Source organism: bacterium (assembly GCA_041649255.1).
Classification (GTDB): Bacteria; Hydrothermota; UBA3073; order JACQXS01; family JAQTXJ01; genus JAQTXJ01.
The window spans coordinates 57,672-115,342 of record JBAZNK010000010.1 but is presented as its reverse complement, the minus strand read 5'-3'; the positions used below and the strand labels follow the sequence as shown (position 1 = coordinate 115,342).

At 38.6% G+C, this 57,671-nt stretch carries 53 protein-coding genes and 1 tRNA gene (2 of these 54 cut by a window edge); 19 read left to right on the top strand and 35 right to left on the bottom strand.

Annotated features, from left to right (window positions below; genetic code table 11):
• From WC614_08260 to WC614_08250, 3 genes are all read right to left on the bottom strand, one after another.
• Nucleotides 1-641 carry the 5' end (the start) of a T9SS type A sorting domain-containing protein gene (locus WC614_08260; GenBank protein ID MFA5032997.1) on the bottom strand. Its footprint begins 1,030 nt before the window's first position, so 641 of the gene's 1,671 nt are visible here — the first part of the coding sequence; it begins with the start codon at nt 639-641; its stop codon lies beyond the left edge, outside the window.
• 302 nt (nt 642-943) lie between these two features.
• Nucleotides 944-2,542, bottom strand: a complete 1,599-nt coding sequence (locus WC614_08255) for a tail fiber domain-containing protein (GenBank protein ID MFA5032996.1) — start codon at nt 2,540-2,542, stop codon at nt 944-946.
• Nucleotides 2,543-2,704: 162 nt separating this feature from the next.
• On the bottom strand, nt 2,705-3,877 hold the full coding sequence (locus WC614_08250) for a hypothetical protein (GenBank protein MFA5032995.1): 1,173 nt from the start codon (nt 3,875-3,877) through the stop codon (nt 2,705-2,707).
• 289 nt (nt 3,878-4,166) lie between these two features.
• Between WC614_08250 and WC614_08245 the strand changes: the two genes are divergently transcribed.
• Entirely contained in the window at nt 4,167-5,102 is a 936-nt protein-coding gene (locus tag WC614_08245) for an ROK family protein (protein ID MFA5032994.1), read from the top strand.
• Between the two features lie 69 nt (nt 5,103-5,171).
• A complete protein-coding gene (locus WC614_08240) occupies nt 5,172-6,290 on the top strand; it encodes an isocitrate/isopropylmalate dehydrogenase family protein (protein ID MFA5032993.1) in 1,119 nt (372 codons plus the stop codon).
• A gap of 93 nt (nt 6,291-6,383) precedes the next feature.
• Here WC614_08240 and WC614_08235 read toward each other — a convergent pair whose 3' ends face one another.
• On the bottom strand, nt 6,384-7,682 hold the full coding sequence (locus WC614_08235) for a YCF48-related protein (protein ID MFA5032992.1): 1,299 nt from the start codon (nt 7,680-7,682) through the stop codon (nt 6,384-6,386).
• A 540-nt stretch (nt 7,683-8,222) separates the two neighbouring features.
• Between WC614_08235 and WC614_08230 the strand changes: the two genes are divergently transcribed.
• The 6 genes from WC614_08230 (at nt 8,223) to WC614_08205 (ending at nt 15,494) form a co-directional block, all read left to right on the top strand.
• The gene (locus WC614_08230; protein MFA5032991.1) at nt 8,223-9,434 is read left to right on the top strand and encodes a peptidylprolyl isomerase; all 1,212 of its coding nucleotides are present in this window, start codon (nt 8,223-8,225) and stop codon (nt 9,432-9,434) included.
• A gap of 59 nt (nt 9,435-9,493) precedes the next feature.
• Nucleotides 9,494-10,429, top strand: coding sequence for a 4-hydroxythreonine-4-phosphate dehydrogenase PdxA (gene pdxA, locus WC614_08225; protein MFA5032990.1), 936 nt, complete (start codon nt 9,494-9,496; stop codon nt 10,427-10,429).
• Nucleotides 10,430-10,449: 20 nt separating this feature from the next.
• Nucleotides 10,450-11,268, top strand: a complete 819-nt coding sequence (locus WC614_08220) for a transketolase (GenBank protein MFA5032989.1) — start codon at nt 10,450-10,452, stop codon at nt 11,266-11,268.
• Between the two features lie 106 nt (nt 11,269-11,374).
• Nucleotides 11,375-11,824, top strand: a complete 450-nt coding sequence (locus tag WC614_08215) for a nucleoside deaminase (protein MFA5032988.1) — start codon at nt 11,375-11,377, stop codon at nt 11,822-11,824.
• 53 nt (nt 11,825-11,877) lie between these two features.
• On the top strand, nt 11,878-13,806 hold the full coding sequence (locus WC614_08210; GenBank protein ID MFA5032987.1) for a proton-conducting transporter membrane subunit: 1,929 nt from the start codon (nt 11,878-11,880) through the stop codon (nt 13,804-13,806).
• A gap of 350 nt (nt 13,807-14,156) precedes the next feature.
• Entirely contained in the window at nt 14,157-15,494 is a 1,338-nt protein-coding gene (locus WC614_08205; protein ID MFA5032986.1) for an FISUMP domain-containing protein, read from the top strand.
• Nucleotides 15,495-15,764: 270 nt separating this feature from the next.
• Here the strand turns inward: WC614_08205 and WC614_08200 are convergent, their stop codons facing one another.
• From WC614_08200 to WC614_08115, 18 genes are all read right to left on the bottom strand, one after another.
• Nucleotides 15,765-16,697: a CNNM domain-containing protein gene (locus WC614_08200; GenBank protein MFA5032985.1), complete on the bottom strand. Its 933-nt coding sequence runs from the start codon at nt 16,695-16,697 to the stop codon at nt 15,765-15,767.
• 1 nt (nt 16,698) lies between these two features.
• Nucleotides 16,699-17,637, bottom strand: a complete 939-nt coding sequence (locus WC614_08195) for a CNNM domain-containing protein (GenBank protein MFA5032984.1) — start codon at nt 17,635-17,637, stop codon at nt 16,699-16,701.
• A gap of 40 nt (nt 17,638-17,677) precedes the next feature.
• Nucleotides 17,678-18,133, bottom strand: a complete 456-nt coding sequence (ybeY, locus tag WC614_08190; GenBank protein MFA5032983.1) for an rRNA maturation RNase YbeY — start codon at nt 18,131-18,133, stop codon at nt 17,678-17,680.
• The gene (locus WC614_08185; protein MFA5032982.1) at nt 18,108-20,192 is read right to left on the bottom strand and encodes an HDIG domain-containing metalloprotein; all 2,085 of its coding nucleotides are present in this window, start codon (nt 20,190-20,192) and stop codon (nt 18,108-18,110) included. The genes ybeY and WC614_08185 overlap by 26 nt, the downstream gene beginning before the upstream one ends.
• Nucleotides 20,167-21,189 (bottom strand): PhoH family protein, encoded by a 1,023-nt coding sequence (locus tag WC614_08180; protein ID MFA5032981.1) that lies wholly within the window; start codon nt 21,187-21,189, stop codon nt 20,167-20,169. The genes WC614_08185 and WC614_08180 overlap by 26 nt, the downstream gene beginning before the upstream one ends.
• A gap of 85 nt (nt 21,190-21,274) precedes the next feature.
• The gene (locus WC614_08175) at nt 21,275-21,706 is read right to left on the bottom strand and encodes a LysM peptidoglycan-binding domain-containing protein (GenBank protein ID MFA5032980.1); all 432 of its coding nucleotides are present in this window, start codon (nt 21,704-21,706) and stop codon (nt 21,275-21,277) included.
• Between the two features lie 23 nt (nt 21,707-21,729).
• Complete coding sequence (locus WC614_08170; protein MFA5032979.1) at nt 21,730-22,008, bottom strand: hypothetical protein; 279 nt, start codon at nt 22,006-22,008, stop codon at nt 21,730-21,732.
• 208 nt (nt 22,009-22,216) lie between these two features.
• Nucleotides 22,217-22,741: a ribose 5-phosphate isomerase B gene (gene rpiB, locus WC614_08165; protein MFA5032978.1), complete on the bottom strand. Its 525-nt coding sequence runs from the start codon at nt 22,739-22,741 to the stop codon at nt 22,217-22,219.
• A 3-nt stretch (nt 22,742-22,744) separates the two neighbouring features.
• On the bottom strand, nt 22,745-23,587 hold the full coding sequence (locus WC614_08160) for an Omp28-related outer membrane protein (GenBank protein ID MFA5032977.1): 843 nt from the start codon (nt 23,585-23,587) through the stop codon (nt 22,745-22,747).
• An 81-nt stretch (nt 23,588-23,668) separates the two neighbouring features.
• The gene (locus tag WC614_08155; GenBank protein MFA5032976.1) at nt 23,669-23,791 is read right to left on the bottom strand and encodes a hypothetical protein; all 123 of its coding nucleotides are present in this window, start codon (nt 23,789-23,791) and stop codon (nt 23,669-23,671) included.
• Between the two features lie 314 nt (nt 23,792-24,105).
• Nucleotides 24,106-24,519, bottom strand: coding sequence for an arsenate reductase ArsC (locus WC614_08150; protein MFA5032975.1), 414 nt, complete (start codon nt 24,517-24,519; stop codon nt 24,106-24,108).
• Nucleotides 24,519-25,220, bottom strand: coding sequence for a cytochrome c biogenesis protein CcdA (locus WC614_08145; GenBank protein MFA5032974.1), 702 nt, complete (start codon nt 25,218-25,220; stop codon nt 24,519-24,521). Before WC614_08145 ends, WC614_08150 begins: the two co-directional genes overlap by 1 nt.
• Before the next feature lie 120 nt (nt 25,221-25,340).
• Complete coding sequence (locus WC614_08140) at nt 25,341-25,817, bottom strand: thioredoxin family protein (protein MFA5032973.1); 477 nt, start codon at nt 25,815-25,817, stop codon at nt 25,341-25,343.
• Nucleotides 25,818-25,963: 146 nt separating this feature from the next.
• Nucleotides 25,964-26,596: a thioredoxin family protein gene (locus WC614_08135; GenBank protein MFA5032972.1), complete on the bottom strand. Its 633-nt coding sequence runs from the start codon at nt 26,594-26,596 to the stop codon at nt 25,964-25,966.
• Between the two features lie 226 nt (nt 26,597-26,822).
• Nucleotides 26,823-28,289: a hypothetical protein gene (locus tag WC614_08130; protein MFA5032971.1), complete on the bottom strand. Its 1,467-nt coding sequence runs from the start codon at nt 28,287-28,289 to the stop codon at nt 26,823-26,825.
• An 87-nt stretch (nt 28,290-28,376) separates the two neighbouring features.
• Nucleotides 28,377-28,613, bottom strand: a complete 237-nt coding sequence (locus tag WC614_08125; protein MFA5032970.1) for a thioredoxin family protein — start codon at nt 28,611-28,613, stop codon at nt 28,377-28,379.
• 72 nt (nt 28,614-28,685) lie between these two features.
• Nucleotides 28,686-29,654 (bottom strand): permease, encoded by a 969-nt coding sequence (locus tag WC614_08120; GenBank protein MFA5032969.1) that lies wholly within the window; start codon nt 29,652-29,654, stop codon nt 28,686-28,688.
• 21 nt (nt 29,655-29,675) lie between these two features.
• A complete protein-coding gene (locus tag WC614_08115; protein MFA5032968.1) occupies nt 29,676-30,029 on the bottom strand; it encodes a metalloregulator ArsR/SmtB family transcription factor in 354 nt (117 codons plus the stop codon).
• A gap of 419 nt (nt 30,030-30,448) precedes the next feature.
• On the opposite strand from WC614_08115, the gene WC614_08110 reads away from it, so the two are divergent.
• From WC614_08110 to WC614_08095, 4 genes are all read left to right on the top strand, one after another.
• The gene (locus WC614_08110; GenBank protein MFA5032967.1) at nt 30,449-31,201 is read left to right on the top strand and encodes a tetratricopeptide repeat protein; all 753 of its coding nucleotides are present in this window, start codon (nt 30,449-30,451) and stop codon (nt 31,199-31,201) included.
• Nucleotides 31,202-31,258: 57 nt separating this feature from the next.
• Nucleotides 31,259-32,476 (top strand): asparagine synthetase B, encoded by a 1,218-nt coding sequence (locus WC614_08105; protein MFA5032966.1) that lies wholly within the window; start codon nt 31,259-31,261, stop codon nt 32,474-32,476.
• A gap of 195 nt (nt 32,477-32,671) precedes the next feature.
• Nucleotides 32,672-33,271: a hypothetical protein gene (locus WC614_08100; GenBank protein ID MFA5032965.1), complete on the top strand. Its 600-nt coding sequence runs from the start codon at nt 32,672-32,674 to the stop codon at nt 33,269-33,271.
• Between the two features lie 35 nt (nt 33,272-33,306).
• Nucleotides 33,307-35,304 (top strand): TonB-dependent receptor, encoded by a 1,998-nt coding sequence (locus tag WC614_08095; protein ID MFA5032964.1) that lies wholly within the window; start codon nt 33,307-33,309, stop codon nt 35,302-35,304.
• A 151-nt stretch (nt 35,305-35,455) separates the two neighbouring features.
• Here the strand turns inward: WC614_08095 and WC614_08090 are convergent, their stop codons facing one another.
• The 6 genes from WC614_08090 to WC614_08065 all read right to left on the bottom strand — a co-directional run bounded on the left by WC614_08090 (nt 35,456) and on the right by WC614_08065 (nt 40,886).
• The gene (locus WC614_08090; GenBank protein ID MFA5032963.1) at nt 35,456-35,956 is read right to left on the bottom strand and encodes a hypothetical protein; all 501 of its coding nucleotides are present in this window, start codon (nt 35,954-35,956) and stop codon (nt 35,456-35,458) included.
• A gap of 17 nt (nt 35,957-35,973) precedes the next feature.
• Nucleotides 35,974-37,662 (bottom strand): DUF6600 domain-containing protein, encoded by a 1,689-nt coding sequence (locus WC614_08085; protein ID MFA5032962.1) that lies wholly within the window; start codon nt 37,660-37,662, stop codon nt 35,974-35,976.
• Entirely contained in the window at nt 37,659-38,522 is an 864-nt protein-coding gene (locus WC614_08080; GenBank protein ID MFA5032961.1) for a fibronectin type III domain-containing protein, read from the bottom strand. The genes WC614_08085 and WC614_08080 overlap by 4 nt, the downstream gene beginning before the upstream one ends.
• A 363-nt stretch (nt 38,523-38,885) precedes the next feature.
• Nucleotides 38,886-40,211: a sigma-54 dependent transcriptional regulator gene (locus WC614_08075; protein ID MFA5032960.1), complete on the bottom strand. Its 1,326-nt coding sequence runs from the start codon at nt 40,209-40,211 to the stop codon at nt 38,886-38,888.
• 70 nt (nt 40,212-40,281) lie between these two features.
• Entirely contained in the window at nt 40,282-40,668 is a 387-nt protein-coding gene (locus WC614_08070; protein MFA5032959.1) for a type II toxin-antitoxin system VapC family toxin, read from the bottom strand.
• Nucleotides 40,650-40,886, bottom strand: coding sequence for a hypothetical protein (locus WC614_08065; protein ID MFA5032958.1), 237 nt, complete (start codon nt 40,884-40,886; stop codon nt 40,650-40,652). The genes WC614_08070 and WC614_08065 overlap by 19 nt, the downstream gene beginning before the upstream one ends.
• 444 nt (nt 40,887-41,330) lie before the next feature.
• Here WC614_08065 and WC614_08060 point away from each other — a divergent pair, with 444 nt between their 5' ends.
• Nucleotides 41,331-42,587: a hypothetical protein gene (locus WC614_08060; GenBank protein MFA5032957.1), complete on the top strand. Its 1,257-nt coding sequence runs from the start codon at nt 41,331-41,333 to the stop codon at nt 42,585-42,587.
• 2 nt (nt 42,588-42,589) lie between these two features.
• Entirely contained in the window at nt 42,590-43,876 is a 1,287-nt protein-coding gene (locus WC614_08055) for a hypothetical protein (GenBank protein MFA5032956.1), read from the top strand.
• 135 nt (nt 43,877-44,011) lie between these two features.
• On the opposite strand, the gene WC614_08050 is transcribed toward WC614_08055, so the two are convergent.
• Complete coding sequence (locus WC614_08050; GenBank protein ID MFA5032955.1) at nt 44,012-45,991, bottom strand: ATP-binding protein; 1,980 nt, start codon at nt 45,989-45,991, stop codon at nt 44,012-44,014.
• 111 nt (nt 45,992-46,102) lie between these two features.
• On the opposite strand from WC614_08050, the gene WC614_08045 reads away from it, so the two are divergent.
• The 3 genes from WC614_08045 to WC614_08035 are packed head-to-tail and all read left to right on the top strand — an operon-like array spanning nt 46,103 to nt 49,159.
• Complete coding sequence (locus WC614_08045) at nt 46,103-47,245, top strand: glycosyltransferase family 4 protein (GenBank protein MFA5032954.1); 1,143 nt, start codon at nt 46,103-46,105, stop codon at nt 47,243-47,245.
• Entirely contained in the window at nt 47,242-48,618 is a 1,377-nt protein-coding gene (locus WC614_08040; protein MFA5032953.1) for a hypothetical protein, read from the top strand. Before WC614_08045 ends, WC614_08040 begins: the two co-directional genes overlap by 4 nt.
• Nucleotides 48,619-48,643: 25 nt before the next feature.
• Complete coding sequence (locus tag WC614_08035; protein MFA5032952.1) at nt 48,644-49,159, top strand: hypothetical protein; 516 nt, start codon at nt 48,644-48,646, stop codon at nt 49,157-49,159.
• Between the two features lie 484 nt (nt 49,160-49,643).
• On the opposite strand, the gene WC614_08030 is transcribed toward WC614_08035, so the two are convergent.
• The 6 genes from WC614_08030 to WC614_08005 form a co-directional block, all read right to left on the bottom strand.
• Nucleotides 49,644-50,513: an ARMT1-like domain-containing protein gene (locus WC614_08030; protein ID MFA5032951.1), complete on the bottom strand. Its 870-nt coding sequence runs from the start codon at nt 50,511-50,513 to the stop codon at nt 49,644-49,646.
• A 6-nt stretch (nt 50,514-50,519) separates the two neighbouring features.
• Nucleotides 50,520-51,737 carry a glycosyltransferase family 4 protein gene (locus tag WC614_08025; GenBank protein MFA5032950.1) on the bottom strand — a complete coding sequence of 406 codons (1,218 nt, stop codon included), beginning with the start codon at nt 51,735-51,737 and terminating at the stop codon, nt 50,520-50,522.
• Nucleotides 51,738-51,786: 49 nt separating this feature from the next.
• On the bottom strand, nt 51,787-51,981 hold the full coding sequence (locus tag WC614_08020) for a hypothetical protein (GenBank protein MFA5032949.1): 195 nt from the start codon (nt 51,979-51,981) through the stop codon (nt 51,787-51,789).
• 300 nt (nt 51,982-52,281) lie between these two features.
• Nucleotides 52,282-52,355 (bottom strand) — tRNA-Ile (locus WC614_08015).
• A gap of 405 nt (nt 52,356-52,760) precedes the next feature.
• Nucleotides 52,761-54,623, bottom strand: a complete 1,863-nt coding sequence (locus tag WC614_08010; protein MFA5032948.1) for a DUF6624 domain-containing protein — start codon at nt 54,621-54,623, stop codon at nt 52,761-52,763.
• An 80-nt stretch (nt 54,624-54,703) separates the two neighbouring features.
• Complete coding sequence (locus tag WC614_08005; protein MFA5032947.1) at nt 54,704-55,270, bottom strand: hypothetical protein; 567 nt, start codon at nt 55,268-55,270, stop codon at nt 54,704-54,706.
• 448 nt (nt 55,271-55,718) lie between these two features.
• Between WC614_08005 and argS the strand changes: the two genes are divergently transcribed.
• Together argS and WC614_07995 are read left to right on the top strand one after the other, a co-directional pair.
• On the top strand, nt 55,719-57,494 hold the full coding sequence (gene argS / locus WC614_08000; GenBank protein ID MFA5032946.1) for an arginine--tRNA ligase: 1,776 nt from the start codon (nt 55,719-55,721) through the stop codon (nt 57,492-57,494).
• A gap of 13 nt (nt 57,495-57,507) precedes the next feature.
• Nucleotides 57,508-57,671, top strand: the 5' portion of a protein-coding gene (locus tag WC614_07995; protein MFA5032945.1) for a hypothetical protein. 124 nt of this gene lie beyond the right edge of the window; 164 of the gene's 288 nt are visible here — the first part of the coding sequence; it begins with the start codon at nt 57,508-57,510; its stop codon lies beyond the right edge, outside the window.

Genomic DNA, 57,671 nt, shown 5'->3' with positions numbered 1-57,671 from the left:
CTCCAGATTGAATGGACGACATTATCTCCGGATACATCCATACATACGCCTCCCAAAGACGAAGTCGAGTCTGATTCGTATAATACCGTATCTTCCCATACGCTTCCGCCGTCTGCGGAACGAAGATAATGAATATGATAATTCTCTGCATATTTAGTATAAAATATATGAACGGCATCCAGGTTGTTAGTTGAGATAGTAGGCGGAGAATAAATTGTATCAGCAAGTCTTAAGACGCTATCAAAAGTTGCTCCTCCGTCGAGAGAACGCCTGTAAGAAAGAGAAAGCCCGGTAAGTTTTGTCGTGTCGCCGGTTGTATCAATAAACGTTTTTCCCATCTCAAGAGAACGATTATAAAAAAGACGACATAACGAATTCCCGTCCTTGTTTTTTAACAAGTTTATATTTTTTGTGAGGAATTTCGCTTTATAAGTGTTTAATAATTTTGAGGTTGTATCGGAAATCTCATCACTAAGCCATACGATATGAACACGGTTTCGCGAATCCACGGCAACGGAATGCTGGGTAAAATCGGAACTACAGGAACACCCCGGAGCATTGCTTATGTTGGTTCCATCGTTATAAGTAAAAACAAATCCGCCCAAGACTGCGCTTACTAAAAAATATTTAATGTATCCCATTGTTTCTCCTTGTCTTAAACTCTAAACAAGACCCTTACTATATATCTTTGTTTGTTTAAGTTGTCAAGCATAAAAAACAGAAAATATTACCACCCCGCATCTTGCGGGATAAACTCCTAACAAATGAAAACGGAGAACACGAAAAACAGAGAAGGGAAAATTGGAACCGCCCCGCCGGGGCGGGGTAAACTCCTAACACCGATAGACGCAGAGAAGGGATTCGTTATTAGTATAATAGTGTAATAGTTAATCGAAATAAAACAAACAAAAGGGCGGACAAGCGTACCCCACGATAAATTATTTTATTTCGACAGTTGGTCTATTTTTTCCTTGAGCGCGTTTATTTGTTTCTGCTGTTGCTGTATGTTTTTCTGTTGTTCCTGCACTACTTTTGTCAAAGCTGCGACGATGTCCATCGGCGACAACCCTTTTCTATCTTTCGTCGCTACAAGGTCAGGCACGTCTTCCGCTATAAAGCCTACACACTTTTCTCCCGCGTATTTCTTATAATTGAATTTAACCGGATTTAAGTTCCTTACCGTGCTTATCGCCTCGTCCAACCGCAGGTCTTCTATGTTTTCTTTATATTCGCGGCTGCTTGCGTCAGTCCATGTTCCGCCATTACTGAGATACGCGCCGTTAGAAGCATTTATAAAATTACCGCTTCCGTTTGAATTTAAATAAAGCAAATCCGCCGAGTTCGAAGCATTATTTATATTGAAATACCCTGCCCTGCCCGTGCCGGTTGTACTACCATATAGTGCATTTCCGCTGCCGTTTGTCGTTCCATACAGTGCGGAAGCCGAATTTGAAACATTACTTATTTCAAATCCTCCGGCGCTGGATATCCCGCTTGCCAATCCGCGCACTGCACTCCCGCTGCCATTTGTAGATCCCTGCACTGCAGGATTTGAGTTTGAAGCATTGTTTATCTGGAAATATCCTGCCTTGCCCAAGCCAGTCGTGTAACCATAAATTGCATTCCCACTGCCGTTCGTAGTTCCATAGAATGCATCAGTTGAATTTGAAGCATTATTTATTGAAAAATACCCTGCCCTACCCGTACCGTTTGTAGTTCCGCGCACTGCAATTCCGCTTCCGCTTGCAGCCCCGTACATGGATTCCCCGCTGCCATTCGTGACACCATATACCGCAGGATTTGAATTTGACGCATTGCTTACCTGAAAATGCCCCGCACTACCCGTGCCATTTGTGGTTCCGTACAATACCGGGTTTGTGTTTGAACCGTTGGTTATCTGAAAATATCCTGCGCTGCCCGTACCTGATTGAGTTGAAGAAATCATATCATTAGCTGAAGTCGCCGAAACGGAAAGATGACCCGTCATATTATCTCCGGATTTAGATACATATTTGCCGTTGAAGATAGTTGTGTCTAAGCCTTGTAAGTTGATAGCCGTAGTGGCTGTATCGGCGCGGGTTGCATTGTCCGAACGTTTTGATTTTATTGCATAACCTACGCTTGTAAGTTTTTTCCTCGGGGATAACGCTTCGCTTTCTACCTGTGTCTCGAGGTAAAGAGAAGTATTATTAAAGAAGCTGTCGGGTATAGGCGTTACGCTGCCGAGTAGTACGTTGAATACTCCTTTGATTACATACACGGTGTCTTGTGATTCTGTCCATAATTCCGTGCCGCCTGTTACAGTATCATATAACTTGAATACCATATTTAATTTATCCGTGATTGCTGAAGTGTCCGTTGCCGAACCGAGCCACCCTTGGTAATTGATTTCTGCAGGGACGCCCGATTTTGTTCCGCCCTTTGTTTGAAGAACGGTGGCTCGCTGAATGGTTACGTTACGAACTGCGGTTTTTTGTCCGCCCAATAAAACAGCCGGGAGTAATAAAATCCCGACTAAAAAACTGCCGAAAGTCTTTCGCATATTCCCTCCATTTTCAAAAAACAAAACTTTTTCAACAGGGATTTGGCCACCGCTTTACGGGACTATTTCACTGTTTATTTTATAATTGTTAATTTTACAGAGTATATTGTGATTTTACTTTTTGCAAGAAAAAAAGAGTAGAAAAATTTGCCTCACGGAAAGTTACCAGAGTATTATTTTTTTTGTGATTGTTTCCGGTTTTGAGTTTTTGCCTGTATGCTTTAAAACTGCAAGGTATACACCTTTTGGTATTCGTTTGCTTATCTCTGTCGTGTAAATTCCTGCATTTATTTCTTTGTCAAACAGGATTTTGGCGCGTCTCCCCACAACGTCATACAAACTAAGAGATGTATATCCTTTGTCATGGATTATAAATATCAAATCCCCGTCATTAAAACTTAATTCCATATTATTAAGCCGGCTTTCTTCTTCTATCTTTCCTTCACAGGAAGAGCTGATGCTGACTTCCCAAACGCATGCCAGAAGGGTTACGCAGTCCTGTCCCGATGTTCCAGACATTAATTCATATCGACAGTGGGCTACGTTACTTCCGGGGGGGGTGAGAGAAGTGACGTCATAAGTTTTGGTATCCCAATAGGGACCGTCAAAACCTTCCGTGCAGTTAGCGTCTAATAATGAATCATTATAGAACATTAAATCCGGGAGTCCCGGGCCTTGTCCATCGGCAATAATATATGTGATTTTTGCTTCAACTACAGGGCTTGATGCTTGTATCCATTGTACTGTCCAATTATAGCTTTCAACGCCGGTAGTGCTGGCAAAAAGCACATTTCCATCGTATAGCACAAAAGATTTTTTACTGAGAGCAGTATTCTCGTAGAAAACTACAAGAGTTGCGCCCTCGGAATAATATCCGCCGTTGAACGAAGTCAGGCTATACGTTCCGTTTCCTGTGACAAGAGAAGTGACATCTTTTCTAAAAGATTGCGAATACCCAACAGACCAGCAAGGGTCGTCGTCCGAACCCGTAAATCCGCCCGTAATCGGAGTGCCGTTAAAAACACCGGAGTTCCCGGTGATGAAATCCAGAGTTGAAGTTAATGCGTTCCAGTAGAGGAAAGCTTTTTTGATTGTAGAACCGGCAGGAATGTCGCCAATCGTAATATTGCCTGAACGTGTATTACGGATACTTACGCCTTTTGCGGTATAACCACCGCAAAAACTGTCCGCATAAAAAACGGTAAGAGAGGTCATTGGTGTGGCAAGCTTGTTCCGGTCGCAGCTGTCGCAATCTTTTTTAGTCAAGCCGCCTTCTCCTCTGGCTAAACTACATATAATTAATAACATTCCTAAAATAAAAGAAAATCTTTTCATTTGTTATATCCTCCCCGAACAATAAATAGTCTTTCACCATATTAATTTTAATATAAACGGATGTCAAGCATAAAATGGAAACAGAGAGGGAAAAAATAAAAGATAGAAATCTCTAAAACACGAAAGTATACTAATTTGTGATATGCAGCACAACTTCCGAACGTAGGGAACAGACACACCTGTTCCCTACAAAGCATAAGCACAGAAAAAAACAACAGAATAGAGATTCCAAGATTAACGAATTACTTGACAGATTAACGAATATCCTTATATTAGACAATAATAATTTATGAAATCTTTTAAAAAGATTTTAGGGTTGGACATCGGTGGAACCAACATAAAAGCAGGCGTATCCGTTGTGCCTCCCGAAATAACTGAGTTCAAAAGTTTCCCCACGGACACATCCGCCATCCGTGAACAAATTGCATCAATCGCAAAAACCTTTAAGCCGGATGCAATTGGAATAGGAATAGCGGGACTCATCGGGAACGGAATCGTATACTCTTCTCCCAACCTTGCAAAAATAAACAACACTTCCTTGAAAGATTTTCTCGAACATAAACTTAAAATTCCGGTCACCGTAGAAAACGACGCCAATATGTACGCATTCGGTGAATGGAAACACGGCGCGGGTAAAGGCTCACACAGTATGTTGCTTCTCACCCTCGGGACGGGAGTCGGTGGAGGGATTATAAACGACAACAAGTTATATACCGGCGAAGGATTCGCAGGAGAAATCGGGCATACTACCATCGCTCCGGACGGGGCGGCTTGTGAATGCGGTAACTACGGCTGTCTGGAGACTTTCGTTGGAAGCGCGGCAATCGTGCTCAAAGCAAAACAAGGACTTATGCTGGGCATAAAAACGTCGCTTGTTAAACACTCCAAAATAACCCCGGAAGTCATATCAAAAGAAGCTTATAAAGGAGACAAATTTTCGTTGTCAATAATTGAGGGCGTTGGTTATTATCTCGGGATAGGGATTGCGAACGCTTGCGCCATAATGGATCCGGAGATAGTCGTAATCGGCGGTGGAGTCTCGAAAGCAGGAAAAATATTATTCAACAAAATAAATGATACATTGGAAAAGCGGCTGTTTCTATTGCCTTACACCGGGAAAAACAAAAGAAAAAAACTCACAATCGTTCCTGCAAAACTCGGGGACGAGGCGGGTGTGCTTGGGAGCATAACGTACATTACAGACAAATTAAATATTAAACATTAAATATCTCCAGCGGAGCTGGATAACCAGCCCTAAGCAAGCTAAGGGCTGGTAAACGAATGGGAGGGAACGATGGCGAAGTATAAGATTTCGGTTTTGCCGGGAGACGGCGTAGGGAAAGAAGTTGTAGAAGCAGCAAAAATAGTATTGGATGCTTTAAAATTAGATGCGGAATATATTTATGGGGATATCGGTTGGGAGTTCTGGAAACACGAAGGGAATGCTTTGCCTGAGAGGACGATACAATTATTAAAAGAAACCGATTGCTGTCTTTTTGGCGCAATTACCTCTATGCCAAAAGAAGAAGCAGTCGCAGAACTTGATGAAAGATTGCGGGATAAAGGGTTAGTATATTTTAGCCCGATAGTTAAAATGCGCCAGATGTTCGATTTGTACGTTAATCTCAGACCCTGCAAAGCATACCCGGGCAACCCGTTGAATTATCGTGAAGACATAGACATTGTTGTATTCAGGGAAAACACCGAGGATTTGTATTCCGGGGTAGAGTTTCATCCCGTTCCCGATGAAGTAAGACAGGCTCTGGATAAAAATAGCCCGGCTATGAAAAAGTTTGCCGGTGCGGCTTCGGGCGATATGGCTATTTCTTTAAGGATAATAACCAGAAAAAGCGCGCAAAGAATAATCAGGGCGGCTTTTGAATATGCAAAAAAGACCGGACGTAAATCCGTGACACTTGTTGAAAAACCAAACGTAATAAGGGAAACGTCGGGGTTGATGTTAAGGGAAGCAAGAAAAATAGCGAAAGAATATCCCGGAATTGCATTTTGGGAAGCGAACATTGATGCGATGTGTATGTGGCTGGTAAAGAATCCGCAGGATTATTCCGTGTTATGCACTTCAAATATGTTCGGAGATATAGTTTCGGATTTGGCGGGACAGCTTGTGGGCGGATTGGGATTTGCGGCATCCGCGAATACCGGCGACAAATATGGCGTGTTTGAACCTGTACACGGGTCGGCACCGAAATATACGGGTATGTATAAAGTTAACCCGATTGCTACAATATTTACGAGCAAGTTGATGCTTGACTGGCTTGGAGAAACCGAAAAAGCGACTAAAATCGAGCAGGCAGTTATAAAGGTTTTACAGGAAGGCAAAGTAAGAACTTATGACCTGGGCGGGAAAGCGACGACGCTCGAGGTTGCGGAAGCCATAGCGGGAAAGCTTTAGAGAGAAAATAGTCCAATCTGTCGAAGAGGTAAGTTCGAGCCCTTGCTCGAACTTATAGGGTAGTATCCGCTCTTTTTCTATATGACTTATTCTTTATTTTACTAAAATTAGTTTCTTGGTTTCTGTTAGTATATTAGATTCTTCCCCTTCACTTCGTTCAGTGTCAGAATGACAAACAGCTGTTAGTCTTACAAAATAAATCCCGTTTTTGTGGATGTTGGGCGTGAAGGTATAATCCCCTTTAGTTAATGTGCCGGAATAAACAGTCTCTTTTGGTCTTCCACTTAAATCGTAAATCGTTATTAGTATATTAGTATAATAGTCATTAGGAACGGAGAAGGAAATTTTATTTTTTATAACTAACAACTGATCCGCCTTAGGCGGAAAGCTACCCTGTTGTTCTACTCCAATAAGGGGATTATATTTCAAGATACTGCTCCCCTTATAAGTTGTATTTAACGCCCATACATAGATTGTATCTATGGCGCATATTTTGGATACAGTGCCGGGAACCGTTGCTTCTACTTCCCATATTTTCCCACCATCTCTTGTTCTCAAAATAACTCCTTGTCCGCCTACCCATCCGTTCAACGAGTCAACAAATTTTACGCATTTTAAACTATTGGTTACTCCACTTGACAGTGTTTCCCATACGCTATCGGTTCCGCCGTTATCGGTATATAATATTTTTCCTGAATCTCCAACTGCCCATCCGTGGAGAATGTCTACGAAGTCCATATCGTTTATTGTTTGAAATTCATATAAAGGAGATAAATCACTAACTCCCGTAGTAGTTCTATAGAATAATCCATAAGCCATCCACATATAAGAATAATCTAAAGCGCACCATACTCGGGGTATAGGTTTACTATCCAGTTGCATACTATGTCCGGCCAGTAAAAACGTACTTCCCGTGGTCAAAGAACTTCCTTGATAACCACTCCAGATTAAACCGTCTGATGTAGACTTTATTTTTCCAACGCCTCCATATTGATAATGCGATTCCAGATATTGTCCCGAAGTAGTAAATGTATTAAACCCATTTCCTGTAGATATTAAGTACCACCCGGTGGCAGCCCCTCCTGTAACAGCTTGACTATACCTACCGCCTACAAGTCCGTTCAAATAACCGGAAAAACCGATACAATCCAGACTCATCAAAGCTCCTGCATTGACTAGAATTTTTTCAGTCCATGTTTTTCCTCCATCATTGGTAAACAGGACTCTTCCATCATGATTGGTAGTTATGCCGCCTACTGCCCAACCGTGAAGCGAATCGGGAAAACTTATGTCCCCAATGTTATCGGAATATTGTATTACCCAGCTGTTAACGGCATAACTCATTTTTGCAAACATAATTAACCCTAAAACAATCAGACAGAATTTTTTCATAATCCCTCCAAAAGCACGCTTACTAAAAAATATTTAATGTATACCATTGTTTTTCCTTAATCTTATTCCTAAACAAGACACTTACTCTATATCTCTATTTGTTGACGTTGTCAAGTGTAAAAAGAAAAACAAATACCTCGCCACGAAAGCCATGCCTACGGCAGGCAGGCACGAAAAGAGTTTTCTTTTTTGTATTCGCGTTAGGAGTTCACCACGAAAAGAGCGGGGTGGATAGCTTTTTCCGTTCTCTGTTATTTGTTTCTTGTGTAAATCGTGTGAAATCTCGTGGTTTAATTATGTTTTCCGTTTTTCATGTCTTTTATGTCCCCTTTCTCTTTTTCCCGTGCTTTTCTTCTGTTTTCTGTTTTCCGTGTAAATCTTTGGTAGCAAGCCCTTGGTGTTTTAGCCCTTAGGGATTTTTATCCAGCTCTGCTGGGTTTGATTTCTTTTAAGAACACCCGCAAACAAACGAAAATCTTGAGAAATTCCACAAAAAGGAATTACCTTGACATAATAGAAAATTCGTAATAAGTTTTCGGTATGATTAACTTTATATTATTTTTTACGTTTGGTCTAGTTACAAACAGCCCGCTTGATAAAGTAGTAGGCGTGGTAGGAAAAGTTTGCATAACAAGAAGCGAACTGGAAGAAATGAAAACGATGTTGCCAAATCAAATCAGTGACGAAGAATTGCTTAATCGTTTAATTGAACAAAAATTACTGGTAATTCAGGCTGAACGGGATACGATACTCATTAAAGATGAAGAGTTGTCACGTGCCGTTGAGGGGGCTATTTTAGACTTAAAAGGAAGATTCCCATCGGATGAAACTTACAAAGCGGAACTCGAAAAATCAGGCATGACCGAAATCTCTATTCGCAAAAAATATGAAGAGAAATTGAAAGAACAAATGTTGACTCAAAAGTTATTCCAGAAAAAATTCGGAAAAGAACTTGCCGTTGGCGACGTGGAAGCTCTGGAGTTCTATAAAAACAACAAAGATTCCATCCCGCTTCAACCCGCAGGAGTGCGTTTATTAGGTGCATCTATAAAACATACCATCTCGGGAGAGGCTCTGAAAAAAGTGGATAAAAAAGCAGAAAGCCTTCTAAACAGAGTAAAAAAAGGAGAATCTTTTTCCGAGCTTGTTAAAAAATATTCCGAAGACGAAAAAACAAAAGCTCTTGGCGGAGACCTTGGTGTACTTAATCAGAACGATATGGGAGAAGAGTTTCGCGATGTCGTGGCAAAACTTTCCCCGGGCAATGCGGGTATCGTAAAATCGCAACTCGCTTATCACATTATTAAATGCGAAGCAAGAGAAGAAGAAACGGTTAAGTTAAGAGACCTCATATTATTTGTAAAACCGACAAGGTCCGATTCCCTGGAACTGGAAAAAAGGGTAACCCTCGTAAAGAATATTCTGGATACTATAAAACAGGATTCCATTCCCGAAATATTAAAAGATACCGCAAAAATAGAACTCCTGAGCTGGGGTGAAGCCTTTATTCCTGTCAGCAATACACCATTTGGTTCCATTGAAAAAATTCAGGTAAATAATGTCGCCATATTCCATACTCCCTTGAGTGTTCAGGTAATTAAACCCATTGAAGTTCGTGAAGAAAAAATGCCAAACTGGGAAGATATCCGGGATGACTTAAAACAATTCGTATACCAGAAAAAATTGGCGAAATATTATAAACAACTTGTAGATAAGCTTAAGAAAGAAATATATACAAAGAGTACATTGTAAGTTCCCTTTGTGCAAGATGTTCGTATTCAAAACCGCGCAGGTTAGCAAAAAATTTTAATATGAAAATCGGAATAACAATGGGCGACCCCGCCGGAATTGGACCCGAAATTACTCTTAAAGCCATAAACAGAATCGAAAAAAAAGATTCCGGAAAATACGTAATAATTGGTGCCAAAGACATACTCAAAAGCGTAAAAAAAAATTGCAATATCAAATGGGACGGCGAAATAATAAATTGCGTAACCGTATACCCTGAATACATAAAATACGGAAAAATATCCGTAACTGCAGGAAACGCCGCATATAAATATATAATCAAAGGCTACGACCTGATAAAAGAGAAAAAAATAAACGCGCTCGTAACCGCCCCGATTTGCAAAGCTTCAATCAAACTTGCGGGGTTTGATTATCCCGGGCATACCGAATTGCTCGCGGAACTTTCTAACACCAAACGATTCGCAATGATGCTGGCGGGAACCGAAACTGCCAAAAACAAAAAGCCTTTACGGGTTACGCTTGTTACTACTCATATTCCCATCAAGGAAGTATCTTCCTCGTTAACCAAAAAAACAATCCTGGAAAAAATAGAATTAACTCAAGAATTTCTGGTAAATAACTTTGGTATTAAACAGCCAAACATCGGCGTATGCGCGCTAAACCCCCATTCGGACGAGTTCGGAGAAGAAGAAAAAAATTTTATCCGTCCGGCAGTTGAAAGAGCAAAATCCTACGGCATAAACGTCTCCGGGCCGTATCCTGCGGATACTCTTTTTACAAAACCGGGGTTTGATGCGATAGTTGCGATGTATCACGACCAGGGATTGATACCATTGAAATTAAAGGAATTCGGGAATGCCGTAAACATAACTCTCGGGTTGCCGTTCGTAAGGACATCGCCGGATCACGGCACCGCATTTGATATCGCAGGGAAATGGGTCGCCGACCCGGGCAGTATGATTAATGCAATAAAAATGGCGGAAAAATTGGCAAAGTAAAAACAGAAAGTGGAGGAAAAATTAAAATGCAAGAACTAAAACAAACAGCAAAAGAAATAAGAATAGACATAATACGAATGCTCGAAAAATCCGGCTCGGGACACCCGGGAGGGTCTCTGTCCTGCGTCGAAATCGTAGTCGCACTGTACTTTAAAGTAATGCAATATGACCCCAAAAATCCTAAACTTCCGTCAAGAGATAGATTCGTCCTTTCCAAAGGACACGGCGTTCCTACGGTTTATGCCGTGCTGTCAAAACTCGGGTACTTCCCCCGCGAATGGTTATGGGAATTACGAAAAAGCGGCAAGCCTCTCCAGGGGCACCCTTACATAAAAATTCCGGGGATTGAAGCAAGTACAGGCTCTTTGGGACAGGGGTTATCCATTGCAAATGGCATTGCAATGGCGGGGAAGCTGGACAAATTAGACTATAGAGTATACGCTTTGCTCGGTGACGGCGAGATTAATGAAGGGCAAATCTGGGAAGCCGCGATGGGCAGCGCAAAATTCAAACTCGATAACCTTTGCGTAATACTTGACCATAATGGTTACCAGATAGACGGCGCTATAACGGACATAAAAAATCCTCTTCCTCTGGCGGATAAATGGAAAGCGTTCGGATGGGAAGTTATCGAATTGAAAGACGGACATAATTTTGACGAACTTTTGCCTGCGTTTGAAAAAGCAGAAAAAATAAAAGGGAAACCCGTTATGATAATTGCGCCTACGAAAAAAGGCAAAGGAGTGTCGTTTATGGAAAAAACTCCCCTTAAATGGCACGGCGTAACACCAAATGCGGAGCAGGCAAATCAGGCAGTCGAAGAAATAGAAAAATCATAAGGGTACGTCGGGGGTTTTAATCCAGCTCCGCTGGGCAACTGCCCTGACATTGGAGTGGTGTTCATATAGAACAAACTCCGGAGAAACGAAAAGAAGAAAAATCATTATGACAGACGAATATTTTATGGGGGAAGCCGTCAAAGAGGCGGAACTCGCATTAGAAAAAAAAGAAGTCCCCGTCGGCGCAGTCATTGTGCTTGATAATAAAATAATAGGACGCGGACATAATAGAATTGAATCCCTTCAAGATCCTACCGCGCACGCCGAAATAATAGCCATCACCAGCGCTGCCAACACTTTAAACAGCTGGCGAATTCTCGGCGCTACCATCTACGTAACGCTTGAACCTTGCCCGATGTGCGCCGGAGCAATAATGCTCGCAAGAATTGCAAAATGCGTGTTCGGAGTTGGAGACCCACTTGCAGGTGGACTCGTCAGCTCTTATAAAATTAAAACCCCAAAACTTGAAGTAGTTTCGGGTATCCTTGAACCGGTATGTAAGTCCCTTATGAAAGAATTTTTCAAAAAATTACGAAATAAAAATACTAAAATTTGACAAAATGAAATTAAATTGTATGTAGAATTATATTAAAATTAATAGGAGGAATTATGCTTGCTTTAACAATTTTTTTGCCGATTATTCTTGGAATTTTTGTTCTTGTTTTTCCTAAAACTTCAAAAGGGTTCCGTTCCGCACTAGCAATAGCGGGAAGTTCCATAGGACTTTTAGTTTCCTTCTTCATATTAAATACCGTTAACTCAGGGTATGACATATACTTGAATTATAACTGGATACCCGCTATCGGGGTTAATTTTGCTCTAAGGGGATATATATATTCTGCGTTCTTACTGATATTTATCAACTTGTTCGGTCTTCTTGTTTCTATATATTCCACAAAAAGCATAAACCACTTTTTTGATAATGAAGGGCAGAAACCTCGTCTTCCGGAATATTACGGATACTTACTTCTTACGATTGGTGCAGGATGCGGTGCCGTCCTTGCAAATGATTTTATAATATTCGTGATTTTCTGGGGAATAGTGCTTCTAACTATGTACGGCTTATTAAGTCTCGGCTCCTATAAAGTAGCGTTAAAGGGATTATTTATTATGGGCTTTTCGGATTTCTGTTTATTACTGGGAATTTTATTGTTGTGGAGTATAACCCATACTTTCAGAATGAGCGATATATCAAAAATCCCATTAAACAGCGGGCTCGCTATCACATCTTTTATCCTGATGCTGATAGGCGCCCTTGCAAAAGCAGGTTCTATGCCTTTCCACACGTGGATACCTGACGCCAGCAAATCTACACCTGTCCCGATTATGGCATTTTTGCCTGCATCTTTAGATAAGCTATTAGGCATATATTTACTTTCCAGAATTTGTCTTAACTTTTTTGATTTTGTTCCGAATTCCGGGTTGTCTTTGGTGCTTATGATAATCGGCTCATTTACACTTATTGCCGCCGTAATGATGGCTATGGTTCAACATAATATAATGAAATTACTTTCTTATCACGCTGTCTCGCAAGTAGGATATATGGTCATTGGTATAGGTACGGGTCTTCCAATCGGCATAGCGGGAGGACTTTTCCATATGGTCAACAATGCCATATATAAAAGCTGTTTGTTCTTATGCGGTGGCTCTGCAGCAAAAACGGCAAATAGTGCGGAAATAGAAAATATGGGCGGTCTCTCAAAATCACTACCATGGACTTTTGGAGCTTGTCTTGTGGCTGCTTTATCGATTTCCGGCGTTCCACCTTTCAACGGGTTCTTTTCGAAATGGATGGTGTATCAGGGTATAATAGAATCCGGAAGGTCGGGGACCGGAATATGGGTGTTATGGTTAATTGCGGCAATGTTTGGAAGCGCTTTAACGCTTGCGTCATTCGTAAAATTAATCCACGGTGTATTCCTTGGACAAAAAAGAAACTCTCAGGATGTAAAAGAAAAAGAAAGTTTTGCCACAGCTGCACCCGTAGTTGTGCTTGCTTTGCTTTGTATAGCTTTCGGTATTTTTGCTTATAAAGTTCCATTAAGCACTTTTATCTATCCGATTATCGGCTCAGTTCCACCGTCTCTGGGAAATTGGACGCCGACACTCGCAACTTTACTCGTTATCGTAGGACTTGTAATCGGGGTAATTATTTATCTGTTGAATGGAGTTAAAACTACAAGAACTACTACCGCTTTCATCGGGGGAGAAGATATCGATAAAATGGAAACGGCAAATGTCAGTGGAGGAGAATTTTATAATACCGTAAAAAATGAAATGGGATTCGGGAAAATATACAATAACGCATCGAACGGGAAATACGATTTCTATTTATGGGGAAAAGGGTTTTTCCTTGCCTTTGCAAATATAATCTGGGTCTTGGGCGACAGGTTAGCGGATTACGTCTGGAATACTATGTATAAGGCTCTTATTGAAGCAGGCAACCTGTTAAGAAAAGCCCACACGGGAATCATAACTTCTTACGTAGTATGGCTCTTTGTCGGAATGCTCATATTGCTGGTAACTATCTTTTATTAACAGTACCGTAAAAAAATAAGAAAATAATTCACTGCAGAGACGTCCGCCTCAGGCGGATTCGCGGAGAACAGATAAAACAAAATCAAACCACGGAGAACACGGAGAACACAAGGTATTGTAGGGGCGAATGGCCATTCGCCCTTTCTGGTATTGGTTGAGCGATAGCGAAATCCGCCATAGTCTGGGTAGGTCGGGGTTTTAATCCAGCTTTTTTTTAGTGGGTAGACAGGGTTTTTATACCCTGCTAATAAAAAATGTAGGCACAACTTGCCTGACGGCAGTCAGGATTTCAAATTGTGCTCTCTGACTCGGGGGCAACTGCCCCGACAGATATTTAGGATAATTATTTTATGCAGAAAGAAAGCTATAGAGCATTAATAAAAATGACAAAAACATTTACAATCTTTTTTTTGCTGGTTTTTGCGTTCACGCAAACCTATGCGCAGAATTATCAAATCACCTTTGCAGGAACAGGCTCAAGCACAACCGTTGATTCGGTAAAAGTAGAAAATCTGACACAATGCACCGATACTACTCTTAGCGGGAGCGATACATTACAGCTTGAAGTGACAGGAATAGCCGAATCGGATTTGAATACCGTTGTGGATAATAATATGCATATCTATCCGAACCCGATGACGGGCAATTGTTCAGTAGATTTTGAAGTCCGCCTCAGGCGGAGCAAAACAACTCTTAACCTATATGACATAACAGGAAAAAGAATTTTGCAATCGCAAGAATTATTATCAAAAGGACATCATACTTACAGTCTGAGCGGACTTAGCAGTGGCATATATCTTTTGAAAATAAAGTCGGGAGAATATTCCTATATGGCAAAAATAGTAAGCAATAATTTATCTCCCGCCTTGGCGGGGACTGAAATAAAACATATTGGAATGACATCAAGCACAGATAAACAAATCACAACTTCAAATACAGGAAAAACGAAAAGTGCAAAAAGCAATAAATCGGTAATTACTATGAAATATACTACAGGCGACAGGTTGAAGTTGACGGGAAAATCGGGTATTTATCGCACTATCTTTATGCTTATCCCAACCAACAGCCAACCCGTAACTTTTAATTTTGTTGATTGTACCGACGCCGACAATAACCATTATGCAGTGGTAAAAATAGGCACGCAGGTATGGATGGCAGAAAACCTTAAAACTACTAAATACCGCAATGGAGACAGCATACCTAATGTTACTGACAGCACTCAGTGGGATACTTTAACAACCGGGGCATATTGTAATTATAATAACAATACGGCTAAGGGCGATACTTATGGTCATTTGTATAATTGGTATACAGTGGCCGACAGTCATAATATGTGTCCTGTTGGTTGGCACGTACCTTCTGATTCCGAGTGGACAATTCTTACCGATTATTTGGGTGGAACAAGTGTAGCAGGTGGGAAACTGAAAGAAAATTGCACAACACTTTGGCAAAGTCTAAACATCGGTGCAACTAATGAAAGCGGTTTTTCGGCACTTCCGGGTGGTGGTCGCCACAGCAGTGATAGCATGTTTTTCTCTATGGGAGTCGTCGGTTGCTGGTGGCCGTCGGATATGTATGGAGTAGACTATGCCTTGGTCCATTGCCTGTATTGCAATTACTATAATATGAGCCGTATTTACGGAATCGACAATAGGTATGGCTGTAGCGTCCGTTGCGTCAAGGATTAATTGAATTATTTGGCTGTTTCTTTAGCTCTAAACTCTTTATTCTGTCATTCTTTGTGTTAATCCGTGTAAATCCGTGTCTTTTATCCGTGGCTGAAAATTCTGTTCTTTTTTCTCTTCTCTGTGTCCTCTGTTCATTTTTCTGTGCTCTCTATTCTTCTACTTTCTACTTTTTTACTCTGTGTTCGGAGTTTACCCCGAAGAAGGCGGAGTGGTTGCTTTCTGTTGCCTGTTTTTTAGTGCTTTCGTGCTTTAGTGGCAATTTGTTTCCGATTATATCTTATCGTACTCGTCTTCTATTTCCCCGAAGAGCTCTTCGATGATATCTTCCATCGTAATCATACCCGTTATTTTATTGTTCGCATTCGTTACCATTATTAGTCCCGGTTTATCCATATTTAACTCATCAAGCAGTTCGTTGAGTAATTTGGATTCCGTTACAATTTTACATTCTTTAATAATAGTTTTAATGTCATCCGTAATTAATAAATCTCTGGCTCTTATGTAACCGATTATTTTATCAATACTTCCTTCATACACGGGAAGTCTTGAATATTCGGTATCGGCAGCTATTTTCCTTGCTTCTTCAATAGAAAAGCTTATATTTATCGCGCATATTTGATTCAGTGAAATCATTATGTCCCTCGCAGGTTTACTGTCGAATTCGACCAACCGTAATATAATTCCCTGCTCCTTGAGCGAGAAAAGATGCTTTGAAGCTACCCTTAACTCTTCTTTTGTAAACTTAAAATTAAGGGGAGAAGAAGACGATTTGAATAATTTCAGTATTCCCGTAGCAGTCTTGTAAACAATAAATATAAAAGGATAGAGAATCCAATAAAGAAAAATATATACAGGAGCAAACAAAACAAAGAATTTTTCTTTAGCTCTTGAAACAATAGCTTTGGGAAGTATCTCTGCGAATAGAAAGAAAAATATAGTGCAGATTATGGATATCGCGGCATCCGGTATTTTATTTTGCCAGTATTTATTTGCGAGCAAGCTTATTCCGACAACGGTTAAATTCGTTCCTACAAGTATTGCGCCTAACAAGTTTTGATTGTGCAATAATTTCAAAGCCAATTTTGCTCCCGGCTTTTTATTGTCTGCCCAATTCTTCAATCTTACCCAGTTGCACCCGACAAATGCCATTTCCGATGCTCCAAAAAAAGCCGAAATCAATAATAATAAAAGTATTGGTAACATATTATTTTCCACCTGAGGCGGACAAGATTATGGTTTTTAAAATATCGTCCATAGTAATTATTCCGACTGTCAATGTCTTTTTTGAATCATCCGTCACCACGGCAATGTGAATGTGCCTACGATTAAATTCCGTAAATACTTCGGACGCTTTTGTTGATTTCTCTACAAAACAAGGAACGCGCATTAATTGCTTAAGAGGCATATACTTTTCATTGTTGTTTGTTTTTAACATATCTTTCACATAGAAAATTCCCTTTATGTTTGCAATATCATTTTCATAAACGGGAATTCTTGAGTGTTTTAATTTTGCAACTAATGTTTTGTCCGGGATGGTAGAATCTTCTAAACACTCCAACTGTGTAATCGGTGTCATTAAATCTTTCGCGGTAAAGTTTTTAAACTCAAGCAAATTCAATATAATTCTCTGGGCTTTCATACTCAATTGTTTGTCGCTTTGGATAAAAGTTTTGAATTCTTCTTTGCTGAAATTTGATTGTTTTTTAGGAGAAATAAAAGAAATTAATGTCTCCAAAGGGAAAACAACCGGGGATAATATGTACCTTAAGATATTTAAAAAAGGCGTTGCCTTAATGGCGATTTTTTCTGCATTACGAAGAGAATAAAGCTTGGGAGCAACTTCACCGAACACGAGTAAAATATAAGTCATTCCACAGGTTACTGCAAGTAAGTATGAGTTGTGGAATATCAGGTAAACTATTTGTCCTGAAATTATGGATGCGCTTACGTTTACAAGCGTACTCCCGAAGAGCAACGTCCCGAGCAACAATTCCCGCCTTTTTAATATTTGTAAGTTTTTGTATCGGTAAACAAGTTTGTCTATTGTTATAACCGGCAAATGAAATATGGCCGTCTCGGAAGCCGAAAAAAAAGCAGACATACCAAGAAGAACAATTAAAGAAATGAATTCTATTAAAAGCATTTTTGTAATTTGCTAAGAGAATAAAAAATAATTTACTATTTCAATAGTTAGAACTGAATTTCTTGAAATAATATTTTTCTTTCCTGCTCATTTTGGTACCGTGGTCATACCCGAGAACGTGTAATACGCCATGAATTAGAAGATGCGCCAACTCTAAAGCAAGGGTCTCCCCTTTTATAATTTGTTCGGAGGCTCTCTCCACGGATATGTATATGTCTCCAAGTGCTACTTTTTTATTGAGTTTTTTTGATGCTTCTGCATCTATACGAAAAGCAATAACGTCTGTCGGTGTATTTTTCTTTCTGTATTTTGCATTTAATTTCTTAATTTGTGTATTGTCTACGAATGTGATTCCGATTTCTATGTTTGAAGGTAGTTTAGGAGACAGAGATTTCTCCTCCGTTTTAACTATCCCCGCCGTCAATGTTTTGAGTTGCTTTACATACTTAGGCGGAAGGCTAAATGCCAAATTATTTTGCAGAAATATTTTTTTCATAAGAAATACGCGGGTGAAATACGCCCATTAATATCGGTAAAAAACTGCTCTCTATTTTTCGCAATTCTTCCAGACTTAAATTTACTCTCGAAAGCTGGTTTTCCTCCAGCCTCATTTTTATAGTCTCTTCTATAATATTTTTTAACTTGTTCGGCGCCGGCGATTCAACGCTTCTCGCAGTCGCTTCTACTACATCCGCAAGCATAACAATAGCCGCTTCCTTTGTTTTAGGTAGCGGTCCCGGGTATCTAAAGTCCAGTTCGTTTACATCACTCCCCTCGCTCTCGTTTTCTTTTGCTTTCTGGTAAAACATAGATGCCATAGTCGTTCCGTGATGAGAAGCAATAATGTCTACTATTTCTTTTGGAAAACCTTCGCTCTGTGCAAGTTCTACTCCTTCTTTTACGTGAGAAATAACCACTAACGCATTTAACTCAGGCTTAATTTTGCTGTTACGATGTCGTTCTCCTTGGTTTTCAACAAAATAATTAGGTTTTTTTAATTTCCCTATATCGTGATAATATGCGCCTACTCTTGCCAATAAAGGATATGCGTTTACCGCTCTTGCCCCGGCTTCTGCAAGATTAGCAACGGTAATCGAATGATGATATGTTCCCGGCGCATAAACGGCAAGTCTTTGCATCATAGGATGATTGAAATCCGCGTATTCTAATAAAGTAATGGATGTCGTAATCTTAAAAGCATTTTCAAATAACGGCAATAACCCAAATGCTATAAAAGCAGATACGACTCCTCCGAGTAATGCCCATCCTATGGATACCAATAAAGGCAAAAGAGGACTTAATTTGAGTAACTCTACTGCAAGAGCCGTAACCCCATAAGCTAAAGCTAAATATACAACAGGTTTGTAAAAATCAAAACTTCGTTTTACATTTGAAGATGCAAATACTGAAATATTGCCGGCAAAAAGAGATAAAATTATCGGACCGAAATCTCCTCCTGTATATGCGCTAATTAAAATAGTTAGAACAATGACACCTATTATTCCTACCTGTGTGCCCAACAATAAGGAGACGAGTATCCCGAATGTCGCTACCGGGATAAGATAACCGGATAAGTTTAAAACTAATACGATGGATGTCATCCCTGCCGTAACCGATAGAAGCAGTAAAAGTAAACCCATCTTCTTCAAATCATTAAGTAATGTAAGATGAAGAAAATAAATGCATAGTAATAGAACAAATATTGCTATAATATAAATAACGTTCCTGCCAAGAATTATAGACAATTTGGTTTCTCCTGAAGATTGTGGCAAAGAACTTAATCTTTCTAAAATGCTTGGAGTAACAATGTCGTGAGCCCGGATAATAATTTCTCCTTTTTGAATGATGCCCTTTGTTTGCTTTACCTGAGTGATAATTTGTTCTTTCCTTTTTTCCGTTTCCGCATAGTCGAGTTTTAAGTTTGGCTTAATAAAAAACTCCCCTATTTCTACAAAAGCATTTGTCGTTGCCTTATCCCTAAAACTGGTTGAGGCTTTTTCCTTAAGAGATATAGAAATATTATCGTAATCTATAAAGTTTTCTAAAAAAGTCGGCACTTCCTGTCCCATAATCACAACAATGGGCGAGATAATTAGACTCGTAGATTCAATAACGCCCTTTTCCATAAATTCGTTTATAAGACCAATTAACGTATCCCGTATGGCGGAATAAGGCTTTCTCAAAAGCATGGAACTCGACTGTTCTGTAATCGTGGGTATTATTGAAGCGAGATTTCCTTTCTTTTTGTCATAAGACACGGAATCCGTTTTTATCTCATCAAGTTTTTGAAAAAATTGGCTTGCTTGTTGACTTGCAGGAATTAGCGTCTTTCGTAATACGGGGACTACGGATTGTTTCGCCTTTTCCGTTTCTATTTGAAGTTCGCTTTTATTCTTTTGAATGTAAAAAGTACAGGGAGCTATTATGTCCCTTGGTGCAACTGTCCCAATTTGTAAGTTAAACTTGGTGTTAATGGGAGCAGGATACATCAAATTGAGTACAACGAGGAAAGTTACAAATAATACAATACTATTGGTTCTTAGTTTCTTTTTCATATGTTTCGTAGGCCTCAACAATTTTTTTAACAAGAGGATGTCTTACAATGTCTTTCCCGGTGAGCGTTACGAATTTTATACCCGGGATATTTGCAAGTACATGCTGAATGTGCGGCAACCCGGATTCCTCATTTGTTTTCAAATCAATCTGCGTAATGTCTCCCGTGATGCAGGCTTTTGAGCCCACGCCGAGCCTCGTTAAAAACATTTTCATCTGGAGCTTGGTTGCATTTTGCGCTTCATCAAGTATGATAAACGATTTGTCAAGATTTCTCCCTCTCATATATCCTAAGGGCACTATTTCAATAGTGTGGTCTTCCATATATTGTCTTATTTTATCGCGGGGAAGCAGTTCATGCAATGCATCATATAATGGTCTGAGATAGGGATCTATTTTTTCCTTGAAATCCCCGGGTAAAAACCCAAGTCTTTCACCTGCTTCAACCGCCGGACGTGTAAGTATCACTTTACGAACGGCATTGGTTTTTAGTAAGTCTACTGCTTTTGCAACTGCAAGAAAAGTTTTCCCGGTTCCCGCAGGCCCGATACAAACAACAATATCAAATTTGTTAAGCGCTTTAAGGTAAACGTCCTGCCCCGGCGTTCTTGGAGTCACCACCCCGATAATTTGTTCGGAGTTGTTAAATTGAGAATAATCATTACCGCCGTAGCGGGATGTCCCAGATGTCCCATCGCCGCCATATCGGGATGTTCCATTTGTTTTGTTTTCAATGCTGTGTGAAATATTATTCTGACCGAAATTGATAATAAGATTGTCTTTGTTTATAGTCCTGCCCTCTTTGATTTCTTTTATGAGATATACTAAATTTCCTTTTAATTTCTCTACGTTTTCCTGGTTCCCTTGCAAAAAAAGGTTCTCCCCTCTTGCAATAATTTTAACGTTGTATTTTTTAGATAATGTTATTAGGTTTTCATCCAGTTTCCCATAAAGAAATAACGGATTAAGTCCTTTTATCGAAATACGAGTTTTTATCATATAAAAAATAAAGTCCTCTTCATTAGAATAAAGCAGGGAACCCCGATTGTTTTCAGAATTCCCTGCTTTATTAAGTTTATAGTTTTTATGGTCTTGGAACTTTAAGCTTCCATCCCGGTTGAATCACTGTAGGATGCTTGATTAAATCTCTGTTAGCATTATAAATTTTTGGCCATTTGGCATAGTTCCCATGCCCGTATACTTCTTTATATTCGGCAAGTTTCGCCAAGAAATCTCCTTCTTTTACCACATAGTAAGTGCATTCCGGTTCTGCTGTTGCGGCTCTGAGTTCTTCTACTCTGGTCGTAAGTGTGGAAATTTCTACATCCAATTGAGCGATTACGTTTTTCAAGCTGTCTACTTCTGCGGTTCCGTTTGTAATACTCGTCTGAAGTTCTGTTTCTTTCCCCTTATATTGGGCTATAAGGGAAGTAGCTTGAACATACGTAAGTTTCTCCTGTGCATACCCTATAGTAGCAAATACCATAAGGGCTAACATAATAGTTCTGGGTTTCATAAGTATTATCCTCCCTTATTTTTTCACTTGGTTTCTTTAGTTTCTGCTTGTTTTCTGTCTGTTAAAGTTTTTTCTAATGTATTAAGTTCATCTTGTAAATCTTGAACCTCTTTTTGTTTATCGGCAATCATCGTTTCATATTCCGCTTTCTGAGCTTCTATTTCTTTTAGCTTGCTTTCCGCTGCATCACAGGCCGCCTTTGATTGGGCTAAAGTTGCTAATTGTTCCTGAGAAGCTCCTTTAGGTCCGCAACCAACTACAAATGCAAAAACAGCTATTAAAAGTGGTATTACCTTTAGCATCTTTCACCTCCTGAAAGAATATTTATAACAATATTTGCAAAAATAACCACATTATTCTTATTGTCAACAAAAATTATCCATCAGGATAAGTTAAGTAAGTTGAGTAAGGTAAGTAGGTAAAGTAGGGCAAGAAAATTGAGTCCCGCGTAGCTAGATAACCCGCTTCAGGCAAATCAGAACGGTCCCCAACTAATTAAAGAGTGGGTTTTTACCTTCGCCACGTCTTTGATTGCCATTTTCTTACTTCATCCTGCCATTTCTTTACAATCCTGTCACATTCTTCTTTGGATACCTGTTTTTCTTCAAAATCACTTATCTTTTGTAGTCTTTTTATGTGCCTGTCACCCTCAAATTTAGTCTCAAGCCACTTATTTATAATACTTTCTGCCAGTTCAATACTAACAAATCCTGCTCCGATAACAAGAACGTTGGCATTGTTGTGTAAACGAGAATACTCCGCAAGTTTTTCGTTTATACAAAGCGCAGCGCGAATTCCCTTTACTTTGTTTGCAACAATGGACATCCCTATGCCGGAATTACATATTAATATTCCCCAGTCCGCTTTGTTTTGAGCAACAAATTCCGCTACCTTGAATCCAAAATCCGGATAATCGCAGGATTTTTCCGTATCTGTGCCAACATCTATGACTTCAATGTTTTTGGACTTTAAGATGCTTATAACTTTACTCTTAAACTCTATTCCTCTATGGTCACAACCAATAGCTATTTTCATTCTTTATCTCAATAACATTACTTTGCTTGTTAATTCGGTTTCCCCGGATTTGAGTTTCACAAAATATAAGCCGGATGACATTTCTTTTCCCTTTATGTCTTTCCCATCCCATATCGCCTCTTTATGACCGATAGTCTCTACTTTATTAGTTATTGTCTTTACTAATTTACCGGTTATATCGTACACTTCCAATGATGTTTTGGAAGTAATCGGAATATTATAACTAATCGTTACCCGGTCTTTAAATGGATTTGGTTCGTTTTTCAACATAGCGGGATATTTTATGGCAGATTCTTCCGCGCCTATTTGCATTATATGAACTTTTGCCGCCTGGTATATTTCTTTGCTGCTCCCCTGGACAAAAATAACAAGATAACAATCACCCGGTTTCCATGCCGCATTTACAGTGAAATTTCTTACTTTATCAAGAGTGCCACCTGCCGATATTGATACTGCTTCTCCATTCTGGTCGGGAATTAAATCTCTTGCCGGACCAAATATGCTATCCTGATCATACCATGTATACGCTATATTGGTTTCCGCAAGAATACACTGCAAAGTCCCGCTAACCGTGGCGCCACTCGTATTGCTTATATGGATATTTGCAACCCCCGTTTTTGCGGATGAATTATAAGAACCCGTAACTTCTATTTTAATCGGAGATGCTACTGCTTTACGGGCGTTAAAATCGGAAAGATATGTGCTATAGGCCTGTGTACCTATCCTTTGAACAGCCCCATCACAATAAGAAACAGGTATCCCGGTAGTACCGGCACCATAGTAATTTATCGCTCTCCCCGATGTTTCTGTTGTTCTAAATGGGTTGGTTGTTCCTTGATACTGCAAATGAAGACCTATAAGCGCTAATTCATCCCCTTTCGCGACTTCTAATTGATGCAGCGTAGCCGCTGCTCCCGGGCAATACCCTCAGCCAGCTACTGTCGTTATTTCCTCTACTACTACGACCTGCCTTGTCTCAGCTTTTACTTGAGACATAAAGAAAAAAGACATAACCAATGCTATTGAAACTAATATCTTAACTGTTTTCATTTTTCCTCCTAGATTTACTTTTTTTATACTATTGTATGTATGATACATAATTTGATATTTGTCAAGAGCAGAGTTTTTTCCCTGCACATTTATTGTGCGGGGTTACCCGGTACGAAATCCAAAGAGAACTAATTCTACCCCATTTTTGTTTAACTTGAGATTTTCCATCCCTCCGGAAAGTGTTCTGTTCATTAGCGCATCTGTCTTTTTAATTTTTTACTGCCCTCTGCGCCCTATTTGGGGAGTACGCAACCAACCCCGAAAATTCTTCCGGGCTTTAGCCCATAATTCCTTTCTATACCTTGATTGGATTACTACAAATTTCCCTTTTCTTCCGTTATGGAATCTATAAATTTTATTACTTTTTTTTCAATTTCATCCCGTATTTCTCTAAATTCCTCTATGGGTTTTTCTTTTGGGGCCGGTATGTCCCACTCAACTCTTTTCGCTCCCGGATAGAAAGGACATATATCTTTACATCCCATCGTAATGATGTAATCAAACTTTGGAATTGGTAGTTGACCAAAACCTTTTGAAGCTTGAGAAGATATATCTATGCCTTTTTCTTTCATAACTTTTATTGCAATTGGATTAATCACTCCTGAAGGGTTTGAACCTGCGCTATAAGCGCTTACTGTGTCGGAAGCGTAACTTTTTGTGAATCCTTCTGCCATTTGGCTGCGGCAGGCATTTTCTACACAAACAAAAAGAATTGTCTTTTTGTTCATTACGTATGCAAGAAAAACAAGAAATATATTCCGACAAGTAGTATTAGAACTCCTGCGGATTTTCTTAAAATATTTGTGGAAGTTCTGAAGCCTTTTGATTCGAGCAACCCTTTTGCAAGCCCGACTGATGTTCCGACAACAAGAATTAACATACAATGTCCCAAAGCATATACCAAAAGCAATATGGCTCCGTAAATTATGCTGGAACCACTTGCCGCTATATAAGTTAATAAGACCACAAGAATAGGCGCAGCGCAAGGAGTAGAAACTATCCCAAAAAGCAATCCCAATAAAAATGCCCCCAAAAGCCCTTTTTGTTTAACTTTAACTTTACCAAATGCCGGGACGTTAAACTTTATTAAATCCAGCAAATGGATTCCCATAATCACGCATACTCCGCCTGCAATCCATTTCCAGAAAACTCCCACGTCGCCGAGAAGTTTTCCTGCAGTAGCGGCGATAATCCCGAGGATGGAAAAAGTTATGGATAAGCCTAATATAAAAACAAGCGTAAAAAGAAAAGATTTTTTGAATCCCGATGTTCCTTCCATTCCTCCTACAAACCCAATCATCAAAGGAATCATCGCCAAAACACAAGGGTTGCAGGCAGTAAGAAGTCCGCCAATGAATACTGCGCCAAACGCCAGCCACGGATTTGTCTGGACTAAACTACCGGCATTATCCAACAAATTCTGTAACATATTTTCCTCCTGCTATCCACTTTTTAATTTGTCATTCTGAGTGTAGCGAAGAATCTCGTTTTTCTTTTTTCGTCTATTTTTTTCCTTTCTACTTTATCCCACCTACTTTTTTTTCTCTTGCTAATTCGTTTCCAGTTTTTCTTTTATTGCTTTCTCATCCCAAGAAGTTTCCAGTTTCCCCGTAAAATTCCCCTGTTTATCAAAAAACAACAAAACAGGTATAGTCGTAATCCCATATTTATCTGCTAATTTTGCAACCGGATCCTGATCCTTTGTATAATCAAGTTTTTCAAAAGTTATCTTTCCCTGAGATTGCGAAACATAACCCGTAATTGTTTTTTCACCCACAGAACAATTCGCAAGGGTACAGTTGCATCCTTCGGATGTAGTAATTAAAACAATCTTAGGCAAACCCGTTTTTGCCTCCGTTGTATTTCCAACTGTTTTATTTTGAACGGAAGTATCTATCTTATTTATCGCAGATTGTAGAGTAGTGTCCACGCATACTTGTTTATTTTCTGCCTGTTTCTTAGAGTTGTTGCAGCCCGTTATTAATGTAACCATCAAAACGCTTAAAACAAAAAACCCTTTTTTCATTTTGTCTCCTTTTCTTTCTCTGTATTCTCTCTAACTCCTCTTTCGTTTTTCGTTATCTGTTAATTTTTATCCGCCTCAGGCGGACTAAATCGTCTTCTATTCTCAGCGGTCTCTGCGTCTTTTCGTTCTGTGCAATCTTGTAGTTTCTATTTTGTTAACTCTTCCAGTTTCGTACTCATTGCTTTTTCTTCCATCAGACCCGTTTTACGATAAACCTCTTTTCCGTTTTTATCTAAGAATACAAGCGTAGGAATAAGAAGTATTTTATATTTTTTCGTAAGCTCTTTCTCTTTATTCACATCTATGGATATTATTTTTGCCTTTCCCCGGAACTTCTTTTCAATCTTTTCCAGTCGTTTTTTTGTTATTATACAGTTTTTGCACCTATTACCTCCAAAATCCATAAGTATCGGCATTCTCGTTGAGTCAACTTTAGCGCTATCGTTTACAACAACCTGAACTGTCGCGCTGTCACGTATAATAGTATGAACTGTCTTGGCAGATTTTTTGCTGCCATTAAGAGCCCCCAGAAAAAGGCTGTCTATAGCAGAACGAAGGCTGTCAAGACTCTTAGCGCTGTCAGCGAGAGGAACCTTGAGTTGATACTGTAGCTGAACGGTCTCGATGTTATTCAAAAGAGGACGAACGGTCTTTGTATGTTTAGAAGTATCAGGTATAATAGGACGAATGGTTTTGACCGAGTCCGTGTTCTCGCAAAATCCTTTCGCCGTAAATCCTAATATAGATATTAGGACAAACATAAAGAAATTTCTTTTCATCTTTCCTCCTTAGTTGGACTTTGTTCCTTAAGGAACATTAGACCAACTTATCCAGCTCAGCTGGACTTATTCATTAATCATCTTTTTTCACCCTATTTATTAGACATCTAAATTCCCCATCCCTTGCAAAAATAATCCTCTTTTTATGTTCTCTTGATTTTTATTTCGTGTTTCTTTTTTGTGCTTTCGTGTTTTAGTGGCAATATTTGTTTTTGCATTTTATCTGTTAAAACTTAAAACTAAACTGTAACATTGGTATTTTCGCTATATAATCTTTTTCCCCGAGATTATCCATATAATCTATAAGTTGATATTTCAACAAAACCTTGCTTTGCATTGTAAACTCATAAGACAATATCAAAGATACTATAGCCGTCTGGTTATTTATTTTCTCGTCCATTGTTGTCAAAATATCATCCGGTCTATACTCTGACCTGTACTCATAATCGTTTTCTATTTTCCAGTTGGAAACGATTGGCACTGTTATTCCGAAGTTCGCAACAAGAAAATCCGTTAACGAGCTGTGGAAGGTTGTAATTTTAGAATCATACGTAATAGGCATAGATATAGGAATAGGTATAAACATATCATCCCATGTCGGCTCAATTTCTTTTAGTTTTTTATAATAGCCCGCAATGGTTACTTCTTTGGAAAACAGCGGCATATCCCTGTATGTAAACGAAAAACGGACTCCCCTGCGATTAGCGGCGCAAGATAACGACCTGTATAGGGGCGCGAAATAAGGGTCCATCTGCAAGTATAATAAATTTACGTCTATCTTATCACTGCTTAAAAGCTGTAACCCACCGGTAATCCCATTTTTACTGTGAACTATATTCAAAGTATCTCGCAGGTCATCATCTCTTGTGCTTCGCGCATATTCACCGACAAAAGAAGTATTCCATAAGATAGGAATCCTGACGTCGCATCCGAACACATCGCTTTGAAACGGTTTCGTGTAAGACATTTCCACTTTTGCGGTATCGTCTTTTATACTTAATCCCGTAACGCCAAAACTCGCGGAGGAAAGATTTTCTATAAAAGCCGGAACAAACCGCGCTCTTGCCCCGTACATATATTTATTGGCACTCATATTTTTACTTTCAAATTGAGGAATTGCAAACAGAGCCGTAAAGTCTCCCAGTTCCCCGCTCAACTCCGTTTTAAGACCTTCCAGCTTATAATCTTCCTGTAGTTCTTCAAGGCTTTCCCCGCTGATTCCGCCAACCGATGCCTGGCAGGCGCAGCTTGTAGCGCCGAGAGGATTATCGTTCAAATCCCATCGCATAAAAGTTAACGGAGTAAAACTCGCGTCGTAGTTTCCCGCAATTACTGTAAACGGGCTCTTTTCCCAACTCAGCGACAGCCATCCTGCGATAGCTTTTGTAGAAACAAAATCGGGCGCCGGCATCATTACAACGGGCGTGTCCTCGTTGCTTATTCTCACCGTTCCGATTACTTTAAGGTATTCCGTAATCGGGATATTAACGGATAAATCAATTCTTTCTCTCAAGGTAAGTCCTTTTTTTAGTGTCTCCCCGTAACTCCCTTTTATGGTATCAACGTTTGCTTCTACGTACTTAAACCTTATTTTCCCTTCCCCGCTTATCGAAAATTTTTCCTGTTCTGCAAAAGTTACGGAGGTAACAATAACAAGCGAAAAAACTACAAATAAATTTTTAACTTTTATCATTCTTTTCCCCCTTTGCAACGAATTACTTTTTTAATTACTACAAGTTATTTTCTTATCCGGTCACGCCGGATATTTTTTCTAATGGCCTCATCCGGGTTTAATCCAACTTTTTATCTCTTCAACGGTCGGCATTTTTCCCGAACATTTAACAACGCCGTCAACTACTACTGCAGGAGTCATCATTACGTTGTACTTCATTATTTCATCTATTTTTTCCACTTTTACTATTTCTGCGGAAATGCCCAGCTCACTAACTGCCTTCTCTGCGTTGGCGTAAGTTTGTTTACATTTTGCGCATCCAATTCCCAGTATTTCTATTTTCATTTCGTCCTCCTTAGTTGGACTTTCCCGCCATGGCGGGATTACTCCAACTTATCCAGCAAAGCTGGATTCTTCCTATTTTATAATAAAGTTAAACAAATACCCCGTAAAAATAATTCCTATTCCGACAATTCCCGCAAAAACTAAAATCAATTTCGTTTTCATTACCCTTCTTAGAATCATAAATTCCGGCAAAGACAAAGCAGTAACCGCCATCATAAATGCCAAGGTAGTTCCCAACGCTACTCCCTTTTCGGTCAACGCGCTCACTAACGGAATAATGCCGGCGGCATTCGAATAAAGAGGAATTCCAATAAGCGTAGCTAACGGAACTGCATACCATTTATCTGCGCCTGCGTATTTAGCTAAAAAGTTCATAGGGACATACCCGTGTATCCATGCTCCCAAACCAATTCCAACCAGAATGTAAATCCAGACTTTTTTAATTATGTCGGAAGTGTACCCCCTGGCATAATTAATTCTTTCTTTCCATTCTATTTTTGAGCCATCTTCCGAAGTTTTTATTTTATTGGCAAACGAAAATTTTTCCACCCAGTTTTCGACTTTTAGTTTCCCTATAATTATACCGGAAAGGATTGAAATTATAAGTCCGCTTACGACATAAATAAGTGCAATTTTCCAGCCAAACATTCCGAAAAGCATAACCAGCGCAACTTCATTAATCATAGGTGAAGCAACAAGAAAAGAAAAAGTTGCCCCGAGTGGGACGCCAACTTCCAAAAACCCCAGAAACAAGGGAATAGCGCTGCAGGAACAAAAAGGCGTAACAATGCCGAACAAAGCCGCAAGAACATTTCCTACATATTTATTTTTTCTTGCTAAAATATTGCGGATTTTTTCCGGGGGCAGGAACGACCTGATTATAGAAACGACAAAAATAATAACCGAAAGCAGAATGAAAATTTTTATCGTATCAAAGATAAAAAAGTTTATCGCCTCCGCCAAAAGCGTCTTTGCTTTTAAGCTCAAAATCCCGTAAGTTATCCAATTCGCAAATAACTTAACCGGATAAAATATATCCATTATATGTTTTTGTTTTACCGTCTATACTATTTTACATTTACATTCACTCAACTTCACGGCTTTTGCCAATCGTTTTTTATCTTTTATTAGAATTCCATCTTCATTAAGCATTTGTTTTAAAAACAACAATATTTCTTTCATATTCTTAGAGCTATTTTTATTAATCGAATAGTAAACCCATAGTCCTTTTTTTTTGCTTTTTACCAGTCCGGCATCTTTTAAAATTCTCAAATGTTTTGACACCCGTGTTTGATTTATGCGAAGCGCCTGCATTATTTCGCAGACACAAAGAGTATCTCTTTCCAATAAAATCTTCATAATTCTCAGCCTGGTCTCATCGCCGAGAACTTCAAAAATCCTTATCAATTCTTCCATACTCCCCCTTTTGACTTACTTACCCCACTTTACTTACTTAACTAACTCAACTCTCTATTGCCGAACTATATGCTTACATTCGCATATAAGAATAAAGTTGTCAAGAGAAAATTACGGAGTTTTCTATTTTAGAACTTTTGCGTCTTTCTTGTTACTCTATGTTTTTTATTTAATCTTGTTAACCCTGTCTTATCTTTTTTTCTGTTTCCCGCGCTTTCGTGTTTTCATGGTTGAATTTTCCGTGTTCTGTTTCTTGTGTAAATCTGTGATTACTTGGAGTTTGTTCTGCGTGAACATTACTCCAAGTTATCCTGCTCTGCTGGGAATCTCGTGATTACTGTTTTGTTGTTTTTGTGGCATAAGTATAACCTCTCAACTTTTTAGTTGCATTCTCATAAAGAAAAGTATAGTATACAAAAATGTTACCTTTAGTAATGAGTTTTTTTATATGCTCTAATGCCTGGGATGGGCTATACCAACAAGGAATAAACTATTATAATCGCGGCAAATATGACAGCAGTATTGTACTTTTCAAACAGGTAGTAAAAGAAGACTCTACGCTAAAAGATGCGTATTATAATCTCGGCGCAGCTTTTGCTAAAATAAGAAAATACGACGATGCGATAGTCTCTTTTAACAAGGCAATTAGTTTATCTCCAAACGACATTGACGCTATGTTTCATCTTGGCGCAATATGTATTGTTAAGGGAGACTACAAATCTGCGGTAGTCGTTTACACGAGAATAATTTCTTTTAACCAGCAGCTTCCCCGCGCTTATGAAAACAGGGGAACTGCTTACTGGAAACTTGGATTGCAGTCTCAGGCAAACGCGGACTTAAAAACGGCAAAAAGATTAAGAAGAGGCGAACCCATCAAAAAACCCGGTCTTCTTCCATCAATAACGTCTAAAGGAGTGAAGCTCCCGGAAATAGCTATCGAGGATACGATAACGGCGGACCCTGCAGATATAGAATTGTTGCCGTATATAGGCGAAATATATATGACTACCGGAGATTATGAACTCGCCGTGGTTGCATACAGCAAACTAATAAAATTGGCCCCGGATAACCCGAAAGGATATAGAAACAGGGCGTTGGCTTATGAGAAGTTAGGCAGGCAGGAAAGAGCAAAAAAAGACAGGGATAAATTACAGAAGTTGTTGGGAAAATAGGGAAATTGGGACTTTAGATTTTAGAATTTGGATTGGGAAATTAATTAAAATAACTTAATGAATATGTTAATATTATTTTTCGTTTCAAAACTCCTTATACCTATGGACTTATCCCAGACCGACCATCTGCGGGCTTATGGAGTGATTTATAAATCTCTGCAATCCGGCGTAAAAGCAGAGTGGCTGCTCAATTATCGCGGGGGGGCTTTTCTGCTCGACGAAAACAACCTGACCGAAAAATTATGCAAAACAAAAGGCGTAACTTACGAAAAGGTTTCCGAGGGAACTGCGCAGTCCATATATTCGACCATAGAATCCGAAAATATGGAAAGAGTCGAATTGACAATGGCTCCCAGAATTGCCGTTTATACCCCGCCGTATAGTTCTCCCTGGGATGATGCCGTTACCCTTGCTTTAAACTATGCGGATATCCCTTACACTAAAATATGGGACGAGCAGGTAATTAACGGAACTCTTTCGGACTTTGATTGGCTTCACCTTCACCACGAGGATTTCACGGGACAGTACGGAAAATTCTTTGGCGGGTTTGGATTTACTTTATGGTTCAAAGAAGAAGTAACATTAAACGAATCAATGGCAAAAAAACTGGGATTTAAAAAAGTATGGCAGTTGAAACAATCCGTTGCAAACAAAATATCCCAATACGTAAATAATGGCGGATTCTTGTTTGCAATGTGTTCCGCGACAGAAACGATTGACATAGGTCTTGCGGCATACGGGATGGATATCGTCCCAACGCTGGATGGAGATGGTTATGACCGCAGTTGCCAGCAAAAATTGAATTTTCAAAATGCATTCGCTTTTAAGGATTTTGAAATCGATATTGACCCGATGAGATACAGGCACTCAAATATCGACGTAAGCGATGAAGCCCGTATGCGGGGCGAAAACGTATATTTTGAATTGTCGGAGTTTTCCGCCAAATACGACCCGATACCTACACTCCTAACTCAAGACCATACAAATGTTGTTGCCGAATTTATGGGACAAACAACGGGGTTCAGAAAAAATTTAGTGAAACCAAACGTAACCATCCTGGGACAGGTAAAAGGGACATCGGAAGTTAAGTATTTATACGGTGATTACGGTAAAGGATTTTTTGCATTTTATGGAGGACACGACCCCGAAGATTATACCCATATGGTGGGTGACCCGCCGACGAAACTTGAACTCTATCCTAATTCGCCGGGGTATAGACTGATATTAAATAATGTGCTTTTCCCGGCGGCGAAGTCAAAGAGGTTGAAGACCTAAGCGGAAGAAAGGGAAAAAAGATAGTTGAGTTGGTTTAGTTAGTGTAGTTAGTTAAGTAAGGAACGGAAAAAATAGAAACATAACACAGAAAAATAAGACAGGATTTACAAGATTACGAGGAATCTTAAAACCTTTCTTGACAGAGGTACAGATTTATTATAGATAATTGTTTGTTGATGATGCAATTTGCAGATTATGAAAAGAATAGGAATATTAATTTTGCTTTTACCTGTATGCGTATTCGCAGATGTTGGATTTCATCCGACAGAAAGCAGTGTGTTTTTCAGTCCCAAAACTACAAATAACTTATTGAATTTTAACTTGCTGCAAACGGCAGATACAAGTAATACTGTAAAAGGGAAAACCTCTTTCTCTATATATGCCAAAGAGGCAATGGGTGGACTTTGTGGAGGTGTTTTGGGAGGATTAATTGGGGCCGGCATCCCCATTGTAGGATTGACTTTATTAGGAGCCATATTTGGGCGACATATTTATGACGACCCCTCTGCCGGGGATATAAGACTCTTGGTTGGGGGCTGTATAGGCGCACCATTGGGCGCTATAATTGAACTTCCGAAAGGTATTAGATTTGTAGGGGAAAAACTCGGAGAAGATGGGGATTACTGGAACACTTTTTTAGGGATGGCAATTGGGAGTGGAGCAGGGATGCTTGTTGGAGGAACTGCATGTGGTTTAATAGACGAACATTACTCCGGCGTCTTGGCAACTGTCGTTGGTGTGGGGATTGGAAGTATTTTTTCCATTGCCGGAGCTGTATGCGGATATAATTGGTAGTTATAAAATATTATACTAAACTTAGGGGGTAAATAATGACAATATTTCTTAACTTAATTCTTCTGGCTTCTTCTTTTTTCCTTCCGCCGGGCAAACCCAATCCCCCTTCAAAACAATTTCTGCCCGACAGCAATGCGGTGGAAGAAATTCCCGATAGCATCGCATCTTACATACCGGATAGCGCCAAACAGGATAGTAATTTAACCCAATATTTGCCAGGCATCAAATCCACGCAACCGGACTCCGACGAAATAGTCGAAATAAAAGAAATATCTAAAAGAAAAACCAACATTTATACTGCCGCAAAAACCGAAGAGCCCGTTAAATATACCGGTAAATGTTATAGCATCATTACGCGGGAAGAAATAGAAAGAGACGGTTCTCCTACGGTATTTGACGTTCTGCGAAACTATATGGGAGTTTTTGTAGCGCAGGAAGGTCCGTTCGGTGGTTTTACGGACGTCCATATGAGAGGTATTGAAGGTAATCACACACTTGTTCTTATTGATGGAGTAAAAGTAAATAACCCCGCATCCACTGATAGAGGCTTTGACTGGGGAACTCTATCTACGGCAGCCGTAGAAAAAATAGAAATAGTCCGCGGTCCCCAGAGTTCAATATACGGAAACGATGCAAGCGGTGGTGTAATAAATATCATTACAAAAAAAGGCAGGAAGGGATTCAGAATTAACGCTAAAGGATATGGCGGCGCATATAATACTTTGGAAGAAAGAGCGGGAATAAGTGGAGGTACGGGTAAATTTGATTATGCGGTTTCTTTGTTTAATATTAACTCGGGAGGATTATCTAAATCCCTTTCGTTAACGGACAGCTTGCCCGCAGACGAAGTTGACGGTTACAAAAATAAAGGCGTTTATACGAAAGTAAACACTTACCCGCTTAATAACTTATCCATTAATCTGACAATGGGAATGCGAAATTCTCAAATAGAAGTTGATGCGGGACAGTTTGCCGACAGCTCTAATCTTGTCTCTTTATCGAACTTTAAATACGGTGTATTATCGCTTAACCATAAATTATCAAATTTATATAGCTATAAGATAAGTTCGGAAGTAACAAATACCCGGGGAAACGAAAGTATTGACAAATCAAGAACAAATATGAACGAGAATTATTATGAAGGCGAATATGTAAAAACGGAAATTCAAAACAGTTTTAATTTTAAGAAATCTTTCCACGTAATAACGGGTATCGAATATGCTAAAGAAACCGGGGAGAACTGTAACTGTACCAGGGATACCGCTCATTCCATATCTAATCGCGCCATTTATGCGGAAGTCGAACCGAGTTACAAAAACCTGTTCCTTAACCTTAGCGGGAGAATTGACGATTACCAGAGATTTGAAACACAGAGCGCCTGGTTGTTTTCTATGGCATTCCTGGTAAAGAATACAAAATTTAAGGGGAATTACGGATACGGATTCAAAACTCCTACTTTTTATCAGTTGTTTAACCCGGTGTCTGGAAATCCCGGACTCACCCCGGAACAAAATAGAGGGTATGATGTAGGTGCAGAGCACAGATTCAAAGATGGAAGGGCGGAAATTACATATTTCAACCAACACGTCGTTCAATCCATTGATATTGTAAACGATAAGTATAAAAATAGAACCGTAAGTAATGCCTGGTGCACGGACGGAATAGAGTTCTACTTTTTACTTATGCTTTTTGATGATTTAAGTATGGATATAAATTTTACCGGCGTGGATAAAATTGATTGGCCGGAAGCGTATCTCCTCATTCCATCCCTTAACTACAGGTGGGGAATAAATTACCGCTGGTTCAACGTAAAGTTTTGTTGCATAGGAAAAAGACAGGATAAAGATGCTTTCGGACTCGTAGATATTAAATCCTGCAGAAAAATAGACGTAAGTTATTCGTTCCCGTCTGATGTAAGCAAAAAAGGATTAAAACTTCAGGTACGAATAGAAAACCTGATAAACGAACAATATATGGAAAGTTGGGGCTATAGTGTCCCCGGACGGGGAATCTATTTCGGACTCTCTTACTGATATAATATTCTTTTGCTGTATAAATAGGAATAGAATGTAGGGCAAGTCCGCCTAAGGCGGATTAGCCTTGCGAGAAAACTTTGTTTTATATAAAGAAAACTCTGCGACTACTGTTAAAGTAATCGCAGAGTTTTCTTATTTCAATAATACCCTATTTGGTCTTTACTTTAACTGGGATAGGTTTCTTTACAACCACCGATTTAGCAGAACTTACCGTAGGTTTTTCAGGTCTCTTCGGATACTTTATTTTCTCCACACCGGAACGCGTTCCTGCTGAAATTTGTTCTCCCGTCATACTTTTCCCATTAGATTTTGTAGTGGATGCTGTTTCGACCAGTTCTTTTGCAATGTTTAGTTTTTCTTTGGTTAAGGAGTTGTTTACTTTATTGTTCAGAAATTGAAACAAAGGAGACGAATCTTTTTCCTTGTCCAGCAAATCATTAATCCCATCCTTATTGTTGTCAATAAACGTATCCTTTTGTGCAAACACAGGACTCTTCCTTTGATTACCGGATTGATTGAATATTCTGGTCTCATTTTTCAACCGCGCCTGTCTTGTGCCTGTCAAAGGTAACGATTCTTTTGCAAAAGATACACTACTCAACATAATCCCGAGAGAGAGAATTGCCACGATTCTGTTATTTGTTTTCATAAAATTCTCCATTTTTATCATTTTGTCGGACGTTTTGTATTACCTTTATTCCCGGAAGACATACCCGAATTACTCGGTCTTCTTTCAACAGACTTGTTCTCACCGCCGGGGCGGGATGTTCCATATTCAGAATAAGATTTCTCGGTTTTTGTAGCGGTTGTTACTGAACTGCTCTCTTTTGCTTTCTCTGTTTTCTGTTCAGATTTTTGTTTCGTGACAGGTTTATTTTCCTGGTAAACCTTCTTTTCATCGCTTTTGGGACTTTCATTTATAATCACGGGAGTTTTCTTCTCCATAGCCCTTTCGTCTACAGGCTGCTGAACCACTTTGTTTTTCACCGCTGTATTAGGGCGTTCCTTTTCTTCAAGAGTTTTGGGCCTTGATATAAAAACAGGTTTCGGTTGTATTGTATTTTTGTTAAGTTCTTCTCTAACGTCTTTTTGTCTTAAGGGTGTTTTCCCGACCACAGGTTGTTTGCTAATAGGAAAACCTTTGATTGTAGGAACAAGGTCTTTCTTTGTCGGCTCTGTAGTTTTCACATAGTCCGGCTTAATATTCGTTATCGTTTTTGTCCATTTTGTATCGCCCTTGGAAGTGACTTCTTTGTATTTGTATGATTGGCGAGTCGGTTTGTTCGGCGTATCCCAGGAGTCTTTGTATCTGTAGTTTTTGAAATGATTTCTTTCTACACACACCCATTGTCTAATGTGATGATGCCTTGAATGATGAAACCATGGACGATCCCCGGGACCCATCGGACACCAACCTATATAACCCGGTTCTTCATACCAGCAAACCCATGATGGTCCCCAAGTTCTTCCGGGTATCCACACCCAGCCGTATGGCCAATCATATACCCACCTGCCGTAATGATAAGGTGCCCATCCCCACGATTCATAAGAAACCCATGTCCAACCCCATCTTGCCGAAAATACCCAGTGCCCGTCATAATAAGGTCTCCAATTTGAACTCACACTCGGACGCCATACCCAGCCATAATCATCAATGTGTACCCATCTGCCGTGCCTGTCAAGTTCTTCAACTCCTATTATTACGTCATCCGGAACGTATTTTCTGCTTTGTATGTTACCCTCTACGGCAACCGCACACCAGTTGTTAAAATCTTTTTCTCTCGCCGCTCCATACTTTTCAGGATGTGCCGGTTTTTTATCCTTTTCTATAATCGTAGTTTCCCCTGCCAATAAAGATATTTCTCCCGTATTGCTTAATGCTTTTCCTCTGCCTTCGTATACTATTATTCTGGTTACTTTTTCCCCTGCTTCTACCTGCGCGCTGGCCTGCTCTTCAAGAGCAACCCCGCCTTCCTGCGTCTGTATGTAAAACCTTTTCTCGGCGTTGTAATATCTTGGCACGTTAGCCCTTACTTTCCCGGCTAAGACATAAACTGCAGATATTTCTTCCCCGTTTTCATCTCTTGAGAGACTGGAAAATTCCAACTCTGTTTGTCTGTCAAGATTCAAATCTACCCCGTTATCAAATTGCACTTTCATATACGAATCTTCCGTTCTTATCCTGTCGCCTTCGGAAACTGCCATATTGATGGCGGCATCTTCATATTCCGTTAAACCGCTTCTTAAAATGTAGGCAGGACCGGACATTTTTGAAATCCGGGCAAACCTTGGGTTAGGTTCACCTGCCACAACGGATGAAATCAATAATATACCCATCAGGATATAGTTTTTCATTTTACCTCCTTTGCTGCTACTAATGTTGTTACAAAGTTAGGAAATTGTTTTCCAATATGTTTAAGTTCTCTGTTGCCAACATCTTCCTGGTATGCCCAGTCGAATCTTGCGTATTCATCGGTTGCCGAAGTTACTCTGAATTTGGCAAAATGATTGTTATTTGTCCATACTACATATCCGTGCCCCGGTATTAATTCAACTACTCCTGTCTGGGACCAACCTTCGAGCGGAGCATAATTGATTTCATCAAGCTCTTCTATGTATCCAAAATCCTGGATATCAGTATTCGCATCTCCCGCTACCATAAAAATAACTCCATCGGAAGCTATACAATAAACATCCGTAAAATCATTATCCCATTCCAAAACTCTTTCCCCGGAGAAATCATATCCTGCATCCATTTCGTATTCGTCTGCATCCCAGAGTTTTACACCCCTTCCTTCGGGTCTCGGAGTATCAAATATGAGTTCAGCCGAAATTCCGCTTTCATTTCCTGCATAATCATAAGCCGAAATCGCATAGTAATACGTTACTGCATTTGCTACGCCTTTGTCAACAAAAAATGCACTGGTGGAACTGCCTATTACTTCATACGGACCATGCGGATCATCGCTCCTATATATAAAGTATCCGCTAAGGTCACCCTCAGAATTCGGATTCCAATAAAGAGTCACTTCCTCATTCCCTGTAACACTAACTACACCTGTTGGCACTACTGGCGGCGTAGTATCATCTATATGACGACTACTATGACACCCGCAAAGAAATATTGCACATCCCACCATTGTGGCTATGAAAGATCCCGCCTTGTCAAAGATCCCGCCTTGGCGGTGAGCGGTGAAAGTTTTTATGTTTTTCATTGTTCCCCCTTTCTGCCTATTAGTATAGCAACATCCGCGACAAAATACCGACAGACAGAGAAAACCCATTATTTATAAGGCATTCCACCTCGCGTCCCCATCGCAAAACAAAAACACGATTAAAACCATTGCACATATTCTGTGCAACGGAATATTTGATTTGGCAATCTATAAAACATTCCCGCAATATAAACCCCAATAAATACAACACCCTACAAGGATATCGCACAAAAACAGTGCAGTTAATTTCAGGGAATTGTAGGGTAATGCTTTAGCTTTGCGAAATAGGGGAAAACTGTATTAACAAATTATTGGAAACAAAAGCGGATGCAAACCTTAAGGTTTGCCCTACATACAAAATATCTATTTCACTATATGCAGGTTACGTATTTTCTCTCTCAGGGTATTGCGGTGTATTTTTAACAATTCTGCCGATTTTGTCAGGTTCCATTTCGTCTTTTTCAACACTTCCTCGATATGCAGTTTTTCCATATACTCAATCGAGAAATTGTCTTTTGCTTTTCCTGTTGCGAAAACTGTCTTTGGAAGGTCATCGGGTTGAATAATGTTGTTTCTGGTCATAACGACTGCCCTTTCAATGACATTTTCCAATTCCCTTACGTTGCCGGGCCAGTTATACCTTAACAAAACTTCTTTTGCTTCGTTGTTTATCCCTTCGATAGTTTTCCCTATTTTAGCGCCGTATTTTTTCAAAAAATGCTCTATAAGCAACGAAATATCTTCTTTCCTTTCTCTTAACGGTGGGATTATAATCGGCACTACATTTAACCTGTAATATAAATCTTCCCTAAAAGTCCCCTCTTTTATTCTTTGTTCAAGCGGTTGGTTCGTAGCGGATATTACCCTGACGTCCACTTTGATAGGTTTGCTGCTTCCCAGTTTTTCGAACTCCTGTTCCTGCAAAACTCTCAAAAGTTTAACCTGAGTGCTGAGTGGAATATCCCCAATTTCATCAAGAAACAAAGTCCCTTTATCGGCAGTTTCAAATCTTCCTTTTCTTTCTTGTTGAGCTCCCGTAAATGCTCCTTTTTCGTATCCAAAAAGTTCCGCCTCAAGTAAAGTATCCGGCAGTGCTGCGCAAGCAACAGGAACAAAAGGATATGCCGTTCTCAGACTGGAATAATGAATCGCTTTTGCAATCAGTTCCTTTCCCGTTCCGCTTTCTCCAAGTATCAAAACCGTTGAACTTGATTTCGAGACTCTTGCTACCTGATTTAAAACTTCCTGTATGGCAGTGCTGTTTCCTATAATATTATCAAACCCGTATTTTTCTCCTATCTCTGTTTTAAGGATTTTATTCTCCTGCGTTAACTGTTTTGTTTCCATCGCCCGCTTTATGGTAAGTTTCAATTTCGTAAGGTCTATAGGTTTCGTAAGGTAATCGTACGCTCCTTCTTTTATGGCATTTACGGCATTCTCTACATTCCCGTAAGCAGTGATAATTATGATGATAATTTCCGGGTTTATCTTGTGGATTTCTTTCATAGTAGTTATGCCATCCGTCGTGCCAAGGTTCATATCCATAAGAATTATGTCAAACACTTCCCGCTGCAAAAGCTCAATCGCAGCTTCTCCTGACGGCACTCCCGAAATAGCGTACTCCTTTTTCAATGCCCCGACTAACAAATCCCTCTGGACATTATCGTCTTCAACTACAAGAATTTTCATTTGTTAATACCCACTTGTTAATGGTCTGTTTTGTTAATCTGCCTCAAGCAGTTTAAATATTTTTTAATTGCTATTCCGGGGATACCAATTTTAATTCTTTAATATGTTTGAAATGTTTTACATTGCGGGTAAGCAGTGGAATCTTTTCTGTACAGCATATACTTGCGATAAAAATATCTCTTATATCCAAAGAGAATCCTTTTTTTATCAACTCTACATGGATTTTTGCAGATTCTTTTGAAGCTTTCTCTGTCCATATTATAGGAGTTAAGCAAGCAAGGACATCTTCTACCGGCTTAATTTTTCCGGTATAGAAGCCGCCATAATAAAGTTCATAAACTGTTACCGGAGTAACTTTACATAAATATTTATTCAAAACGGAAGGTAGAATATTTTTGTATGCATTACCTTTTAAATAATCTATAATAATATCAGTATCTATACAGATAGTTTCCATTTCTTCCATTCCTTATTTAGATTATTATAAATTTTTTCAGTATCTATATCTTTCCATGAGCCCATAGCTTTTGCAAAAAGTTCATAATTCTTTTTCTTATTGGTTGTTTTTAGTTCCGGTCGAAGAACTTCAAGAAACTCTACAAGCTTGTGAATCAAGGGGGCCGGAAGTTCGTGAATTAAATTAGAGATTTCTTTCTCATTTATTGTAGCTTTCATTTATAGTTTCACCTCTATAGACACATTATCACAAGGGTATTTAAAGTCAAGATTTTTTCAGGACTTAACAAATCCCTCTGGACATTATCGTCTTCCACTACAAGAAATTTCATTTGTTCTATTATGTATTACCTTTAACAAAAATCAAGTATTTTTCTTTAAATCTATAATAACGGGTAGGGTGGGAGCACGTTTAGTTAGAGTTTGCGACGTAGGAGCATTATAGAAAGCTCTTAGAACTTTAGTTCTTAGAGATGCCTATCCTGCTGGGCTCTAACTTATCCAGCTCTGCAGGGGCTCTCACCTACCCTGTTTTCATATTTTCGTTTTTCGTAGGGGTGACTTAGAGTTTATCCCGCTATGCCTGCCCGCCCGGTCTGCCCGTTTCCTAACAATTATTTATTTAGTTGACAACCTAATACCTAAAGTTAAAATACATCCCATATGTTATCTTATTTGTTGATTTTATTTCTCAGCAATTCCGTATTTCAGCAATCGGACGGATTCTCCGTCCCTTCCCTAAGAACGAAAGCAATGGGAGATTTAAGTTTTATTCCCGGGACAACATACAAATTTAATCTGTACGAGCTCTCTAATAACCCTGCAGGTCTTTTAGAATATAAAACCAAATTGCCGACTCTAATGATTCAAGGTGAACACGGCAACGCCAGTGAACAATTGGTATATTATACGAGCAACAATCTTGCGGCACAAATTAATATAAAAAATAAATTTATAGCGGCAGAAGGTTCTATCCAGACCGGTGATTCTCCTATCTGGGACAATGAGTACTATGAAGGTTATCTTATTTTTATGGATTCGTTTGGAAAAACAAAAAAAAACTTATCTTTATCAGTGAAGTTTAAGAACATATTAATCGGCGGTTCTTACAAATATTCGGAGTGGTTAACGATACCGCCGCATTCTCCTTCAGAAGATATTTTATCCTATGGTGATCCCAAGAAAAGACATTTCTTGGCCGGCATAGAAATTTTAGCCAATAAATATTTCACAATAGGAAGCAACATAGATTTTAGACAGTCTACCCTCTTTTCCACGTATTACGATCGATATTCTTCCCAGAAAACTAATTTTTTAAGCACAGATGCCATTTTTAATCTCCATAAACAAATAAAATTTGGGATAACATATAAAATTGGATTGGATAATGAAATGCAAAACTTTCAGAAAGAAGATACCGTTTTATGGGATGAAATGAAAAATTTGACTTTGTATGGGTTATATAAAGTGAAAGAAACCAATATATGGCTTACTCTTAAAAATGCAAATTATTGGGAATTCCAACCTTTATCTTTATGGCAATACTATTATTATCCTGCAAAAGAAAATGGTTTTGGCGGCGGGATAAGCCACTCTTTTAACAATATTATCCTGGGCATTGAGTTTTATAAAAACGCTATGGAATGTTATTTTGAAGAAGATACTCTTCTATGGCATCCCATAGAAATCCGAGGCGGGATAGAATATTCTATAAAAAATATATCCGTTCGTGGAGGATACAAGATGGAAAGATTTGCTTTTGCTTTTCCCATTGAAAGTTTTACAATGGGACTGGGATGGAATTTTTATCGAAAAGTCTCATTGCAATATTTATATGAACATAGAAGTCAAATTGATAATTCTTTTTCTTTAAAGGGGTCTTTTAGTTATTCAAGGGTAGAACTTTCTTATACCTTGTAGTTATGACAAAATTAATAAATAGTTTACTAATTAATAGTTTGTTGTTGACTTCTATTTATGCGACTATCTGGGATGAAGATGCTGAGTTTGATAGTCCCTACTGCAGAAATACTCCGTTAGAAACCCCATCTTTAAGAATTATAGGAATGGGAAACTTGAATTTAATTCAACAAGACGAATTTAATGAATTTAACCTGTATGATTTTAGTAATAATCTCGCAGGGCTTATAGAAGACGATAGTAATCGCTCCACCGTTAAAGGGTTAGGTTCTTATTCCTGTCGGGATACAACAAGTTGGAAAGACCTGTCAGAAGCAGCAAAAATGGGTATTGTCAGGGGAACGTTTAAGGATAAAAAGAAAGCATTTTCTATAGGTTTAAAAAAGCAGAATTATATTCCAATTATTGAAGGGACAGATGATATGGGGAATGAAATAAATCTAACGCCTACCGAATTATCAGGAGATTTTTGTTGTAACTTTAAATTAGTTTCCGGGTATTCTTTCGGAACAGGATTAGAATATTTGAAGATAGCTAACCCCCCGTTACATCTCTTGTATAGGGATTTGGATATGGATTATTCTCATCTTATATGGAAAAATGGAATTAGTGTCAAAAAACTCAAAAACCTTGAACTCGGAATGCAATTAAATATTATTAACGAGACGCGCTGGGCTGTAGAACAAAATAACTACGAATTAAAAGCACAGGGTATATGGAATTATAATAAACTTGGATTAGGCCTGGATGCTTATTTTAGAAGCACTGAAGATACTTTTAATTGTTACGGAATCTACCTAAAAGAGATAAGAAATGATGACATCCCCGTAAACTTTGAACTCGGCTGGCAAAACTATAAGATAAATCAATTTTTGGGAATACAAGAACGTTATCCTTCGAGTATTTTTACTGCAGGGGTTGGCATAGGTTATAAAATCAAAACAACACAAATAGGATTGGAACTACATAATATGCGAGAAAGATATACAACATATAATATAAATCCGGATAGCGTGAAATATGAATGGTATTCTACTACAGGAATAAATTGTGGACTTGAAACGAAACTTCTTAAATACTGTGCCTTAAGGGGTGGGTATTGGTATAAAATAATAAATGCGGTTACGGACGATTATTATAGTTTAGGGTTTGGGATTTATCTTCCAAATGAAAGAGGTAGAATTGATATTGCATGGACGTCTGAAAATCTTAATTTCTATTATCCGTATCCGTATGATAATAAAGAAAAAGCCCATACTATAGGCATACAACTCTTATTGTTCCCTTAGAATAATTCCGTTAAACAAAGGACCCCTATTTGTCATTCTGAGCGTAGCGAAGAATCTCATTCCAATCTACCCTTTTTCATTGTTTTTTGTGGTAGGTCAGACATTCTTGTCTGACAATTCTTTAGCAGGTCGTACCTATCCCTTCACCGGCAGGATTATCGTAAAAGTCGTTCCTGCACCTTCAATGCTTTCAACTTCTATTCTTCCTTTATGAGCAGTAACAAGTTGATGCGTAATTGACAACCCCAGCCCTGTCCCTTTTGCCTTCTTGGAAAAATAAGGTATGAATATTTTCTTCAAAGCTTCTTTCGGGATTCCACAACCCGTATCTTTGATTGTAATCTTACAACTGCCCTCATAAAGTTCCGTCCCGAAGAACAATTCTCCTCCCGAACTCATCGCCTGAATACCGTTTAAAGCTATGTTGAAAATCGCTCTCCTTAACTTTTCTACGTCAATTTCCACAGGACGCATCTCATTGAATTTCTTCGTTATGACGATTCCTTTTTCTCTTGTTTCGTTTTGAATCAATGAAATAACATCATCCAGAACTTTATTAATGTCTTCTTCTTTTAAGCTCAGCGTCATTGGCCTGGCAAGATTTAAAAATTCTTCCACTGTATTATTCAGTGACGCAATCGCATTCTTTATTATGTTTATAAATTCCTTGAATTCTTTATCATTTTCTTTCGGCTCAAACTCCTGCTCAATCCTCTGGGCTGTTATTCCTATAGCATTAAGCGGATTTCTGATCTCATGCGCAACCCCGGCGGCAAGTTCCCCAAGCGCAGAAAGCCTTTCTTTCTCTTTCAGGTTTTCTTCCATCTTTTTCATTTCCGTAATGTCTCTCAACACTCCTACCGCCCCTTCAATTTTATTTTCTTTATTAAAAATCGTATTCGTGTTTATGGATAAGATAAGCGAATGTCCTTTCAGGTTTGTGTAAGCCTTTGTCATATCCTGTATGGTTCGACCTTTTTCCAGAGTAAGGTCTATGAAACATTCATCGTTCGGGAAAACGGATTTATATTCTTTCCCGATTATCGCCGAACGGGAAATCGAAAATAACTTCTCTGCGCTCTGGTTGAATACGGTTATCCTTTTTTTGCTGTCCACCGCAACGACTGCATTTCCTATGCTCTCAAGAATGCTTCCCGTAAGACTTTGTATTTCGCTGTAAGATTTATCAAGTGTCGTATAATGCTGTGTCAATCCAATCAGGTTCATTACGATGGCGCCCAAGAAAAATATTACGGCGATGAGTAATATTATGTGTTTCTTGTTTTCCTCTGCTATCTGGTTATACTGTGAAAGCGAAAGCCCAACTCTGAATACCCCGAACGATACCCCATCTATAATAAAAGGTTTTACGACTTCCAATACTTTATGATTTCTTAAAGTATACATCCTGCTCGCCGTAATATTTTTTTCAACGACATTAACAAGGAAAGTATCCGTATCAATTTTGTTCATACTTTTGATATTTTCCGAAGCAAACACGATGCCGTCATCATCCTGAAGCACGATATATCTTATGCCTTTTTCTTTGCTCATTTTCTGGATAAGCGCCCCGATACCGGTTTCCTTGCGGAAATCATTTATATAAGATGCATCTATGTAGCAGGTAATAATTCTTTTATCCACTCTCAACGCAACGCCGAAGTTGTTGTCAATCGCGTCAATTGGAGTCTCGCTTTCCGTCCCGTCTAAAAGCGGTTGCAAGATAGAATCTATTTTTTTATCTACGGGATAAGGCAGGGAACTTTTTAATAATGTCCCCCGAAGGTCAAATATGTCTATACGGGATAAGTTATATTCTGAGGACAGGGTAGCGAGTTTTTCCATAGACGGAACTTTCGAATCCTTTGATATAAACCTTGCAATATCAAGAAGTTTCTGGCGGAAAAGAGGTTCAATCACGGTGCCGGCTTTAAGGATGTTTTGACTGCTTAGAATCAGCCCTTCGGTTAAAACCATTCCCTCCTGTTCAATCGCTTTCAACATACTGGAGCTTGTTCGTTTGATAACGACTGTCCCTGTTATTCCCATAAGCAAGGCAAAAATTATGGTTACAACGATGAGGTATCTTGAACTAATTACTCTTCTTGATTTCATTAGAAAATATAATATAGTGTTTTAATTTCGTTGTCAACTTTTTACAGTTTCCTATAAAAAACACTTTACAAATCTTTAATACGGTTGTTTATTTTCTAAACTTAATACGAAATGAAAATTTGCATCATTTCTGACCTTTATTATCCTTACCCGGGCGGAGTCTCCGAACACGTATATCATTCTGCCTGCGAGTTGGTAAAACTCGGACATAACGTCTCAATACTAACTACAAACTACGATTGGTTAAACTCATCTTTTACCGAAGAATACGACAAATCCATAAATATTATCCGTATCGGGAGGGCACAGCGTTTCTACATAAACAAATCCGTCGGCATAATACCGATGGCATTGGACTTAGAAAAACAAGCCCGTTCCGTGATAAAAGAGCATAACTTTGACGTTCTACATATTCATTGTCCCAACTCATTTATCGGGATGTTTGCAATAAAACATTCCCGCGCGGTAAACATCGCAACTTTTCATTCTGCCTCCCCAAAACTAAGCTGGCACAAATATGCGGCTGCAGTCGTCCAGCCATATACAAAAAGACTCGATGGAATGATTGCAGTTTCCGAAGTAGCGCTCAGAACAATGAAACAAAGCCAGACGACAAAGACGGTTTCTGCCATACCGAACATTACAATCATTCCTAACGGTGTGGATACTACGAAATTTTCTGCCACGGTAAAACCAATTCCCGAATTAAACAAGGGCAACTTTTTTAATATTTTATTCGTTGGCAGGTTTGAGCCCCGCAAAGGACTTGACTATTTAATCTCTGCTTTCCAGTTCGTGCGAAAAGAAATAAAATCCGCTAGACTAATTGTTGTCGGCAAGGGCTGGCTTAATGATACCGTAATAAAAAATAATATGGAAGGGATTAATTTTGTGGGTTTTGTCGAGCCTGCGCTTCTTCCAAGTTACTACGCAAGCTGCAATATTTTTTGTTCCCCGGCAACGGACAGGGAAAGTTTCGGGATAGTTTTGTTGGAAGGAATGGCGGCAGGCGCTTGCGTAATTGCAAGCAACATTGACGGGTATTCACAGGTTGTAAAAGATGGTGAAGATGGTTTATTATTTGAACCTAAAAATCCGGTTGCAATTGCCGACACAATAATAAAACTCTATAAAGAACCCGAACTTTATAACCGCTTAGTAGCTAACGGCCGGCAAACCGCACTCAAATATTCCTGGGATAAAGTTACAAAAGAAATAGAAAAGTTTTATAATTATGTAAAAGAAAACAAGTGAAAAAAACTATATTTCCTCTATTGGTTTTAACGTTTCTAGGTTTATCCTGCAGTGTATTTCAACCAGAATTAAGTTATGAACAAAAAATTCAAAAGTGTATAAAAGGAAATTCTATTATTGCCAAAAGTAAAGAACATAAAGTTACGCCTTATGGGGGATTTATTCCTATTTTCTATTCTATTCCAAAATGGTTAAGCGAGGATATCATATACTTTGTTGAATACACAAATGATTCACTACCCTATCTTTTAAGATTAAAAGAGGATACGATGACCGCTTATCAATCACGACAAACATCAGAGATTTTTGAATCGGAGGGAAATAGTTCCATAATTCAATATAATTTGAAGACGGGGGAGAAAAATATACTTATTTCAGTCCCTTGTAGTTCTTCTATAATAATAGATTATACGATTTCTCCGGATGGGGAAAAACTCATATACTCTACTATAAATATACCTGCCAACATTATGTTTTATGGATTAGGCCCTTCAATATTTGTTGATAAAGAAGAAGTATGGAATGATAAGAATAATAGGTACAATGAAACATATGTTAGCAATTTTCTTAAAAAACCGGTATGTACGGTGTTTATGAAAGATATTAAACATAATTCTTTTATAAAAAAATTATGGGAAGAGAATACACTTTATTGGAACCTCAAATTCAACTCTAAAGGCAACAAATTGTCTTTTGAAAATGGAAAATATGAGTTAAAACGTGATTCGGTGGGCAAGGATTATAAAAAACATGGAATGGCAGAAGAAATGCAGAGAATAGAAAATGATTGCGGGAAAGGTATAATAACAGGATATAATTATTTGGATATCATAATCGATTCGGCTTTTCTAACAAATATGTACAATCTCGATTCCTTGATAAAGTTACCCAAAGGAAATAATATGGGATTTTCTAACGATGATTCAAAAATATTTATCGTAATTTCTATTTCTGACACTCAAGCGCTCTGCTCTGTAGATACTTTAAATAAAGACTTTAAAGTGCTTATTTCTGATTTTAAGTGTTCCCCATACACTCCTATATGGGACAATAATGTACAAAATATTATACGTCCCTATTTTATGCCTACAACATATTTATCCAATCAGCATCCGGAAGTTTTAGTTTATCCTGAAACATCAATGCAAAATATTGTAGGTATAATATTTTGTAATATAAAAACACAAAAAAAAGATACTTTTTCATTGTTTGATTCAAAGGAAAGAAATTTTAATTTAACGTATACCATTTCTCCTGATGGCAAAAGGATAGCTATTTTTACTAACATTACAGATTATATATTAGGAGAAAAAAATATGTATATCTATGACTGCAGTAAAGAAGTAGAAGGAATATTAGAGAAGATAAAATAATAAATCATCTACAACAAGGAGACAAATGAAAATCTATGAAGAAGGCTTGGAAGAACATCCCAAAATAACCATAATTTTTGGGAATTTTATGATGTTGCTATGGCTTGCGTTGGGGACAATCGCTTGCCGATTTGTCCACCCTTTAATCGGATGGTTTTATCTTACTTTTGCTCTGCTAATGGTATATGTTGTATTACGAAAAATAGTCTGCACAAATTGTTATTATTACGGCAAATGGTGCCCTTCAGGATGGGGGAAACTCTCCGCTTTGTTTTTTAAAAAAGGGAACATTGAAAACTTCAGCACGAGTGTCGGCATAAAACTTGCCCCTATGACTTATGGACTTTTAACCGTAATTCCCGTTATCCTGCTTATCGTTTCTCTCTTTCTTAAATTCTCAATGCCTAAAATAATCGTTCTGGTTCTTCTGTTTTTGATTTCGTTTTACAGCGGCGGGATTAGTCGAACAAAAAGTTGTATTCGATGTAAAATGAGGTTAATGTGCCCCGGCTGCGCCGTCAAAAACCCGGAAACAAAGTAGTATCCACGAATGGACACGAATTAGCACGAAAGCCAGAGAATTAACTTCAGAGAAAGAAAGATGATTTAGAGTTAAAAAAACTGCTAAGATACACAAAGCACAATCACCACCAGGGCGGGATGTTCCATCTTCGCTCCGCCTATGGCGAGATCACCGACACAGCGGTCACCGCCAAGGAGGCGGGATGTTCCGGATGTTCCATTTGAAATCCTGACTGCCGTCAGGCAAGTTGTGCCTACATTTTTTTACTAAAGAGGAATTTCTCACGCAAAGGCGCGGAGTCGCAAAGATAAAAAAGAACAGAGAATAGAATTTCAACAGGGATTGCAAGAGAACTTTAAGAGAAACAGAAAAAGAAAAGAGCAGATTAAATTGGGACGTATCTACCAAGCAGATTGATAGACATCGGCAAACGCAGATTTACAGGGAAAAGAAAAACAGAGAACAGATAGAGTTTTTGGTTATGGAGAAACATAGCAATACATTAAACAGAGAAGGGATTTCTAAGGAGGAGAAGGTCGCCGAGGGTTGCGTTGAGAGATTTTTCAATAGCCGGGCATTTGACCTTAAATAAGAAATATATAGGCGCATTAGATTCAGATAGACCTTCGTAATTTCCCTGCCCTTTGCTTATTATAAGCGAAGACTGATTAAACAATTTGTGAAAAGCAGGAGTGCAATATTCAAGTAATGCTGCCGGGGCATCCGTGCCCGAATCTACGATTTCTGCAACGTCGGATATGCCTGATGCGATGGCATCTTCATAAGTGGCATCGTTGATTACGGGGACACCTCTTACGGCATAAAAAACGTTTTTATCTTTGCGATAGTTATTAATTTCTTCAATTAATACTTTATCAAAAACAGTTTCTCCGGCATTGTCCCCTATGTATAAAATTTTGTCTGCTTTCTTCAGGTCATTTATAAATTTATCATAATCGCACAGTTTAAATTCTTTGTTAAGAGTAAGTTCAAGTTCTTTTGAAAGGTCAAAATCTTTGCCTCTTGCAAAATCTATCGTATTGCCTGCGGCGGCTATTTTTAAGGCAGTTAAAAGAGGTTTTTGCGTGGAAGATTTAAGTTTTGCAATTAATTGAGGATAAAGTTTTAATGCAGTTTCCGTGTGTTCTGTTTTTACTTTTTTATAAGGGTCGGGATTGCAAGTTGTAACTTTGGATAAATTGTGTATTACCCTGCCGATATGTGTTGGCGTGGGTAATTCTATTAGAGAGGGCATAATTCTAACAATTTCTTTTAATCCCTGTATATGTAAATCAGGGTCGTCCGTTGCGAATTGCAATGTCGTTAAGGTTTGTTTAAGCAAACAAGGTATACAATCGGGAAAAATTTTCATAAGTTTTTAAGTCAAAGAATCAAAAATATCCGTTAATTTAGACGTAAGATTTTGCCAGCTATAAGATTCGGGTTTGCCTGTTTGATGGGATTTGGATTTATATTTCAAGTAGAAATCATAAATTGCTTTTTTAATTGCTTGTATATCCCGCGGCGGGACAACCATTCCTGTCCGAGTTTCATTAATAATATCGGCGCAGGGACCTTCCGGAACGGTAGCCAAAATGGGTTTGCCTGCCCCAAGGTATTCGCCGATTTTACCAGTAGAAGCGGTGTCTTCAACATTATCAATCATTATCCACAGTAAATCCGAAGCGATAAGCTTTTGTATGCATTCATTATGAGGCAAGTAAGGAATAATTTCAACTATGTTTTCAAGATTCAGTTTTTTTATGGTTTCTTGCTCTTGCGTCGAATGTAAACCAATTAACTCTAATTTAATGTCTTCGGATAAAGAAGGATTTTCAATTGTAAGTTCGGACAGCGCTTTTAGAAAATATTCCGGGGTTCGTGGAGGGAAAAAAGAACCGGTATAAGTTATTGTGAATTTGTGTTTGCTTGAAGGTTTGTGTGTGTTTTTATTTATAAAATCATCGGGGTCATAGCCGGGAGGAATTATAATTGTATTTGGCGGTAAGTTTTTAGAAATAACTTTATTTATAGTTATAACGGCATCTGCGGGTTTTAAAACTTTTGTTTTTAAGGATTCGTTTATTTTTTTGTGCAGGAAAGTCGGGTAAGAAGAGTAGGGCCAGGGGTCTCTGAATTCAACGACAAGGGGTAGTTTTGTAAGTTTTTTCAAATAATAGCCGATAAGAAGTGAAGTATAAGGAGGGGCAGATGCGAATATAACATCGGGTTTATGTTTTTTTATGAGATTTAATCCTGATTTTAGGGCATACGGAAACCATCCGATTTTATTATCGGGTATAAACATAAAAGAACTTAATTTGTGAAAAGAAGAAGATACGTTTTTTTTATTTGTTTTTAAGTTAAAGGATTTTAAAAGTCTTAGCGGGTCTGCGGATTCCGTTCGAACAACGGGGTAGTTAATTTCCCGTAAAAAGGAATCGTCATTAATGAAGTATTTAATGTTTTTAACGCTGAGGACAATCGGCGACCAGTTTTTTTGCGGGAGGTATTTGCAGAAACTAACGACTCTGCGCACTCCACCCATTCCCATAGGCGGGAAGTAGTAAGCGATTACAAGGACTTTTTTAGACAATGCTTATTCAGCTCCTAATTGATTCTAAAGAATAAAGCAATCAGATTTTTTAGCTGTTCTTTTTATAGATTTCGTGTAGATAAGCTATTATGGTAATAATAAACCATGAATCGGCGACTTGAAAAAAGCTGGAAGGTTTTACTTTTAATAGAGATTGGAATCCGAATATGTAGCTTACGATACCAAATAACATACACAAGAGTCCTATATAAAGAGTAACTGTTGCGACAACCGGTCTTTTCATTTTTCCCCCTTGTGCTCAAATCTTATAAATTCAAGCTTACGTTAAAGGTATATATTAAGGTTTTATATGTCAAGGATTTTTATTTATAAGAATTTCCGGGGTATATCTTATAAATGGGGTTCTAAGGGGAATCCCCTTAGTGCGAAGGGCGTAGAGGTAATCCCTCGCCAGAGCAGGGGAGCAGATTATCAAGCAATAGTTGGATAATCGTCGAGGGGTGAAGCATAGCGAAACCCCTTGAAAATGAGCGAACTAAAGTGAGCGAATTTATTTGAGGGTTAATAGACGGAAAATTAAAACTGGGCCTGAGTGGAATCGAACCACTCACCTCTCGGTTATCAACCGAGTGCTCTAACCGAATGAGCTACAGGCCCGTTTTTTGACTATTTGACTAACTTATTACCTAATTTATAAGCGTATATTTGTCAACTTTAAATAAAAGATTTTGTTAAACAGAGGACAGAAAAAAATACATAAAAGGGAAATTAGGACGCAGATTTTCGCAGATTTACAGGATAAATACGAAAATAGTAAAAACTGTCTATAAGAACTGTAATAACTTAAGCAGAGTGCAACAGATAGAAAAATTAAAGAAGGATAAAACAGAAACGATAAGCGCAGAGAACAGAAAAACAAAGAATTTCAACAGGGATTTCAAGAGACTTGTACGAGATTAGGGAACAAATTGTAACTCATAGTAATTGGTTGTAACTCATTGAGATTCTTCACTTCGTTCAGAATGACAAAAAGGGAGCGAAGAACTGGTAAAATGTTGACAGTTATTTCATAATGAGAATTCCATACGTATTGGGGTCGTAGTTTATTGGGACCTGCCAATCGCCAGAGTTTTGCATTCTTTTTTGTTTACGTCTAAAGTTTAGTCTCCATTGTTGCCCGGGTTTGCCCGATACTCCAAACTGGCTAAGAGGAATCCGCGTTTCTACAGCCCAGAAATTATTTCCCTTTGATGTTTTTATTTCATAAACGCCGTTCCAATTTCTATCGGCATCCATTCCCGATATTTTTTGGTCGAACGCCGTTCCAAGAGGGTTGAAATAGACTTGATAGACCTCGTTTTTTGCCGTATCCGGCTGGAAGAAATAACCTATACAATCATCGTTATAAACTGCTTCGTCGTGTTCCGTTGAAGCGGCGAATATAGAATCTATCTTCGATTCCTTGCAATATGCAGAGACATAAAGATTGCTATCATCATAAGAAAAATAGAAATACGTAGAATCTATTTTCGTTGAATTCCCATTCGGTGAAAAGAGTAATGAAACAGGTTTTCGCCAGACAGATTCAGAAATTTTACCATCAATAACCGGTGGAGTAGTTGTTTTGTTGGCATATGCTTTACGAATAACAGGGACTGACCTTGTAACGTTATATTTTTTGCCTTTAGCATAAGGGAGGAGAATAGAAAATTGTGGAGTGGGATAAAGCCTTTCCCCTTTGTTTTTTATTTTGAATTTTACGACAATGCTGCCTTTTTTTGCAATCTTTACCGGAAGGTTTTGGGGCTCTACGGCCCATCCTTCCGGGGATTCCCAATACAATGTGTCATCAACTATACAATCGGAGGTTAGGTTGCTCAATTTTACAATTAAAGTATTCGAGATATGACAATTCTCGCCTACAAATACCGGCATAATAACTGCGTTATCCATTCTCTCGGCAAACTGTGTCTCTTCGGAATCCGGGACTGTATAAGTCATATTCCAGTGTTTTACATATTCTTCCAGTGGCTCAAGTCCCACTTTTGCGCGTCGTTTGTTTACATTTGATTCATCTTCAATCGGGAATAATTCATACTTTCCGCCTGTCTGTCTGATTTGAGACCCATAAATTTGTTTTTCTCCTTTTCCTGTATGGATTCTGTCTATAAGTAAAGCCAAATCGTCCCAACCCAATTCTCCTTTATCTGCGGCTTCCTGAAAGAGGGGAAGATATTTTTCTTGTGTTTTAAGGTCAGAATGCTGAATTACTAAAAAGGCAGTAGAGCTTAGCATTGTGCCTACAAGAGCTTTGCCAGGATAACCGTATTTCTTAATTATTGTTTCAACTCTTACAAGGTTTGAGGAATCAAATTCTGCCTGTTTTTCCCATAATTCTTTTAACTCTTTTGATTGCCAGCCATATTTTTCGCTTACTTCTTCCAATTGTTTTCTATACCGCTGGTCTTTTTCCAAAATGTCTTTTAATTCTTTAACCAATTCCTTATTAAAACTTGTTTCATACTTTTCTATTTTTCCGTTAAGTTTTTTAATAACTGTTTTCCAGCCTTTTTTATTATGAAGACTTGCAAAAGTAGAGTCTGTTTTAATATATTCTAAGAATCCTGATGACGCTTCCGTATCAATGATATTAGTAAGAAGGTTCAAGTTTTTTAAAGCGTTTTCTGCATTCCCGGATAATGCCCATGAACGAGCGGCTTTATAATAAACCCCATTAGACTCTTTGGTTTTGCCTTCTTCTTGCCCGAGCGCTTTTTCATAGCTCTCTGCGGATTTTAGATAGTCTTTGTTACGATAAGCTTCGTCTGCAAGTTTGATGAAGTCAGAATAAGTCTGGGCTGAAAGTAGACCGGATATACTAAGCGATAAAAATAATGGAATTAGAATTTTGTATGATTTTGACATAGACTTTCTCCCTACCTGCATAACGGCAGGTAATTTAACTCTAATTTTTATTTAAAATATATACCTAAAATTATATCCTATCACTGTGAATTATATCCTATCACTGTGCCGATAGGAAGAGCTAAAAGGGAAATATATTGTATTGCCGGAGGAAATGGTGAGGGTGAGCATGGGTTTTCCAGCGCCGGAACAACTGTTGTCCCTGCGATTAATCCTATCCCGATTAATGCTCCAATTAATGCTCCCCATCCTGAACCTTTTTGTTGATAATGTTCACCAACTTTTTTTACTCCGTAAACAGCTCCTAATGGAATTAGTGGTATTGAAGCAAGCATTGAAAAAAAACAAATATTCGATGCAACAGGGGATGATGTATTTGTCCATAACCTTAAAAGCAAAACACCTACGAATAAAGGAATTATGCCTCCTACAGTAGCTCCTCCACCTTCTAAAAAATAAATTCCTAATTCAGGAGGTTTATTAGATACTTTGTCAGAATCAGAAGAAGTGTAAAGATACGTAATTGGGAGTGTGGATAGTTTCGGCGTTGAATAATAAGACTGTTGAAATAAATCTGCATTAACAAGAGAATATGACGGATTGAAATTAAATGATAAAGAGGAAAACAGAAATATTATAAATTCCATAATTTTTATACTAAAAAGACAAGGATATTAATTATATTGTTAGCTAACAATATATTGCACTATATAAAAGTGAAAAAGGGGAAAGTCAAGTTTTTTTGGGGGGAATTCGTTAATCGTATAATCGTTAAAAGAGGAATCGGGACGAAGAATAGGAAGAATAGGACGGATAAGTCAGAGAGGAAAAGATGGATTCCCGCTTTCGCGGGAATGACGAATAGTGGGGACGCGCTTGTAAAAAAGTTGACAACTACGAAATATGGCATACGAAACATGGAAGAACACAGATGTAAACACGGATGGGCACAGAGAGGAAAAGCAAAAACGAGATTCTTCACTTCGTTCAGAATGACAAATAGGAGAAACAGACGAAAAAACAGAGATTAGAAAAACAAATTGACAAGATAGCATATAAATTATAGAATTTGACAAAAGAAAAGATACCTTGATTATGGAAAAATATGCATTAAGCGTTGCTCAGGAACAAGCGCAAGAAATATTAAAAAAGGCGTTTCCTGAGGTAAATACAAATAGAGTTCAGGTTTTTTATCCCCCTGCTGAAATAGAAGCGGATTTGTCTATTCCGCTTTTTGGAGTTGCTAAAGAATTGAAACAAAATCCTATGAAATTAGCGGAAGATGTTGCAAGCAAATCGGATTGTGTCGGGACTTTGTTCAGCAAGATAACAGCAGAAAAAGGATACGTAAATTTTGTATTCGACAGGGAAAAAATTAACAAACAAGTCTTTAATGATTATTTGTCATTTGCTGAAGAGTATGGTATTTCGGATATAGGCAAAGACAAAAAAGTAGTCATAGATTATTCATCCCCGAACATTGCCAAACCTTTTTCGATTGGACATTTACGTACTACGGTGCTCGGGCAGTCACTTTGTAATATTTTTCGCTTTGCCGGATATGAAGTGATAGCCGAAAATCATATCGGAGATTGGGGCACTCAATTTGGGAAACTGATTTATGCGTATAAGCAATGGGGGAACAAAGAGGATATTGAAGCATCACCCATAAAAGCGTTATTAGAATTATATGTAAGATTTCATAAAGAAGCGGAATCCGTCTCAGGCGGAAATCCTGAAATAGAAAACGAAGCAAGGAAGTGGTTTAAAAAATTGGAAGAAAAAGATGCGGAAGCGACAGAAATATGGAAGTGGTTTAAAGATGTCAGTTTGAAGGAGTTTGAAAGAATATACAAGATTTTAGGAGTGAAATTTGATGATATTATAGGGGAAAGTTTTTATAATGATATGCTCAAGGGAATAGTGGTTGAAGCGCTTGATAAAAAAGTAGCCGAATGGGAAGAAATAGTATCCACGGAACAGTTGGAAGAAAATTTTCCCCAGAAGAGCAAGTTAGTTTTAATAAAACTTGATAATTACGGCATCAGACAGCCGTTGTTGCTTCAAAAAAGTGATGGAACGAGTTTATATGCAACAAGAGAATTAGCCGCTATCAAACACAGGATGGAAAAATGGAATCCCGAACAGGTTATTTATGTGGTCGGGGCCGAACAGAAATTGCATTTCCAGCAGTGTTTCAAGGCAGCTGAACTTCTGGGATATAACGTAAAATGCGTTCATATATGGTTTGGATTAATAAGAATGGCTGACGGCAAGATGAGCACTCGTGAGGGCAGGGTTATATTCCTTGAGGATGTTCTAAACGAAGCAATTCAAAGAGCAAAAAACATAGTAGCGGAAAGAGATATGTCGGAAGAGGAGAAAGAAAAAACAGCGCAAATAATAGGAATCGGAGCTATAAAATATACTGACCTTTCCCAGGATAGGGTAAAAGATGTAGTTTTTGACTGGGATAAGATGTTAAGTCTTGATGGGGATAGCGCGCCTTATATTCAATATGTTTATACCAGAGTAAAGTCAATACTACGGAAGGCGGATTTTGACAGCGCTACAAAGCTTAACTTAAGACCTGAATTATTGGTTGAGAAAGAAGAAACGGATATCATAAAAAGAATCTCTCATTTCCCGGAAATTATTAACCAGGCATTAGAAAATTATGAGCCGCATCGGATTGCTAATTATTTGTTTGATTTTGCGCAAAGTTTTAACCGGTTATATGCAAACGTATCTATATTAAAAGCGGAAAACGAAGAGTTAAGAAATATCAGATTAGTGTTGATAGATATTGCGAGATGTATTATTAAGAGAGGGTTGGGGTTATTGGGGATAGATGCGCCGGAGAAGATGTGAGCTAGCTGAATAATTGAAAAAAAGAAAAAATACTACGCCACTAAAGCACAAAATTACACAAAAATTCAACCACAGTACACAGAGAAAAATAAAACTCATTGTAACGGATAACAAGCAGAAAATGGAGAGCACAGAAAAAAGAACAGAGTGCACAGAGCCCAGAGGGCTGGATACGAA

Coding starts and splice junctions, on each gene's coding strand:
- WC614_08090 (MFA5032963.1), bottom strand. CDS start 35,956: ATGAAAACAAATAACAGAATCGTGGCAATTCTCTCTCTCGGGATTATG.
- WC614_08065 (MFA5032958.1), bottom strand. CDS start 40,886: ATGAAAGCTACAATAAATGAGAAAGAAATCTCTAATTTAATTCACGAA.
- WC614_08175 (MFA5032980.1), bottom strand. CDS start 21,706: ATGAAACCCAGAACTATTATGTTAGCCCTTATGGTATTTGCTACTATA.
- argS (MFA5032946.1), top strand. CDS start 55,719: ATGGAAAAATATGCATTAAGCGTTGCTCAGGAACAAGCGCAAGAAATA.
- WC614_08230 (MFA5032991.1), top strand. CDS start 8,223: ATGATTAACTTTATATTATTTTTTACGTTTGGTCTAGTTACAAACAGC.
- rpiB (MFA5032978.1), bottom strand. CDS start 22,741: ATGAAAATAGCTATTGGTTGTGACCATAGAGGAATAGAGTTTAAGAGT.
- WC614_08035 (MFA5032952.1), top strand. CDS start 48,644: ATGAAAATCTATGAAGAAGGCTTGGAAGAACATCCCAAAATAACCATA.
- WC614_08005 (MFA5032947.1), bottom strand. CDS start 55,270: ATGGAATTTATAATATTTCTGTTTTCCTCTTTATCATTTAATTTCAAT.
- WC614_08205 (MFA5032986.1), top strand. CDS start 14,157: ATGCAGAAAGAAAGCTATAGAGCATTAATAAAAATGACAAAAACATTT.
- WC614_08060 (MFA5032957.1), top strand. CDS start 41,331: ATGTTATCTTATTTGTTGATTTTATTTCTCAGCAATTCCGTATTTCAG.
- WC614_08155 (MFA5032976.1), bottom strand. CDS start 23,791: ATGAAAACAGTTAAGATATTAGTTTCAATAGCATTGGTTATGTCTTTT.
- WC614_08050 (MFA5032955.1), bottom strand. CDS start 45,991: ATGAAATCAAGAAGAGTAATTAGTTCAAGATACCTCATCGTTGTAACC.
- WC614_08055 (MFA5032956.1), top strand. CDS start 42,590: ATGACAAAATTAATAAATAGTTTACTAATTAATAGTTTGTTGTTGACT.
- WC614_08130 (MFA5032971.1), bottom strand. CDS start 28,289: ATGATAAAAGTTAAAAATTTATTTGTAGTTTTTTCGCTTGTTATTGTT.
- WC614_08215 (MFA5032988.1), top strand. CDS start 11,375: ATGACAGACGAATATTTTATGGGGGAAGCCGTCAAAGAGGCGGAACTC.
- WC614_08140 (MFA5032973.1), bottom strand. CDS start 25,817: ATGAAAAAAGGGTTTTTTGTTTTAAGCGTTTTGATGGTTACATTAATA.
- WC614_08200 (MFA5032985.1), bottom strand. CDS start 16,697: ATGTTACCAATACTTTTATTATTATTGATTTCGGCTTTTTTTGGAGCA.
- WC614_08250 (MFA5032995.1), bottom strand. CDS start 3,877: ATGAAAAGATTTTCTTTTATTTTAGGAATGTTATTAATTATATGTAGT.
- WC614_08120 (MFA5032969.1), bottom strand. CDS start 29,654: ATGGATATATTTTATCCGGTTAAGTTATTTGCGAATTGGATAACTTAC.
- WC614_08085 (MFA5032962.1), bottom strand. CDS start 37,662: ATGAAAAACTATATCCTGATGGGTATATTATTGATTTCATCCGTTGTG.
- WC614_08245 (MFA5032994.1), top strand. CDS start 4,167: ATGAAATCTTTTAAAAAGATTTTAGGGTTGGACATCGGTGGAACCAAC.
- WC614_08255 (MFA5032996.1), bottom strand. CDS start 2,542: ATGCGAAAGACTTTCGGCAGTTTTTTAGTCGGGATTTTATTACTCCCG.
- WC614_08080 (MFA5032961.1), bottom strand. CDS start 38,522: ATGAAAAACATAAAAACTTTCACCGCTCACCGCCAAGGCGGGATCTTT.
- ybeY (MFA5032983.1), bottom strand. CDS start 18,133: ATGAAAAAAATATTTCTGCAAAATAATTTGGCATTTAGCCTTCCGCCT.
- WC614_08240 (MFA5032993.1), top strand. CDS start 5,172: ATGGCGAAGTATAAGATTTCGGTTTTGCCGGGAGACGGCGTAGGGAAA.
- WC614_08125 (MFA5032970.1), bottom strand. CDS start 28,613: ATGAAAATAGAAATACTGGGAATTGGATGCGCAAAATGTAAACAAACT.
- WC614_08110 (MFA5032967.1), top strand. CDS start 30,449: ATGTTACCTTTAGTAATGAGTTTTTTTATATGCTCTAATGCCTGGGAT.
- pdxA (MFA5032990.1), top strand. CDS start 9,494: ATGAAAATCGGAATAACAATGGGCGACCCCGCCGGAATTGGACCCGAA.
- WC614_08030 (MFA5032951.1), bottom strand. CDS start 50,513: ATGAAAATTTTTCCCGATTGTATACCTTGTTTGCTTAAACAAACCTTA.
- WC614_08235 (MFA5032992.1), bottom strand. CDS start 7,682: ATGAAAAAATTCTGTCTGATTGTTTTAGGGTTAATTATGTTTGCAAAA.
- WC614_08180 (MFA5032981.1), bottom strand. CDS start 21,189: ATGATAAAAACTCGTATTTCGATAAAAGGACTTAATCCGTTATTTCTT.
- WC614_08115 (MFA5032968.1), bottom strand. CDS start 30,029: ATGGAAGAATTGATAAGGATTTTTGAAGTTCTCGGCGATGAGACCAGG.
- WC614_08020 (MFA5032949.1), bottom strand. CDS start 51,981: ATGAAAAGACCGGTTGTCGCAACAGTTACTCTTTATATAGGACTCTTG.
- WC614_08100 (MFA5032965.1), top strand. CDS start 32,672: ATGAAAAGAATAGGAATATTAATTTTGCTTTTACCTGTATGCGTATTC.
- WC614_08045 (MFA5032954.1), top strand. CDS start 46,103: ATGAAAATTTGCATCATTTCTGACCTTTATTATCCTTACCCGGGCGGA.
- WC614_08135 (MFA5032972.1), bottom strand. CDS start 26,596: ATGAAAAGAAATTTCTTTATGTTTGTCCTAATATCTATATTAGGATTT.
- WC614_08145 (MFA5032974.1), bottom strand. CDS start 25,220: ATGTTACAGAATTTGTTGGATAATGCCGGTAGTTTAGTCCAGACAAAT.
- WC614_08105 (MFA5032966.1), top strand. CDS start 31,259: ATGAATATGTTAATATTATTTTTCGTTTCAAAACTCCTTATACCTATG.
- WC614_08150 (MFA5032975.1), bottom strand. CDS start 24,519: ATGAACAAAAAGACAATTCTTTTTGTTTGTGTAGAAAATGCCTGCCGC.
- WC614_08010 (MFA5032948.1), bottom strand. CDS start 54,623: ATGTCAAAATCATACAAAATTCTAATTCCATTATTTTTATCGCTTAGT.
- WC614_08075 (MFA5032960.1), bottom strand. CDS start 40,211: ATGAAAATTCTTGTAGTTGAAGACGATAATGTCCAGAGGGATTTGTTA.
- WC614_08095 (MFA5032964.1), top strand. CDS start 33,307: ATGACAATATTTCTTAACTTAATTCTTCTGGCTTCTTCTTTTTTCCTT.
- WC614_08210 (MFA5032987.1), top strand. CDS start 11,878: ATGCTTGCTTTAACAATTTTTTTGCCGATTATTCTTGGAATTTTTGTT.
- WC614_08195 (MFA5032984.1), bottom strand. CDS start 17,637: ATGCTTTTAATAGAATTCATTTCTTTAATTGTTCTTCTTGGTATGTCT.
- WC614_08170 (MFA5032979.1), bottom strand. CDS start 22,008: ATGCTAAAGGTAATACCACTTTTAATAGCTGTTTTTGCATTTGTAGTT.
- WC614_08185 (MFA5032982.1), bottom strand. CDS start 20,192: ATGAAAAAGAAACTAAGAACCAATAGTATTGTATTATTTGTAACTTTC.
- WC614_08070 (MFA5032959.1), bottom strand. CDS start 40,668: ATGGAAACTATCTGTATAGATACTGATATTATTATAGATTATTTAAAA.